We start from the raw sequence: 57,474 nt of genomic DNA on the forward strand, positions 1-57,474 counted from the left end.
TCTTGGTAACCATTCGTAAACCATAACCGGAGATTTCGGGCGCTCGGCTGTTCGCCGGTTCGCATTTTTGCCTTGTTGCTGTCATGATTAATCGACTGTTCCGTTTCGGGACGCCGAGATTTCCGCTTGGGGGCAAGAGTGGAAGGTTTCGAGTACGGCTTGTTCGAATGATGTTGTGGGACAGATGACATCCAGTAAAAATGCGGCATATCTGATCAAGGGACTGCGCCTTGCGGCGGTTCCCGTGCTTTGCGCAACGCTTGCGGCGTGCGGATCGACGTCCAGTATCAAGAAGAGCAAGCCGAGGAGCAAAGAATACTTTGCTGAGTCGGTTTATGGCGTGAAGGCGAGCCCCCGTGTCGCCACCGGCAAGAACATCCCGAAGGGCGGTGGCCGGTTCCAGGTCGGTAAAGCCTATCAGGTCAAGGGCAAATGGTATCAGCCGAAGGAAGATTTCGGCTACAACAAGACCGGTGTCGCGTCCTGGTATGGTTCGGCTTTCCATGGTCGCCTGACCGCCAATGGCGAGGTCTACGACAAGCTCCATCTTTCGGCGGCCCATCCGACATTCCCGTTGCCGAGCTATGCGCGTGTCACCAACACCGAAAACGGCACCTCCGTCATCGTTCGGGTGAATGATCGCGGCCCCTATGAATATGGCCGGATCATCGACGTATCCTCGAAGACGGCGGATCTGCTCGACATCAAGCAGAAGGGCAGTGCCAAGGTTCGGGTGCAATATGTCGGTCGCGCACCGCTCGAAGGCAACGACATGCCCTACCTCATGGCGTCCTATGTCAAGAAGGGCGACCGTAGCCCGGGCGTCATGCCGGAAGGCCAGATTGCAACAGGCGTGATGGTTGCCTCGAATGAGCCCATGCGCAATCAGCTCGGAACGCTCACCATTCCGTCCAAATCGTCTCTTGATGAAAGCAGCCCGGTGACGGCCCTTGCGGCACCCGTTCCGCAGTTTTCCGCACCGCAGTCGCTGGAAGAATTCGTGATGCTGCCGGAGATCGGGCCGATCCCGCGCGAGCGGCCGGAATACATTCCGATGCCGGACGGCAATATGGCCTATGCGGCCGCTTACGTGGAAGTGCGGGTGAGCGATGCCAAATCGCCGTTTGAAGCGATCATGGTCGAGACCAATCCGCTTACACCCGAATCCATCGTTGCCCATGCCAAGCGTGAAGGCAGAACCGGCTCGATCCGGTAGATCGGGACGTTGTGCCATTCTGACGACGCTGCTATGCCCAATGGGAAGCCGGAGTTTCCCATGCGCTTGAAGATGCTTTCGGTCGTGTTTGGTTGCGCGGCATTGCTTGCGGGGGCTGCCGCGGCTCAGACGCCACCGGTGGCGTTCGACACCAAGGCCAAACAGATCCTGTTGGTGGATGCGGAAACCGGCACCGTCCTGTTCTCCCGCGCCGAGAACGACCCCGTTCCACCCGCCTCGCTTGCGAAGTTGATGACGATGGAAGTCGTCGCCGAGGCGATCGCCAAGGGTGAACTGTCGGCCGAAACTGTCTTCGAGGTTTCGGAACACGCCTGGCGCACCGGCGGCGCACCGTCCGGCACTTCGACGATGTTCGCGGCGTTGAAGTCACGCATCCGCGTGGCCGATCTGCTGCAAGGGGTGGCCGTTCAGCTTGCCAATGATGCCTGCATCATCCTTGGCGAGGGGATGGCCGGCAGTGAGGCTGCCTTTGCCGAAAAGATGACGGCCCGTGCCCGCGTGCTCGGTATGCCGATCGCCACCTTCCGCAACGCAACCGGTCTACCGGATCCGCAGAACCAGATCACCATGAGCGAACTGGTGGCTTTGACCCGTCATCTGCACGAGGCGCACCCCGATCTCTATCGGCTCTACGCGCAGCCTGAGTTCGAGTGGAACAAGATCCTTCAACGCAACAAGAACCCGTTGATTGCGGCCAATGTCGGGGTCGACGGGGTGGCGACGGGGTTTGCGGAAGGCTACGGCTTTTCGCTGGCGGCCTCGATGCAGCGCGGCGATCGCCGTGTCTACCTCGCGATGGGCGGCCTTGAGACCGATAAGGAACGCACCGAGGAAAGCCGAAAGGTGCTCGATTGGGCAATGACGGCGTTTGAAAAGCGGCGGATCTTTGCCGATGGCGAAGCGATCGGTGAAGCCAGCATCTACGGTGGCGCCGCCCCGCATGTGGCGCTTGTCGCCGGCGGGCCGGTCGACGTGCTGCTGCCGGTCAACAACTCGGAACGCCTGACGGCCCGCGTCGTCTACAAGTGGCCGCTGCGCGCTCCCGTCGAAGCGGGGGCCGAAGTCGGCGTCGTGCGACTTTGGAACGGCGAAAAACTGTTGCGCGAGGTGCCCGTCAAGACCGCCGAGGCTGTTGGCCAGGGCACCTTGGCAAGCCGCGCTCTCGACGCACTCCAGGAACTGCTCTTCTTCTGGCTGTAACAAAACCGATCCCAGTGGTTTCATCGTTTGGGCCAATCGGCTAAACAGGGCAAAATTGCATGCCGATATAGGAAAGCACCGTGCCGCTGGCAAAAGGTCTGTTTGTAACATTCGAGGGCGGGGAAGGGGCTGGCAAGTCGACCCAATTGCGCCTGCTCGCCGAATCGCTGCGTTCGCTGGGCCATGAAGTGCTGACAACGCGCGAGCCGGGCGGATCTGTCGGGGCCGAGGCGGTGCGTCACGTGTTGCTTTCGGGGGCTGCCGAAGCCTTTGGCGTGCGGATGGAGGCCATCCTGTTTGCTGCGGCGCGCAGCGATCATGTCGAAGAGGTCATCCGCCCCGCGCTTTCCAGGGGAACGATCGTGCTTTGCGACCGCTTCATGGATTCGTCGCGCGTCTACCAGGGCATCACCGGCAATCTGGAGCCGGCCTTTGTCGAGACGCTTGAGCGGGTAGCGATCAACGGTGTCGTGCCTGATCGAACGGTTATCTTTGATCTGCCGGCGACGATCGGTCTCGACCGTGCCCAGCGCCGCGCCGGCGATGACAGCCCGGACCGGTTTGAAAAGGAAAAGCTGGAGACGCACGAAAAGCGCCGCGAGGCTTTCCTCGATATCGCAAAGTCCGATCCGGACAGATGCCGCATCATCGACGCCACGCAATCCGCCGAGGCGATTGCCGCCGAGGTGCTTGGTCTCCTTGAAAACCTGCTCGCAGACGCCGACATGTCCGAGCCTACATTCACAGGGTCCGCACCATGACGACGGAGACGCCCGGTGTGCTCGAAGGGGCGATTGCCCCGGTCCAGAACGACCGGCTGTTTGGCCATGAGCAGGCGGAAGCGTTTCTGGCGCAGAGCTACCGATCGGGCAAGGGGCACCATGCCATCCTGATCGAAGGACCGGAGGGGATCGGTAAGGCAACGCTTGCGTTTCGCTTCGCCAGCCATATCCTCAATCACCCGGATCCGGCGACCGCGCCTGAAAGTCTTGGGGATCCCGACCCCGCTTCGATCGTCGGCCGGCAGCTGGCCTCGGGCGCATCGCATAATCTCCTCCATCTGACACGGCCGGTCGACGAGAAGACGGGTAGGGTGAAGGGCGCGATCACGGTTGACGAAGTGCGAAGGGCTGGCAAGTTCTTCGCTCAGACATCGGGCACCGGCAATTGGCGCATCGTCATCATAGACCCGGCCGATGATCTAAACCGCAACGCCGCCAACGCCATTCTGAAAATTCTCGAAGAGCCGCCGCGTCGGTCGTTGTTCCTGGTGCTGACGCATGCGCCAGGTAAGCTGCTGCCGACGATCCGTTCGCGTTGCCTGCCGCTACGGCTGAAACCGCTGGAGCCGCCGGCGCTGCGCCATGCGCTCGATCATCTTGGCTTTGATCTCCAGAGCGAGAATGCCGACCGCATTCTGGCCTCGGCCAACGGCAGCGTTGCGGAGGCGCTGAAGCTGATCAACTACGGTGGCCTTGAGATCGCCGCGACCTTTGAGGGGATCCTCCAAGGGCAGGGGCCGGCAGTTCGCAAGGACATGCACAAGCTTGCCGACGTTCTCTCGGCAAAGGACAGCGAAACGATTTTCGACTTCTTCACATCGCTGCTGACCGGGCGGCTCATGCGCGAGGCCCGCGATGCGGCGGTTGCCGGCGATATCATGCGCGCCGAACGCTTCGCCCGGCTTTCGGCCACGACCGGCGAACGTCTCACCGTCAGCGACGCCTATAATCTCGATCGCAAGCAGACCATTCTTTCGTTGCTGGATGACGTCAAGGCAGCATTATAGCTCGATCTCAAACTTCCACTTTCGTTTGATTGCCGCGACGAGATCGAGATCGTGATGATGGGCGAAAAGCAGCACGTGACCCAGCAGATCTGCAGCTTCGTCGGCCATGTCTGCCTGCAAATCGTCCTCTGACTTACCATGCCGTCTGCCGCGGCCGGTGCGCTTGTTCCAGGCCTGGGTCAGTTCGCCGATTTCCTCCTGCATCTTCAGGATAAACCAGTCGGCATCCCGCTCGATGCCGTTGTCCTCGGCGTAGCGGGCAGACGCTGCTTCAAATTGACGTTCAAGACGGCGCAGCATGGCGATTCCTTTATGTTTGTTTCTGTTTTGTTCTATTGTTTCGTTCGCGTCGGCACAAGCAGGCGTGGCGTCCGGCCATTGCTTTCCATGCGGGCTTTTCTCCCATCTCCCGGTTCCTTCCTTGCGGCGTATGCGCTAAGAGCGTCGGTAGCTTCATCCGAGATAGATTGAATCCGCCTATGAGAGACACGTCCCCCTTTTACATCACCACCGCGATTTCCTACCCGAACGGCAAGCCGCATATCGGCCACGCCTATGAGTTGATCGCCACGGATGCAATGGCGCGCTATCAGCGCCTGGACGGACGGGATGTCTTCTTTCTGACGGGCACGGACGAACACGGTCAGAAGATGCAGCAGACGGCGCGCCGCGAAGGGGTGACGCCACAGGAGCTTGCCGATCGGAACTCCTCGGAATTCCAGAAGATGGCGGTGCTCCTCAACGCATCGAATGACGATTTCATCCGCACTACCGAGAAGCGCCACCACGAGGCGTCGCAGGACATATGGGTCCGGATGGGGGAGGCGGGCGACCTCTACAAGGATTCCTATGCCGGCTGGTACTCGGTGCGTGACGAAGCCTACTACCAGGAGAACGAGACGGAGTTGCGCGCCGATGGCGTGCGCTATGGTCCGCAGGGCACGCCGGTCGAATGGGTCGAGGAGCAGAGCTATTTCTTCAAGCTGTCGGAATACCAGGACAAGCTGCTGAAGCTCTATGAAGATAACCCGGATTTCATCGGTCCGGCCGAGCGCCGCAACGAGGTGATCTCCTTCGTGAAATCAGGCCTCAAGGATCTGTCGGTTTCGCGCACCACCTTCGATTGGGGCATCAAGGTGCCGAACGATCCCAGCCACGTCATGTATGTCTGGGTCGACGCACTGACCAACTACATCACCGCGACCGGCTATCTCGACAACCCGCAGGGGCCGCGTGCGAAATTCTGGCCCGCGAACATTCATATCATCGGCAAGGATATCATCCGCTTCCACGCGGTCTATTGGCCCGCTTTCCTGATGTCGGCCGGCCTGCCGCTGCCCAAGCGCGTTTTCGCGCACGGCTTCCTGCTCAACAAGGGCGAGAAGATGTCGAAGTCGCTCGGCAACGTCGTCGATCCCTTCAACCTCGTCGAGCATTTCGGCCTCGACCAGATCCGCTACTTCTTCCTGCGCGAGGTTTCCTTCGGCCAGGACGGAAGCTACAGCGAGGAGGGGATCGCCACCCGCATCAACTCCGACCTGGCCAATGGCATCGGCAACCTGGCGAGCCGTTCGCTGTCGATGATCGTCAAGAACTGCGATGGCCAGATTCCGGTCTGCGGTGCGTTGACCGACGAAGACAAGGCGATGTTGGCGGCCGCCGACGCTCTGCTCGAGATTACCCGAGACGAAATGGGCAAGCAGATGATCCACCGCGCGCTTGCGGCAATCATTGCCGTGGTTTCGGAGACCGATCGTTACTTCGCCGGCCAGGAACCCTGGGCGTTGAAGAAGACCGATCCGGCGCGGATGGCAACCGTGCTCTATGTCACCGCAGAGGTTGTGCGCCAGATCGCCATCCTCCTGCAGCCGTTCATGCCGGAATCCTCCGGGAAGCTGCTCGATCTCGTGGCGGCCCCGGCCGACAAGCGCGATTTTGCGGCATTGGGCGAGGCGGGCCGCCTCGTCTCCGGCACGCCGCTCGAAGCGCCGAAGCCGGTCTTCCCGCGTTACGTCGCGCCGGAAGCGCAATAAGGCACGATCGGCATGCTTATCGATACCCATTGCCATCTGGATTTCCCCGACTTCGAGGCCGAGCGCGACGCCATCATCGAGCGTGCGCGCGCGGCCGGCGTCGGCCAGATGATCACGATCTCCACCCGCGTGAAGCGCTTCGATACGATCATTGCGATCGCCGAAGCCTATCCGAACGTCTTCTGTTCCGTCGGCACGCACCCGCACAATGCTGATGAGGAGCTCGATATTACCGCGCACGATCTCGTCCGGCTTTCGGCGCATCCGAAGGTGGTGGCGATCGGCGAGGCGGGTCTCGACTACTTCTACGACAACGCGCCGAGCGACGCGCAAGTCGAAGGTCTGCGCCGGCACATAGCGGCGGCACGCGAAACCGGGCTGCCGCTCGTCATCCACAGCCGCTCGGCAGACGACGATATGGCGGCGATCCTGACCGAGGAGACGGAGAAGGGCGCATTCCCCTTCCTTCTGCACTGCTTTTCCTCCGGGCCGGAGCTGGCGCGCATCGGCGTCGAGCTCGGCGGCTATGTCTCGTTCTCTGGTATCCTGACGTTTCCGAAATCGGAGGAGTTGCGCGAGATTGCCAAGACGGTTCCGCATGACAGGATGATCGTCGAAACCGACGCGCCTTACCTTGCGCCTAAGCCGTTTCGCGGCAAGCGCAACGAGCCGGCTTATGTGGCGCACACCGCCGAGGTGCTGGCCGATACGATCGGCGTGTCAAAGGACGAAGTTGCGGCGCTCACGACCGAAAACGCATTCCGCATCTTCTCCAAGATGCCGAGGCTCTAAGGTGGCATTCAGGCGCGCCTTCACCATTCTCGGCTGCGGTTCTTCGCCCGGCGTGCCGCGCATCACCGGTGACTGGGGTGCCTGCGATCCCGGCAATCCGAAGAACCGTCGCATGCGAGCCGCCTTGCTGGTCGAACAGATCGCGCCGGATGGTGGCAAGACGACCGTGGTCGTAGACACCGGTCCTGATTTTCGAGCCCAGATGGTTGCGACCAACATCCGCCACATCGACGCTGTGCTCTACACGCATTCGCATGCGGATCATCTGCACGGGATCGATGACTTGCGCGGTTTTGTCATTGAAAACAAGAAGCGCATACCGATCTGGGCCGATGCCTTTACGATGGGCCGGATCCGCGAAGGGTTTCATTATTGCCTGGAATCGCCGCCTGGAAGCGGCTACCCGCCGATCGTAGACGGCCACATTATCACTGACGATCTGTCGCCGGTCGTCATCAGCGGAGCCGGCGGGCCGATCGCCTTTCAGCCGCTGATGCAGTTTCACGGCAATACTCATTCGCTCGGATTTCGTGTCGGCAATTTTGCCTATTGCAGCGACGTCAGCGACTTTCCGCCGGAAACGGTCGGCCGGCTGGCTGACCTGGACCTTCTGGTGCTCGATACGCTGCAGTACAAGTTTCACCCGAGCCACCTGTCGCTGGTGCAGTCGCTCGGCTGGATCGAGCGGCTTCGCCCGAAGCGCGCCGTGCTGACGCATATGCATGTGCCGCTCGATTACGACACCGTCCATGGCGAAACGCCTGACCATGTGGAGCCGGCATATGACTTGATGCGGCTCGAGTTTGAGGTTGACGTCACGGTACTCGGCGACGCCTGAATTTCGCTGCGTTCGAAATTTCTAATATATCGACTTACTTCGAAAAATAGGGCGTCAGGTTCTTGCGAATGCGCTCCAGTACCGTGCCGCCCGATAGGTTCGGAACGAACGTCCGTCCGGTGATCTTCTCGTAGGCTTCGATGTAGACGGCGGATGTCTGCTCGACGAGTTCCTGGGGGATTGCCGGAACGGGATCCTTGTAGGGGTCGCAGCGCTCGGTCACCCAGGCGCGTACGAAATCCTTGTCGAAACTCTTCGGCCGTTCGCCGGCTTCAAAGCTCTGCTGATAGCTGTCGGCGATCCAGTACCGGCTACTGTCGGGCGTATGGATCTCGTCGGCGAGGATGATGGTGCCATCCTTGTCGGTGCCGAATTCATACTTTGTGTCGACCAGGATGAGGCCGCGCTCGGCGGCACGCGCCTGGCCGCGGGCAAACAGCGAGAGCGCGTAGCTCCATACGGTATCGAGTTGCTCTCTCGTCAGCAGGCCTTGCTCGAGAATCTCGTCTGTGGAAAGCGGCTCATCATGGCCGCCGTCGAAAGCCTTGCTGGTCGGCGTTATGATCGCCTGCGGAAGTTTCTGATTGTCGCGCAGACCGTCAGGCAGACGGATACCGTACATGTCACGTTCGCCGTTGCGGTACTTCGTCAGAATGGAGGTGCTGGTGGTTCCGGCGAGATAGCCGCGCACGACGATTTCGACCGGCAGGATATCGAGCCGCTTGCCGATGACGACATTCGGGTCAGGATAACTGATCACATGGTTCGGGCAGATGTCGGCCGTTTCTTCGAACCAGTAGCGTGCTGTCTGCGTCAGCACATGGCCCTTGTGCGGAATGGACGTCAGGATGATGTCGAAGGCGCTGAGCCGGTCTGTTGCGATGATGATGCGCTCGCCACCGGGAAGATCATAGTTTTCACGCACCTTGCCATTGTAGCGGTTTGGCAGTTCCGGAATGAAAGCATCTGAAAGAACGCGCAATTCGCTCATCGCATAGGGCCTTGCAAAACGAGGTTTCGTGATGAACGACTAATCAGTCGGCAACGGTTGGGTCAAGCCAAGAGTGGGTGCAATATGCCCGAAAACCAGCATTCTGGTTCATCGCTATGTTCCATAATCTATCTTATCTGATATTTGTATGTAGCCGCAAAGTTAGAATGTCCTGATCCTGCAAAGTTGGAATGTCACTCTCCACGGGGCTGAACGATGCCTGGGAGATTGCGGATCGGCATACGATCAAGCTCGGCGGCATCTGCCGAAGCACCGCCCAAGACCTCGGCCGCGTCATGGCCGGCGGGACGCAATCCGGCAGAGACGATCACCCTAAAACGATGTTCGGCGGATCACGCGCCCATCGCTACCATCGATCAGGATCTCGTAACGAGCGCCAGCTCTGACAAATCTATATGTGTAGACCTGATTTTGGCAGCTTACAGTTTCGACCTCTCGAAGACCCAGGTCCTCAAGATAACGCTTGCCGTCATCGCAGGAAACAGGCTGCGTCCCCGCTAGATAGCTTCCCACCCTAAGCTCGATATCGGCCGTGTCGTGAGTTTGGGATGCTGCCGGACTGCCAAAAGCCGCGAGCATAATGAGCCAGATTACCTTCCTCGTCATCTGCAAAGCGCGGCCTCCACTCCAGGTTACCAATATTGGACCAATGGATTTTCGTCGTAAAAATATGCTCGAAATCTCGGCGTTCGGTGGGAGAAACCGACGCCGCCCCGAGCATCTTACTTTCCGGAAGAGATGTCCAGAACGGCATGCTCTCCAAATATGGCCATCCTCTCGTCCGGAGTATCTCTTCGAAGCCCCTCGTCCCAACGCTCAGACTTGCATCTCCTAGGACTTGAGATCAACATCCGGACGCCGATACGGCTAACTCCAGACAAACTACCTCACGTTTCCTATGCAATACCAGAATTGCTTCAGCAATCTCAGCGCACATCGCCTTTTTTGGCGGCGACGAGTGAACTCATTCATTTGGGAAGACAACTGGGAGGAGTATTTTGAATGGCAATTTCGCGAAAACAAGAGGAGCGCCTGCTCACTGAGGACGAGTGGCATCTGGTGCGCCAATCACACCATCCCGCGATACAGGGCGTTTCCGACGAAGATCTGCTGAAGCTCGTGAAGCAAGTGCGCGAAAGGCGCGACAGATCACAAGCCGAAGCTCATCGCCAACGACGTGAGATCCGAGGGAAGTCCGCCCCGAAAGGCGTGGAACCCACTCGAAAGGACATCGGCACAAGGGCCAAGCTCGAAATACTGGCCATGAGCATGCGCCGGCTCAACGGAGAGCATGCAAGGCGTCGTAAAATGCGCGGAAAAGCCGAGTTGGTCTCCAACATGCGCGCGGCGCTTGCGGCCAAGCAGACATCAGAGACAGGACGGGATGAAACGTACAATTCGCGTCATGCGCTGGAAGGAATGCAATCCATAGAAAGTTCGAGGCGCAAAAGCCTCATGCGGCCCATGGAACGAGGACGGCTGAGAAAGGCCGGTGCGGTCGCCCAGGCGAAGCGAGATTCACGGTAACATCATCGCTGGCGGGGCCGGAATGTGACCTGCGGGAAAGCTGGCACGGTACGTTTCCCAGTCCCGCTCAGCAGTACTCGGCGACGAGGCGCGACGCCGAGTTTGACAAGCCCCATCTCCCTTGCCGCCCATGCGCAAGTCCGCTGAAGGCGGAGCCGGAATTTTGGGGACGAGCACATCTCGGTGTGAATTGATCAGAAACCCAAAGACGTCTCCGCAAGCTGGCAGTGAAGACGGATCTCAGGTCCCGGAGCAGCCACAGGAAGCAGGAGTGATAGCAGCTATGGATTGCGTTCGCTTGCGCGTGACGAACCGGATGATTTCAGAACGCGCGGCCGGCCGCGGCATCGATCGTGATCGCCGTAACGTGCTCGCGAGGCTCAATTGCGAATATCACCAAGTTATGATGTTTAAAGTCGTTTGTATGAAAGCATGAACTAACACATTGAATGGGCGTGGTTTGGGACCCTAGAGATCAAATGGAAATGCAATTGGCGGCCGTTCGCCCCATTTCCAGAGCCCACAAACGTCCTATGCTTTCTGAGGTCGGCAGAAAACGTCTGGCGGAGATCGATCATGATCAGGACATTTGCCATTGCCCTCGGTGTCGCAGTGCAACTAGCAAGTGCGGGCTTGTGCCGGGCCGACGAACCTGTCGATACGGCGCGTTCGATCATCCAGGATCAGATCGCGGCTTTCCTGAATGACGATGCCGACGCCGCCTACTCCTTCGCTTCGCCGGCGATACGCGGCAAGTTCCCTGACAAGACCGTGTTTTTCGACATGGTCAGGCGCGGTTACCAGCCGGTCTATCGACCGGGCAATTTTGCCTTCGGTCGCTCCAAGGTGGTGGGCGACCAGGTCATTCAGGAGGTGCTGATCTCGGCACCCGACGGCAAGGACTGGACGGCGGTCTACCAGCTGATGAAGCAGCCTGACGGCAGCTACAAGATCAATGGCGTGATGATGCTGCAGGCGGTGCCAGGGCCGGAGATCTGAACTGTCCGGGGCCTCAAAGAGGGGCTAGGTCCCCTCGCCGCCAGGTTTCCTGGGTCTCGGCCATGAAGTCGGCAAAGCGGCCCTCTTCGATCGCCAGCCGAATGCCCGCCATCAGTTCCTGGTAATAGGCCAGATTGTTCCAGCTGAGCAGCATGCCGCCGAGCGATTCGTTCGAGCGGATCAGGTGATGCAGATAGGCGCGCGAATAGTCGCGCGTCGCAGGGCAAGACGATTGTTCGTCCAGCGGCCGCATGTCCTCGGCGTGGCGGGCGTTGCGCAGATTTATGCGACCATGGCGGGTAAATGCCAGGCCGTGGCGTCCGGATCTGGTCGGCATGACGCAGTCGAACATGTCGATGCCTTGGGCGACCGATCTCAGGATATCGTCGGGGGTGCCGACGCCCATGAGATAACGCGGCTTTTCCACCGGCAGCTCGGGGCATGTGATGTCGAGCATTCTCAGCATCACCTCCTGCGGTTCGCCGACCGCAAGCCCGCCAACGGCATAACCCTTGAGGTCCAGCCCCTTGAGAGCTTCTGCCGAACGCACGCGCAATTCAGGAATGTCGCCACCCTGAACGATGCCGAACATCGCCTTGCCCGGCTGGTCGCCGAAGGCGACCTTGCAGCGCTCGGCCCAGCGCAGCGACATTTCCATCGCTCGCTCGATTTCCTTGGGCTCGGCCGGCAGCGCCACGCACTCGTCGAGCTGCATCTGGATATCGCTGTCGAGCAAGCCTTGAATCTCGATCGACCGTTCCGGCGACATGTGGAAGAGTGCGCCGTCGACATGGCTCTTGAAGGTAACGCCCTGCTCATCGAGCTTGCGCAGGCCGGCAAGCGACATCACCTGGAAACCGCCGCTGTCGGTGAGGATCGGGCCTTGCCAGCGGATGAGATTGTGCAGGCCGCCAAGTCGCGCCACCCGTTCGGCGCCGGGGCGCAGCATCAGGTGGTAGGTGTTGCCGAGGATGATGTCGGCGCCGAGATCCTTGACCTGGTCGAGATACATCGCCTTGACCGTGCCGACGGTGCCAACCGGCATGAAGGCGGGCGTGCGGATCGTTCCGCGCGGCATGGAAACCTCGCCGCGGCGCGCCTTGCCGTCGGTTGCGTGCAGCTTGAACTGGAAGGTTTCGGTCATCTAGTCTTTCCGGAAAAGCAGGCTGGAATCGCCATAGGAATAGAAGCGGTAGCCGGTCTCGATCGCATGGGCATAGGCTGCTCGCATCGTCGCCAGGCCGCAGAAGGCCGAAACCAGCATGAACAGCGTCGATTTCGGCAGATGGAAATTGGTCATCAGCATATCGACAGCGCGGAAGCGGTAGCCGGGCGTGATGAAGATACCTGTCGGCCCGGACCAGGGATGGATCGTGCCGTTTTCGTCGGCAGCACTTTCGATCAGCCGCAGCGACGTCGTGCCGACGCAGACGATCCTGCCACCCCTCGCCTTGACGGCATTGAGGCGCTCCGCGGTTGCCGCGTCGACGTGGCCGATTTCCTGGTGCATCACGTGATCGTCGGTATCGTCTGCCTTGACGGGCAGGAATGTCCCTGCTCCGACATGCAGGGTCACGAAATGGCGCTCGATGCCGAGGTCTTTCAGTTTCGCGAACAGCCGCTCGGTGAAATGCAAGCCGGCTGTCGGCGCAGCAACGGCGCCCTCCTCGCGGGCATAAACAGTCTGGTAGTCGGTACGATCCTGCGCATCCTCGGCGCGCTTCGAGGCGATGTAAGGCGGCAGCGGAATGTGGCCGGATGCCATGATCGCTTCGTCGAGCAGCGGCCCGGAGAGATCGAAGCGCAGCGTGACTTCGCCAGCGTCGCCCTTATCCTCGACGGTCGCGTCGAGCGTGCCGAGCATGCAACTGTTACCGCCATGGCCAAAGGCGACGCGGTCGCCAACTTTAAGGCGGCGCGCCGGCCGAGCGAAAGCCTTCCAGCGGTCGGGAGCGACCCGCATGTGCAGCGTCAGCGAGACCGGCGTCGTGATCTCCTCGCCGCGACGGCGAATGCCTTCGAGCTGCGCCGGGATGACCTTGGTGTCGTTGAACACCAACGCGTCGCCAGGACGCAGGAAAGAAGGCAGGTCAAGGACGCCGTGATCCGTCAGGCATTGCGGCGCCTTGGGGTCGACGACGAGCATGCGGGCGCTGTCGCGCGGGCTGACGGGCCTGAGCGCAATGGAGGTATCCGGAAGGTCAAAGTCGAACAGGTCTACGCGCATGATCGTTTCTGAAAGAAAAAAGCAAAACCCGCCCCGGGGCCATCAGGCGCGGCCGGGACGGGTTTGTGCATTAGCCCAAATCAGGCGTCGGCGGCAACCCGCAGGGACACGATGGTATCGGGATCACGCACCGGCTCGCCGCGCTTGATCTTGTCGATGTTGTCCATGCCCTCAATGACCTGGCCCCAGACGGAGTACTGCTTGTTCAGCCACGGGGCATCGGTGAAGCAGATGAAGAACTGCGAATTGGCCGAGTTGGGCGCCTGGCTGCGAGCCATCGAGCACGTGCCGCGGATGTGGCTGACGTTCGAGAATTCGGCGTTCAGGTCCGGCTTGGACGAGCCGCCCATGCCGGCGCGCGATGGGTTGAAGTGCTCTCCGCCGGTTTTGCCGTACTGGACGTCGCCGGTCTGTGCCATGAAGTCCTCGATCACGCGGTGAAACACCACGCCGTCATAGGCGCCTTCGCGTGCCAGTTCCTTGATTCGGGCGACATGACCCGGAGCCACATCAGGCCGAAGCTCGATGATGACCTGGCCCTTGGTGGTCTCCATGATGATGGTGTTTTCCGGATCTTTGATCTCGGCCATGGGTTTTCTCCTTGTGTTTAACTTTACTTGCCGACCTTGACGCTGATCATGCGGTCGGGATCGGTGACGGAGCCGTTGTTGGCATCGTCGCCGAGTTTGATCTTGTCGACGTTCTCCATGCCGGAGACGACCTTGCCGACGACCGTGTATTGGCCGTTGAGGAAGTCGCCCGGGGCAAACATGATGAAGAACTGCGAGTTGGCGCTGTTGGGATCCTGCGAACGCGCCATGCCGACCGTGCCGCGCTCGAACGGGACGTCCGAGAATTCGGCCGGCAGGTCCGGCTTGGAGGAGCCGCCCGTGCCAGCAGCCTGCGGCTGGAAGCCCTCTTCCATGTCGCCGTACTGCACGTCGCCGGTCTGCGCCATGAAGCCCTTGATGACGCGGTGGAAGGCGACGTTGTTGTATTCGCCGGCGGTTGCCAGCGCCTTGATCTGTTCGACGTGCTTAGGTGCGATATCAGGGCGAAGCTCGACGACGACAGGGCCGTCCTTCAACGTGATGGTGAGGAAGTTGTCAGCCGACTGCGCAAATGCGGTTCCCGCAAAGGAAGCAAGCGTGAGGGCACCGGCGAAAGCGAGGTGGAGGATTTTCATGGTTTCTCCCTGAGTGGTGAATGGAGTGTGGCGGCTCTAGGCCTTGCGTTTGGCCTGCAGCGCCGCGTGGACCGCTTTGGGCACGAACGCGCTGACGTCACCGCCCATGGCCGCGATCTGGCGGACCAATGTGGCCGTAATGGGCCGCGATGCGGTGCCTGCCGGCAGAAACAGGGTCTGAACGTCAGGCGCCATTTGACGATTCATGCCCGCCATCTGCATCTCGTAGTCGAGGTCCGTGCCGTCGCGAAGACCACGCACAAGCAGCTTTGCGCCGCTTTGCCGCGCGGCATCGACCACGAGGTTGTCGAAGGAGACAACATGGATGTCGGCGGCGCGCTCGGGCAGAAATTCGAGCAGCGACTCGCGAATAAGGTCCGCGCGCTGGTCGAACGAAAAGAGCGGTGCCTTGCCCGGATGGATACCGATCGCCACGATAACTTTGCGCGCCACGTTCAGCGCCTGCACAAGTACGTCGAGATGCCCGTTCGTCATCGGATCGAAAGAGCCGGGGTAGAATGCCGTCGTCATCGCACCTGTTTCCGTTTGGTGAAGCCTTTTGTCACGGACGGCGACGGATCGCAAGAGTTGTGCAGGGGAGCAACCCTGTTCCCTGGGAAACAGCGGCACCAAAGAAATGAATGCTAGATGAATGCCATGTTCAAGAGCGTTTCACATCGCAGACTGTAATGTGAAGCAAGAAAGAACGGAACCTTTTTGAAGATACTGCCGTTTAGCACCTGAAAGGATGACGGCTATGGGACTTGCTCTGTTTTCGATGACGATGTTTTTCGCAATGATCTTTGCGACGATACATGCACTCCGGGACGAATCCCGTGAGCAGCGCGACCGTTCAGGCAACCGTAAGATCTTCGGCTAAAGGTAAAATGTTATGGCGACAGTCTTTATGACCGCCGCGGCGGTAATCAGTTTCGTCTTTCTCGTCGACTTTGCCCGCACGATACGCGACCTCCAGCGCGATCGACTGGGCTCCAGCGAGACCGGCGGCTTCAACGTTTAGTAATCTGCAGAAACTTTCCTCCAGAAGTTTCAAAATGAGCGCCCGCCATTCTTCCCCTGAAGCGGTCGCTTTCTAAAGCCGGACGGCATCCCCTGCCCGTCCGGCTTTTTCTTTGTCCGGGATTTGAAGCTGCCTAAGCCGCCGACACCTTGTGCGTCCGGATCATGCGGAAGAACCGCCAGTTCAGGAGCAGCGCTGCGGCGGCAAGGCCGAGCACGAAGCCGAACCAGACGCCTGTTCCGCCGAAGTTGAGCGGAAACGCGAAGGCCCAGGCGCAAACGAAACCGATCGGCCAGTAGGAAATCATCGCCAGGATCATCGGCACCTTTGTGTCCTTGAGGCCGCGAAGCATGCCGGCGGCAATCGCCTGCAACCCGTCGACCAGCTGGAATGCGCCGGCAATCACGATGAGCGGAGCGGCAAAGGCTAACACCTGGGCTGCATCCGGCCTGCTGGTGTCCAGGTAAAGTGCTGCCAGCTGGCTTGGGAAGAGTGCGAAGATCGCGCTGCCGATGGTCGCGAAGACGGATCCGAGCACCAGTGCCGAAATCGCTGCGCGCCGGACGCCGAGCATGTCGCCGCGGCCGTAGGAAAGGCCGACGCGCACTGTTGCCGCCTGGGCAATTCCAAGCGGGATCATGAAGGCGAGCGATGCGAACTGCAGCGCGATGCCATGCGCGGCTAGTTCGATCGTACCGATTGTCCCCATCAACAACGAGGCGACGGTGAACAGGCTGACTTCAGCAAGTATGGTCAGCGAGATCGGTATTCCGAGATAAACCACTTCCCTGAACGCCGGCCAGTCCGGGCGCCAGAAACGCACGAACAGCTCATACTGGTTCAGTTCCGGTTTGCTCTTGATATAGGCGACCGTCAGCACCGTGCCGAGGACCGCCACGCCAAGGGCGGCGACGGCTGCACCGAAGATGCCCAGTTGCGGGAAGCCGAAATGGCCGTAGATCAGTACGTAGCAAAGGGCTGCATTGAGGACGAGCGTTGCCAGGGTGACATAGAGAATGATCCCTGCCCGCTCCAGGCCGCTCAGGAACGCACGCAGCACCATGAAGATCAGCCCCGGGAAGATCGCCCATTGTGCAATGTGCAGATACTCGGCGGCAAGGGCCGCCACCTCCGGCTGCTGGCCGGCAAGCAGCAGGATCGGCTCGGCAAGCCAGAGTACCGGCGCCGTCAGTACGCCGTAACAAAGCACAACCCAGAGCCCCATGCGCACGGAGCGGCGGACCGAAACCTTGTCGCCCCTGCCCTGTGCTTGCGCAGCCATCGGCACCACGGCGTTGGCGAAGCCGCTGCCGAAGATGTAGACGGTGAAGTACATCTGCGTTGCCAGAATGATCGCGGCGAGCTGGGTGGCACCGAGCTTGCCCACCATCAACACGTCGGTCGTGTTGATCGCAAGTTGTGCCAGCTGTGCGCCGATGAAGGGTACGCCGAGATAGAGGCTTGCCCGATAATGGGTGCGCCATGAATTGTCGGTTTGCACCGGGGTCGGGCTCGCATTGGCGGTCAGCATGACGGATTCCTGAATGTCGACGCGGCCGAGATACCGCAGGTCAGAACGGAGGGAAGGATGACGGAAATAGAACACGGACGTCGAAAGAACCAGTGACAAAGCTTCGGCTGCTCAATTTTTCATCGAAGGATCAAGAAAATTGATCAATTTCGGTGCATGGCGCCGTGGTCGGCATAGCGCGGTTCTACCGACGGCTCCGCAGGCTCGACATCTTCGGCCGCAACGGCGAGCCGCTTCGGTACCTTGAACCAGAAGACAAGGAGCGCGCCCACCACGAAACAACTGGCAAGTGCATAGGGTGCACCGGCGAAAGTGATTTTGGCGGTTGGCGCTGTGAAATAGGCAAAGATCTGGGTGAAGATCAGCGGGCCGATGATCGTCGTGATGCTGCCGATGCTGGTGAGCGCGCCCTGCAGCTCGCCTTGGGCCGACGGAGGCACATGACCTGCGGCGATGCTGCGCAGAGGCGGATCGGCGAGGCTCTCGAGTGCGGTGGCGATAATCACGGCATAGATCATCCATCCCTGCCATGCAGCGGCATAGCCGACGGCACCGAGTGCCGTGAAAGTCAGGCCAAGGACGGCCGTTCTCCATTCGCCGAGCCGTGGCACGACGCGCGGCAGCACGAACGCCATCACCAGGGCGCCACCGATACCGAAGATGCCGAGCGAAAGACCGATTTCGCCCTCGCTCCAACCGTACCGGTAGGAAGAGACGAACGACCAGACGGACGGATAGACTGCATGCGCCATCCAGAACAGGAAGAAGACCAGCCCGACCCAGCCGATGCCGGGATAGTTGCGCATCTGCCGGAGCGCACCGAGCGGATTGGCGCGCTTCCATTCGAAGCGGCGACGGTTCGCCCTGTCCAGCGTTTCCGGCAGCAGGAAAACACCCAGCACGAAGTTGATGAAAGATAGGGCCGCGGCACCATAGAACGGTACGCGCGGTCCCAGTTCGCCCAGCAGCCCACCAATGACGGGCCCCAACGCAAAGCCGGATCCGAACGCGATGCCGATCAGGCCGAAATTCTTGGCGCGGTTTCCATCGTTGCTGATGTCGGCAATGTAGGCTGAGGCAGTGCCGAAGCTAGCGCCGCTGATGCCGGCGAGAACGCGGCCGACGAACAACATCCAGTAGCTGGTCGCTAGCGCGCAGATCAGATTGTCGATGGCGAAGGTGAGCACCGAGGCAAGCAGGATTGGCCGGCGCCCAAAACGGTCGCTGAGATTGCCCATGAAGGGCGCAAAGAGGAACTGCATCGCAGCGTAGACCAGCAGCAGCCACCCGCCGTCGATGGCCGCATCGCTCACATTGGCGCCGGTCAGTTCCTCCAGATAGGTTGGCAGCACCGGCACGATGATCGCGATACCGATGATGTCGAGAAACAGGATGAGGAAGACGAGGAACAGGCCACGTCGCACGAACTTCTCGTCGAGCATCAAACTCTCCCCGCGCTATCCGTCGCCAGCGCGGAGACAGAACGTGAACAACGTTACCAATTTAGGTGTAACGCATGATTTCAATCGAAACAATACGTGAACATCTCAAAGTTTTTTATGGAAACGATCGCGTTCGTTGATCCATTGCTCTGCGGAAACGCGGCCCGTCTGGGCAACGGTGTCCGTTGCTCCGCCTTGAGAAAGTCGACGAAAGCTCGAAGCGGCGTCGGCAGGGGAAAGAACACGGATGCAAAGCGTGCCCCTCGAAGCAGAATGAGTATGGAGCAGGTTTCACTCGGAAAGGCAGGCCCGACTGTGTCGTGCTTCGCGTCGATGCACGCCGGCGCGACCTGTTTGGTGAGCGCCACTAAAGTAAAAACGACAAAAGGGGCCGGCAGAATGAGCCGACCCCTTCTGATCTTTGGTTATGCAGTCTCTGGATCAGACCTGACCGGAGAATGTGTCGCAGGCGGACATCTTGCCACTGTCGAAGCCGCGCTTGAACCAGCGCATGCGTTGTTCTGATGTGCCATGGTTGAAGCTTTCCGGAACGACATAGCCCTGCATGCGTTTCTGCAGCGTGTCGTCGCCGATCTGGGTGGCGGCATTCAGCGCCTCTTCCAGGTCGCCTTGTTCCAGCAGACCCTTCTGTTGCGTGTACTTGCCCCAGACTCCGGCGAAGCAATCGGCTTGAAGCTCGACGCGTACCGACATCTGGTTGGCTTCGGTCTCGCTCATCGACTGGCGCATCTGATTGAACTTCGGCAGCACGCCGATCAAGTTTTGCACATGGTGACCGACTTCGTGGGCAACGACATAGGCCTGCGCGAAGTCGCCGGACGCGCCGAACTTCTGTTCAAGCTCGTCGAAGAAGCTCATGTCGAGATAGACCTTGCGGTCACCGGGGCAATAGAACGGGCCGGATGCCGCAGAGGCGAAGCCGCAAGCCGAGCGTACGGAGCCGCTGAACAGCACCATCTTCGGCTCCTGATATTGTTCGCCGCTCGCCTGGAAGATGCCGTTCCAGGTGTCCTCGGTTTCGGCCAGCACCGTCGACATGAAGGCTTTCATCTCTTCTTCCTGCGCCGATCCACGCGGTGCGGGCGAACCGTCGCTCTGCTCAAAGCCCGGTTGCGCGACCGGGCCGCCGCCGCCCAGGACTTGCAGCATATCAATGCCCATGGCCCTCAGGATGAAGTAGAGCACGACGAGGAAGATGATGGTGCCAAAGCTCATGCCGCCGCCGGCGCCACGCATGCCTCCGCCCCCTCCGGGCATGCGAAACCCGCCACCCCGACCGAATGGATTACCGCCCAGACCGCCTCCGGGGCTTGCCCCGCGCTGGTCTTCAACGTTTCCGGATTGGCGGCGGCCTTTCCATTCCATGATCTGTCCTCCCGGCGTGGGTCGATACGCAATATCGGTCAGATCATTTATATGTCGGGCCGAATGCAGTTGTAAAACGCAATCGGGCCCGCAAGGTTGCGATCATGCCAATCTTTTCGAGGACTTGCCGACACCAAAAAGGTGGCCCTGTCGGATCGCCAGGGCGGTTGCGGTCACCAGAAACGCGGCCAACACCACTGCCGCCGCTGTTGCCTGCCAGTTCGAAAGCCCCGAAAACAGGCTTGCATGCATCAGCCGTCCCGGCAGCAGCGTAAAGAGGCCGGCAACGACGATGCCGCCGAGATACATGCCGGCGACATGGCCGCGATGCGCGGCGATGTCGTGCCGCCGGGCAGCCGCAATCGCTTGCCAGCTTCCAAAGAGCACGTAAATCGACAGCAGGTGAATGGGGCTGAAACCGCCAATCAGTTTGATTTCATGAATGAAGAAGGTGGAGGATGCGGTCACGACCATGAGTGCGATCCAGATCTTGCCGAGCAGCCTGTGCCAGCGCGTGCCTTTCGGACGGGCAAGCAGAAAAGCGCCAAGGATCGCCGCCGGAATGACGGTCGCGACGTGCAACTGGACTGCGAACGGTGCGTGGAGAAGGGGTGCAAATGTCATCGCGGATTTCTATGCTGTTGATTTCCCCGAACGTGCGGCAGTCTCCTTGCTGCATTCAAATGCTTTGACTGGAACTGACGGAAAACTTCGTGAAACGCCCATTTCTGCAATCCACGCTTCGTGAACTGCATCTTGTCCTGAAGGCGCCGCGCCTCTGGGCAACCTTTGCAGCAGTTGTGCTGATCTTCTGGGTCACGGGGCCATACGGCACCGCTGAGCGCCTTGCCCAGGTACCGCGTCTCGGGTTCTGGCTGGTGTTGCACGCCCTCACCTGGGCGATCGCCATCGTTTCGGCTGTGTTTGCCAATGGCATCCTGAGCGAAAGGGTCCCCTCCGGCTTCGTTCGCATGATGATCGGTGCTGCCGTCGCCAGCATTCCGATCGGTCTCGTGACCACCGCAATCGGTTCGGTGACCTTTTCTGTTGGACCAACTGCGGCAGGTGTTCTCACTGACATCGCCACCGGCCTGCTCCTGTCGCTCTCTTTCTGTGCCTTGACCTGGATGACAATGAATCGGGACGCCGCGTCGGAGTTGGACGACACCGGCACCTTTGCAGCGACGCCCGACACGCGTGGGCATCAGGCTTCCATTGGGCCGACGACGTTCCAGGAGAATACGGGCCAGGTACCGCTGCTGTTGCGGCTGAAACACGCCAATCGCGGCGTGCCGCTACATCTGACGGTCAGCGACCACTACACGGAAGTCACGACTACCGCTGGGCGCGAACTCATTCTGTTGCGCTTCGCCGATGCGCTCGGTGAACTCGGTCCGGTCCAGGGCTTGCAGGTGCACCGTTCCCACTGGGTGGCGGACGCGCACGTCGCGCGGCTCGTACGGGATAAAGGCCGCATGACGATCCAGCTCGGGGACGGAACCGAGGTGCCGGTCAGTCGCACCTATGCCGCGGCCGTGCGGCAACGGTGGGGTTGACCGGCTGCTGATCGGGTCCTTGACCGTGTCCCGCTTTGACGATCCTATTCGCTCCAGGGAAACTGGCGAGGGAGGCATGGTCATGAAGGCGTTGCGGCTGGAGGCTATCGGCGACCTTTTCGTGCGCGAGGTGGACACGCCCTCGCCCGGCCCCGGTGACCTGCTCGTCCGCGTCGAAGCTTGCGGCATCTGCGGTACGGACAGGCACCTCCTGCATGGCGAGTTTCCGTCGATGCCGCCTGTCACGCTCGGCCACGAATTCTGTGGTATCGTCGAAGCGATCGGCAAGGATGTGAGCGATATCGCCATCGGCGCGCGCATCACCGGCGACCCGAACATTTCCTGTGGTCGTTGCCCGCAATGCCGTACCGGGCGGGTCAACCTTTGTCACGCCTTGCGCGCGATCGGTATCCACCGCGACGGCGGCTTTGCCGATTATGTGATCGTTCCGCGAAGACAGGCGCATGAAATCCCGCTCAGTCTCGATCCGGTGCATGGCGCTTTCTGCGAGCCCCTCGCCTGCTGCCTGCATGGCATCGATCTCTCCGGCATCCGTGCCGGATCGTCCGTCGTCGTTCTCGGCGGTGGGGTGATCGGCCTTCTGACGGTGCAGCTTGCGCGGTTGGCGGGTGCGACGACCGTTATCCTCTCAACGCGGCAGGCGGTCAAACGCAGGCTCGCCGAAGACGTTGGCGCAACGGCGACCGTCGATCCCTCCGCGAGCGACATCATCGAAGCCATTGCCGGTCCGGCAGGCCTTGTGCCCGGCGGCGTCGATGTGGTGATCGAATGCGCGGGTGTTGCCGAGACCGTGCGCCAGTCGACGCGGCTCGCCAGATCGGGCGGCACCGTCGTCATTCTCGGCGTCATGCCGCAGGGGGAGAAGGTGGAAATCGAGCCGTTCGACATTCTCTTCAGGGAGCTGCGCGTGCTTGGATCCTTCATCAATCCGTTCGTTCACCGCCGCGCCGCGGACCTCGTCGCCTCGGGGGCAATCGAGATCGACAAGTTGATCTCGCGGCGTGTCTCGCTCGATGAGGCGGTCAGCGTCATTGCACATCCGCCTGCTGCTGGCGAGGTCAAGGTTCTGGTGGTGCCGGACCAGGCTTGATGCTTTCGATACGGCTTTCAGGCGGCCATCTAACCCCTTGCGAAAGCGGATGCCGAAATATGTCGGGTTTCCTGTCGATTCCGGAATTTTCGGGGTTTCGCTTGCGGATACATTTGCCTATAAGCCGCTTCTAGCCTGAAAAGACCATCAATGCGTGCCCGGCCGGTGACCTCCCACCTTGGCCGGTTTTTCGCGCAGCTAGAAACGGATGACCGACCATGCCGAAGCGCCAAGATATCAAATCGATCCTCATCATCGGCGCGGGGCCGATCGTCATCGGTCAGGCATGCGAATTCGATTATTCCGGGACACAGGCCTGCAAGGCGCTGAAGGAGGAAGGCTACCGCGTCATCCTCGTCAACTCCAACCCGGCAACGATCATGACCGACCCGGGCCTGGCGGACGCGACCTACGTCGAGCCGATCACACCAGAAGTCGTCGCAAAGATCATCGCCAAGGAGCGCCCCGACGCGCTGTTGCCGACCATGGGCGGCCAGACCGCGCTCAACACCGCCCTGTCGCTGCGCCGCATGGGCGTTCTCGACCGCTACAATGTCGAGATGATCGGCGCCAAGCCGGATGCGATCGACAAGGCGGAAGACCGCGCGCTCTTCCGCGAGGCGATGGCGAAGATCGGTCTTGAGACGCCGAAGTCGCGGCTCGCCAACGCCACCGACATCAAGGATCACGACCGCAAGGTTCACGAGGCCGAGCGCGCCGAACTGAAGAGCCGCCTTTCCGGCCCGGATCTCGACAAGGCGCTCGACGAACTGGAAAACCAGTGGAACCTCGGCGAAGGCGACCGCAAGCAGCGCTACATGAACCACGCGATGGCGATCGCCGCGCAGGCGCTTGATGACGTCGGCCTACCGGCCATCATCCGCCCGTCCTTCACGCTCGGCGGCACCGGCGGCGGCATCGCCTACAACCGCACCGAATTCTTCGACATCGTCGGCAGCGGCCTAGATGCCTCGCCGACCACAGAAGTGCTGATCGAAGAATCGGTTCTCGGCTGGAAGGAATACGAGATGGAAGTGGTCCGCGACACCGCGGACAACTGCATCATCATCTGCTCGATCGAAAACATCGACCCGATGGGCGTCCACACGGGCGATTCGATCACCGTTGCTCCGGCGCTGACGCTGACGGACAAGGAATACCAGATCATGCGCAACGCCTCGATCGCGGTTCTGCGCGAGATCGGCGTTGAGACCGGCGGCTCGAACGTGCAGTTCGCCGTCAACCCGAAGGACGGCCGTCTGGTCGTCATCGAAATGAACCCGCGCGTTTCGCGCTCGTCGGCGCTCGCCTCCAAGGCAACGGGCTTCCCGATCGCCAAGATCGCGGCGAAGCTCGCGATCGGCTACACGCTGGACGAGCTTGAAAACGACATCACCGGCGGTGCGACGCCGGCATCCTTCGAGCCTTCGATCGACTACGTCGTTACCAAGATCCCGCGTTTTGCCTTCGAGAAATTCCCGGGCGCCTCGCCGGTCCTCACGACCGCGATGAAGTCGGTCGGCGAAGTCATGGCGATCGGCCGCACATTTGCCGAATCGCTGCAGAAGGCACTGCGCGGCATGGAGACCGGCCTCACCGGTCTCGACGAAATCGAAATTCCCGACATGGACGAGAACGGCGATGGCCGCAACGCCATTCGCGCCGCAATCGGTACACCGACCCCGGACCGTCTGCGCATGGTCGCCCAGGCGCTGCGCCTCGGCATGAGCGAAGCCGAAGTTCATGAGGCGAGCAAGATCGATCCTTGGTTCATCGCCCAGTTCAAGGCGATCGTCGACATGGAAGCGCGCGTCCGCGAGCACGGTCTGCCGCAGGATGCGGAAAACCTGCGCATGCTGAAGGCCATGGGCTTCTCCGACGCCCGGCTTGCGACCCTCGGCGGCAAGCGCCCTAAGGAAGTGGCCGAACTGCGCAACGCGCTGAATGTCCGGCCCGTCTACAAGCGCATCGATACCTGCGCGGCCGAGTTCGCCTCGCCGACCGCCTACATGTACTCGACCTACGAGACGCCCTTCGTTGGCGCTGCCCGTTCCGAAGCCGATGTCTCCGACCGCAAGAAGGTCGTCATTCTCGGCGGCGGGCCGAACCGCATCGGTCAGGGTATCGAGTTCGACTATTGCTGCTGCCATGCCGCCTTCGCCCTGAAGGACGCCGGTTATGAAGCGATCATGATCAACTGCAACCCCGAGACTGTTTCGACCGACTACGACACCTCTGACCGTCTCTATTTCGAGTCGCTCACGGCAGAAGATGTGATCGAGATCATGCGCGCCGAACAGGAAAAAGGTGAACTGGTCGGTGTCATCGTGCAGTTTGGTGGCCAGACGCCGCTGAAGCTGGCCGAAGCGCTGGAAAAGAACGGCATCCCGATCCTAGGCACCGCCCCCGACATGATCGACCTCGCCGAGGATCGTGACCGCTTCCAGAAGCTTCTGATGAAGCTCGACCTCAACCAGCCGAACAACGGCATCGCCTACTCGGTCGAGCAGGCGCGCCTCGTTGCCGCCGAAATCGGCTTCCCGCTGGTCGTGCGTCCTTCCTACGTTCTCGGTGGCCGGGCGATGCAGATCATCCATTCGGAAAGCATGCTGCAGACCTACCTGCTCGATACGGTTCCGGGCCTCGTTCCGGAAGACATCAAGCAGCGCTACCCGAACGACAAGACCGGTCAGATCAACACGCTGCTCGGCAAGAACCCGCTGCTGTTCGACAGCTACCTGACCAACGCCACGGAAGTGGACGTCGATTGCCTCTGCGACGGCAAGGACGTGTTTGTCTCCGGCATCATGGAGCACATCGAGGAAGCCGGCATTCACTCCGGCGACAGCGCCTGCTCCCTGCCGGTTCACACGCTCGACTCGGCGATGGTCGATGAACTGGAGCGCCAGACGACGGCGTTGGCCAAGGCGCTCAATGTCGGCGGCCTGATGAACGTCCAGTTCGCGATCAAGGATGGCACGATCTACGTGCTCGAAGTCAACCCGCGCGCCTCGCGCACGGTGCCCTTCGTCGCCAAGACCATCGGCGCGCCGATCGCCAAGATCGCCGCCCGCGTCATGGCCGGTGAAGCGCTGGATGCGGCGATTGCCGCCTATGGCGAAAAGCCGGATCCGCGCAACCTGAAGCACATTGCCGTCAAGGAAGCGGTCTTCCCGTTTGCCCGCTTCCCCGGTGTCGACACGCTGCTCGGCCCGGAAATGCGCTCGACCGGTGAAGTCATCGGCCTTGACACCGATTACGCACTGGCCTTCGCCAAGTCGCAGCTCGGCGCTGGCGTCGACCTGCCGCGCGACGGAACGGTGTTCGTATCGGTCCGCGACGAGGACAAGACCCGCGTTCTGCCGGCAATCCGCATTCTCGTCGATATCGGCTTCAAGGTAATGGCGACAGGCGGCACCGCCCGGTTCCTCGGTGAAAACGGCATTGCCGCGATCAAGGTCAACAAGGTCCAGGAAGGCCGTCCGCATGTCGAGGACGCGATCCGCAACCGCCAGGTCCAGCTCGTCATCAACACCACTGATGGCAACAAGGCGATCTCGGACTCCAAGTCGCTTCGCCGTGCAACGCTGATGCAGAAGGTGCCCTACTACACCACCATGTCGGGCGCTGAGGCAGCAGCACGCGCCATCAAGGCGCTGAAGGCCGGCAACCTCGAGGTTCGCCCGCTTCAGAGCTACTTCAAGGCCTGATCGAACAACGACTGCGCGCATGTCTGTATGCGCGCAGTCCCGGCCTTTGGCCGATGGGCCGGACACAGCCCCCCGAAATGCGTCAACACGCGTGCCGACATGTGCTCCCGTCGAAGTCGCGTCGAGCGCGCAATATCCCCTTCATGGTTGTGAACGCCACGTGAATGCCAGGTTCAGCCTGCATTCGGTCGGCAGATGGTTAGATGTGCACATGCGCTCCCAAGCCGGAAACATCCGGCACTGCGCAAGGGACGGGGCAACATCGTGCAGGTCTACTTCTTCGATTTGTATTGGGGCGACGAGCGCTTTGTCGACGAGGATGGCATAAGCCATTTCGATGAAGGTTCCGCGTTGTATTACGGCCAGAGAATTGCCGACAAGATTGGCCGCGATGCCGATTACGGATCTCTGAAGGTTCATGTGCGCTCGGGAAACGGCACGTTGCTGGCGGTGATCGCGCCGTCCGATGGCCGTCGCCATGAACAGGACGCTCTGATCGGTCGCCACGGGCTGGGCAAGTTGCGCCGCCCCGTCGAAGCCGTCGTCGCCCTGTCCACGGCCTGGTGATCAGTCAACCGCCACGGGCCGTCGTGTCCGGACCTTTGAACGCTCTGACCTTCGGCTGCGCGCAAGCCGGACGGTCCTGATCCCGAAGAACAGCGATGCGACCGAAATCACGCAAGCGATGACGAAGACCGCCAGCAGCGCCTCGCGCATGACTGCCACACGTGCACCTTCATCGAAGCCACGCAGGTTGGCCGCCAGCCCGAAGACGGCCGCACCGATTGCATAGCCAGCCGATTGCAGCGTCGGCAGCAGCGCCGATGTTTTGTCTCTTTCAGCCGTTGGCGAAACGTCCATCAGCAATTGGCTGAGTGTGCCCCAGCAGACGCCGAAACCAGCTCCGATGGCAATCTGCCCTGCAAAGACCAGCCGAGGTTCGCCTGTTGCGATCGCCACAGTTAGCCCGATGAGACCGAGGCAAAGTAGGAGGGGGCCCGCCGAGATCAGTCGCACACGCGCTTCATGCGAGCGAAGGCTGGCAACCAGGATCGCCGTCAAGCTCCACGACATCGCCATCAACGCGCTGGAAAAGCCGGCTGCCGTTGGGCTGAAGTCCCACAGGTGCTGCAGGCCATAGACAAGGTAGACGGAACCGGAAGCCTGCGCCAACGGCATCAGCAGGATGATCCAGAGGCCGGTGCCGAGCGGACGTCCGATCGCAAAGGCCCCAAGCGGCAGGATTGAATGTTCGGAGCGACGGTCGAGGTGGACGGTGTTGATGAGAATAGCGATCGCCACGACCAGCAAGGCGGCCATGGCAAATCCGTTCTGAAGCATGTTCGAGACCGAGATCAGCAAAATGCCGAGCCCGAATGCCATCAGCCGAAAAAGGGGAATAGATTGTGCGCTGCGCACTGAAGTCGACTGCCTCGGCACGATGGCGACGACGAGTGCGATGAAGATGGCGGCGGCGGGAATATTCACGAAGAACGCCGCGCGCCACGACCAATGTTCGGTGAGAAATCCTGAAATGAGCGGGCCACTAAATGCCGCACTTGCCCAGACGATCGCTTCGGCGCCGAAGACTTTCGGGACGAGCCTCGGCGGAAAGAGTTCAGGGATCAACGCATAGCAAATGGCGGCGATGACGCCCTCGCCCAACCCCTGAAACAACCGTCCGGCCAGGACTTGCGGCATGCTCGTTGCCAGCGTTGCCAGCACGGTGCCAAAGACGAAGATTAGTGCTGCGGCGATCAGCGTGTTACGGGCGCCGAAGCGCGCCTTGAGGTTGGCCGCCAATGCACCGCCGATGATCGCAAAGACAAGATAGAGCGTGAACGCCCAGGAGAGCAGTGCCGCTCCGCCAAACTCCTCGACCGCCGTAGGCAGCGCGGTCGAGATGAAGAACTCGTTGAAGGCAAAGAGCGCGACACCGAGGCAAAGCGTCACGGTTGCCGCCAGATGGTTGGGTTGCAACAGCTCGCCCCAACGCCCCTCCGCTTCTGAATGCGGGCCGGATTGTCCGGCGTCGCGGCCATCCTTTGTCGTGCTCATCCTGTCATTTCCGTCTGTTCGTCGTTTCGGAAATGGAACTGTTACGACCTCAACCGCGGTTGAGGTAAAGCCCATTTCTTGACGATGACGATTTTTAAGGAGCGTCTACAGGTTGCGTCCTGCGCGAAGGGGGCGGTGGATCATGGCGAAAAATCTGGCATTGGCTGTTTCCTTTCTGCTATAAGAACGGTTCGGATATTTCGGACGGTTCCGGCGCTTGCGTGCCGGAGACCGTTTTCTTTTGCGTTGGCGCCGCCCCCAAGCGGCGCCTCGTTCTTGATGAAGGACATTGAAATGGTCGACAAAGTGCCGATGACACAGGGTGGATTCGTCAACCTGCAGGAGGAGCTGCGCTGGCGCCAGCAGGAAGAGCGACCACGAATCATCGAGGCCATCGCCGAAGCGCGCGCACACGGTGACCTGTCGGAAAATGCGGAATACCACGCGGCCAAGGAAGCGCAGAGCCACAACGAGGGTCGCGTCGGCGAACTCGAGGACCTGATCGCGCGCGCCGAGGTCATCGATCTCTCGAAGATGTCCGGCTCGAAGATCAAGTTCGGCGCCAAGGTGAAGCTCGTCGACGAGGACACCGAGGAAGAAAAGACATACCAGATCGTTGGCGATCAGGAAGCCGACGTGAAGGCAGGGCGCATCTCGATTTCGTCGCCGATCGCACGCGCGCTGATCGGCAAGGAAGTCGGTGATTCCATCGAAGTGAACGCGCCGGGTGGTTCAAAGGCATACGAAATCCTCGCGGTAAACTGGGGCTGACGGCCCCTTGGGGCGACGGTTCCGCCTCGCCCCAATCCGCTTCTTTCAAGACATTGTTCGTCGAATGCCCAAGGAGAGCGCTTCCGTGGCCGATATCCGGGACGTCGAGGTCATCGCTCCCAATTTCAAGCGGCGCCTCTCGGGCGTTACTTCGACCATCATCCAGCTGATTCCGATCCAGCGCGCGCTGGGTCAGAAGATTGCGGTGCTCGGCCCGGGCCTTCCCGAGAGCCTGCCGTCGATCCGGTTTCTCGATCTCCTGCATCTCTGGAAAGCGCCACAGGGCCGGCGTTATCGCGTCTGGCACGCGCGCCGTAATGTGGAGATGTTGCCGGCGATCATCCTGCGTGATCTGTTGCGCATGAAGTTGAAGATCGCCTTCACCTCGGCATCGCAACGCCGCCACACGGGCTGGAGCAAGTTTCTGATCGGACGGATGGACGCGGTGATCGCGACCAGCGGCAAGACCGCCGCCTATCTCGAAGTGCCGAACGACGTCATCCTCCACGGCATAGATACCAAACGGTTTCACCCTGCGGTCGATCCGGCTCAAGCAAAAGCGGCGCGTGGCGTCGACCCGGCCCAGAAGTTCGTCGGCTGCTTCGGGCGGGTGCGTCGTCAAAAGGGCACGGATCTTTTCGTCGACAGCATGATTGCCCTCCTGCCCTGCCGCCCAGGCTGGAGCGCGATCGTTGCCGGCCGTGCCACTGGGCCGCACGTGGCGTTTGAAAACGAGCTCAAGGAGCGCGTCGCGAAAGCCGGGCTTGCCGAGCGTATCCTGTTCGTCGGTGAGCACACAAACATTCCGGACTGGTACCGGGCGCTTGATCTTTTCGTTGCGCCGCAGCGCTGGGAGGGTTTCGGCCTGACGCCGCTTGAGGCGATGGCAACGGGTGTTCCCGTCGTCGCGACGGATGTCGGTGCATTTTCCGAGCTGGTCGCGAGCGGCACCATGCAAACCGGCACGATCGTGCCGGCCGACAACCTTCAGGCCATGGTCGAGGCGACGGCTGCCTTCATGGACGATGACCGGCGGCGCACAGCGGCGGGCGTGAATGGCCTTGCGCGCACTGCCGCCTCGTTTGCGATCGAAGGTGAAGCCGGCGCCATCAACCGGGTGTACGAACGGCTGATGCGCTGACCGCCGGCGCGGTCAGCCGGCTATTTCCTTGAGGCGAACAGCTTCATATACGCGTCGGTGATTGCCTGCTTCGAGAACTGATTCATCAGCGTTCCGTGGCCGCGTTCTGCTAGGCGCAAGCCGAGTTGACGGTCGTTTGCTATGCGCTCGATGGCGCGGCTGAAGCCCTCGGCATCGCCGATATCGACCATCAGGCCGTTTTCACCGTCGCGCATGAACCATTGAGGACCTTCGGAGCGGCTGGAAACAACCGGCGTACCCTGGGCCCAGGCTTCGAGAACGACGTTGCCAAGCGGTTCGTGGCTCGACGCCATGACAAAGATGTCGGCGGCGGCAAGGAACGGACGGACATCTTTCTGCCACCCGGCGAAACGAACACGGTTTGCAACACCAAGGTCGGCGGCAAGCTTTTCCAGGTTTTCGCGCTGCTCGCCATCGCCGATCAGCCAGAGATGCACATCCGGCACCTTTGCGATCGCCTCGATCAAGGTATGGAAACCTTTGCGCGGAACGAAACGTCCCATCGACATCACCACCGGAACATTCTCCGGCGTGTCGAGCGTCGCGCGGTCCACGGCGGCGACACGTTCGGTGTTGGTGAAGTTGGAGATTACTTCGACATCGCGCTTCCAGCCGATATTGCGCACATGTTCGGCGATACCCGGCGTGTTGCAGACGAGGCAGTCGGTGTTGCGGAAATAGTCGAGACGGAGCGGATAGTCGCCGAGCCGCGAGATCTTGATGCATCCCTTGTAGTTCGGCATCAGCCGGCTCGCGCGCGGCATCCACGCGAACAATGCGTCCGGTTTCTCGCGCCGCGCCATGCTGCTGACCTTCATCGGCAGCAGGATGCGGTCGAGCGAGAGGTTGCGGAAATTGCTTTCGACAATGCGGGTCGCACTTTCGATGTCCTTGCGCCAGCTCCGCCCCGGACGAATGACCGCAGTTTGTTCGACGCCGCGCTCAGCCAGGGAGTTGACGAGGTGGACGAAAAAGCGCTCAGCGCCGCCGTCCTTACCGAAGTGGTAGTGCATAACTTTCATGGGAACCTCACGGCTGCCGGCGCTGCCGATCCATGTCGTCATGGTTCGGATGGCGCTTCAGCGCGTGCCTCTGATAAATCTTGGCGGCGGTCAAAAATGCGTAGACGGCGCCGGTCATGGCCTCGATGAAGCCGGGGAATCCACAGCGCCAAAGCCCGTTGCGGAAATAAAGACGATAGAAATAGAGTGGTGGGCTTGCCAGCATCTTGTAGGGTCGCGGCGGTTTGCCCGCCGCAAACTGCTGGTCTGCCTTCAGAGTCGAATATTTGTTTTCCTTCAGGATCTGCTCGTCGATGACGAGCGGACGGTAGTGGAGCAGGCTGCCCTTGCGCGCGACGCCCACGTGGCCATCTGGCACGATACCCTCATGAACCTTCTGGTTGAGATCATAGCGTCCCCTGCCCTTGCGGATCAGACGCAAATTGCGCCGCTCATGCACACGCTCTGGTGTGTATCCGTAGCCGATCAGGTATGGGCGGCGCGCCACGCGCCAGCCGACCGTCTCAGGCGCGGCATCGAGAAGCGAGGGCAGAAGCGCCTTCAGCGGTTCGTCGAGACGCTCGTCTGAATCGATGTTGAAGCACCAGGGCTGCGTGCACTGATCGAGCGCAAACTGCTTCTGGCCCGCATAACCTCGCCACGACTCGTGCATGAAGCGTATCGGCCAGCCCCTGTCGATGAAGGATTGCACGAGGGCGGCGGTACCATCCGTCGACCCCGAGTCGACGATGACGATCTCGGCACACTGCTCGAGGCTCTCGATGCAATTGCCGAGATAGGCTTCTTCATTCTGGCAGATGATGAAGGCGGAAAGCGGAAGTTTGCTCATGGATGACGCCACTCAACTCCGGTCGTGTCTGCGTTCTCCAAGGGAGCCTCGCTGCCGTTGCGGATCCTCAAGTCTTCTGGATCCTAGATCTGGACCAGCCCGATATCCTTGACCTGACGAATGGTCAACATCGTGCGCACCGTATCGACCCGCTCGTTGGCCGTCAAAACTTCAATGACGAAATCCTGGAACGCCGTCAGGTTCTCTGCGACGCAATGGAGCAGAAAGTCACTTTCCCCCGAGACGGTCCATGCCTGGCGCACGATCTGCCATTCGGCTGTTGCCGCGGCGAACGCCTTGAGGTCCGCCTCCGACTGCCTCTTCAGGCCGACCATGCAGAACGCTACGAGATCGAAGCCGAGCGCCGGCGCGTTCAGAAGCGCGTGATAGCCCTTGATGACGCCGGTTTCCTCAAGTTTGCGCACCCGTCGCAGACAGGGCGGCGCCGAAATGCCGACACGTTGCGCGAGGTCCACATTGGTCATCCTGCCGTCACGCTGGAGCTCGCGAAGGATCTTGAGATCGATTGCGTCGAGCTCGACTTGTTTCGTCATGAAGGTTCGTCCTTTTCACACGGCGACTTTTGCGCACAAGGCTAAGTCGAAACAGGAGTATTCTTGTCTTTGCGCCCGGCGCATTGTCGCCGCCGAGCCTATGATTTCAGGATGGGCATATGGCCGATTGGCCGGAGACCGCCTGCCCCACCGACAGGTTGTGGCCGGTGCCGCGTCTGCTTCCTGGCTCAGCCTGCGCGAGCCCGGCGCTTTCGCACCGCAATTTTGCAGAAATGGGGGCATGCATATGCGATCCGTCGCTCACATCAGGGAGAAGACTATTATCTAATCGTGAACTGCCGCATGCGGCGAGTTCGCGGTCGAGCCAAACGCGGCTTGCATTCAACCCCATATGCCTCTCCAGCAAAGTGAATCCGCGTGAAATATCGCCAAACAGGTCCGACAACAAGCATCAGCACCCACTATTCGCGGGAAAACCAGCGTTTAGCTAGGGTCGGGCCGGCTTAACCGCGTTTCGCCAGCACGCGTAGAGAAAAACCGCCTGCGATCCGGAGCCGCGCGTCGCTCACAGTCTTTCCGTCTCGTACATGAAGGAGTACTGATTTTTGATTGGCGGCGTCGCTCGGCGAGCTGTCTCGACCGACATGATCTGCAGGAATTGGGGGCGTGGCAGGTGTCGATAATCGACCACATCGACGGCAAGGCCTTCGAGCGAATCGAAACGGTTCCGTGCTTGCTGTGCGGTCGCTCCCACCCGTCACGGGTTATCCGCGCGCGTTTCGGAATGACAGCTATGGTCGCTGAGTGCATCGACTGTCGCCTCGCCTACCAGACGCCGCGCCCATCGCAGGAAGCTTGCATCGCCTATATGGATTGGCGGTGGTCTTCTGCGGGCGGCTACGTCACCGACAATGCCCAGAAACGTGACGTTGCATGCAGCCAGATGGCGATCGTTTCGGCCCTGCATCCTTCGCGCGGGCATTTGCTGGATTTCGGCGCCGGATCGGGAACCTTTGTCAAAGCAGCGCTTGACGCCGGCTGGCAAGCCGCGGGGGTCGAACACAGCCCAGTCGCCGTGCAGAAGGCCAGCGACTATTATGGCGTGAACCTCTCGATGGATATTCCGGACGGTAGCTTCGACGTCATAACCCTCTGGGACGTTGTCGAGCACCTCAAGGATCCGCTCCCGCTCCTCGCGCGCCTCAACGGCTGCCTGAATCCGGGCGGTACGTTGATCGTTGAGACCGGAAACTACGAAAGCTGGATGCGAATCGCTCAGGGCGACCAATGGGGGCTGTATCTGCTCGACCACCACTACTACTTTTCACCAGCAAGCCTTGAGGAGACGCTTCGTCGCGCCGGTTTCGCGGATTTCCAGCTGCTGCCGGCAAAGTCCATCAGGCCGAGATGGCGGGGTCTTCTTCGGCGGCCGCTGAAAGCCGTTCGTTCATGGCGTATCTGGAAGGAAGCGAGACGGACCTGGCCCGATCATGCCGGCATGCACGAGATGATAGCGGCAGCGAAGAGACCGTCCTGAACGTTGTGGCCGTCAAGCGAACGGGAACGCCTTGAGCAGCTTGTCGAGCGTTTCCGTGGAAGGCACTGCCGGCACGTAGTCCGCCTCTTGCAGCACGGCCTCGGGAGAGGCGACAAAGTCCCTGAAGTCGATCGGACCTACAAGGTCGCGACCGCGGAAACTGGAATAATCCGCGAATTTGAAACCATCGCCCTTGATCTCGCCATGCGGCTCCATCCAGTACGACGGCACGCCATAGGCGTCGGCAACGATCAAGCCGTGGAGGCTGCTTGAGACGACAAGGTCGGACGCTGATATCTCATTCGCAATCGTCTCGGGATCGCCAAGCAGATTGAGAATGCTCCAATGTCGCGGAAGACAGTTTGCGAATTCATCGACGAAGGTTTGATGGGTTGCAAAATGAGGAATGACCGTCACGCGGTGGCGGGCCTGCATCTTCGGCCACATCAGCGGCAACAGGATTGCCGGATCGCCGAGAGCGATGTCGTCGTCCGGCGCCGCTTTCGCCTGGCTCAGCTTGCCGCGCACCGCATCGAACTTGAGCCGCTGCGGCCAGAGCGCCGGCGCATCCGAGTTCATGAAACCAGAACCCCAAACATGCAATGTCCGCCACGGCTTCCTTCGCAGGAACGTATACCGCCCCGTCCGGTGCCTGCGGTAATAGGCATCGATGATGCTTCCGATCCCGATGAGTTCCGCGGACGAAGGCTTCACGTATTCGGGTTCTATCGCGAAGAATTGACGGAGTATGTCCGTCATGAGGTTGTCGCCGAAGTTCTCCGTTGACTGCCCGAATTGTCCTGTGACCGAGGCCGAGAACACCTTGATCTTACGCACTGCCCTTTTCCTTGCACGCCTGTTGAAGCAGCGCCCGTCAGGGGGCGTTGAAGCCGACAACGACGATCGGTTTCGGCGTCACTCGCCCGGAAAATTGCGCTCGTTCAATTGGAGAAGTGTAACATTGTCCATCGCCAGATCCGGCCATTGCCTGGCGCCATCACGTGCTTGTGACTTGTGCGGTTGCGGTGCAAGCGGTGCAAAAATGCCCGATCTGGTGTCAAATCGGTTCAACGGGCTCAAGCACTTGTGTGTATTGCCTCTGCCGCCCTTGAAACTCCCCGGGGGGAATCCCTAAAGTATGGAACTATTTCCCTATGATGAAACGGAACCGGATATGGCCCCTCGGCCGCCCGGCGAGCGAAGGACAAGACCATGACTGCCCGCCATGTAAAAGTGCTGATCATCGGCTCCGGCCCCGCCGGCTACACCGCTGCCATCTACACGGCGCGTGCGATGTTGGAACCGGTCCTGATCGCCGGCATGGAACAGGGCGGCCAGTTGATGATCACCACCGACGTGGAGAACTATCCTGGTTATGCCGATCCGGTCCAGGGTCCCTGGATGATGGAGCAGATGCTGAAGCAGGCGACCCATGTCGGTGCCGAGATCGTCAACGATCTGGTGACTGACGTCGACCTTTCCGTTCGTCCGTTCCGGGTCAAGACCGACAGCGGCAACGACTGGACGGCCGACGCGCTCATCATCGCCACCGGCGCCAAGGCGAAGTGGCTCGGCATCGAAACCGAGCCGACCTTCATGGGCTTCGGCGTTTCGGCCTGCGCCACCTGCGACGGGTTCTTCTATCGCAACAAGGACGTGATCGTCGTCGGCGGCGGCAATTCGGCGGTCGAAGAGGCGCTCTACCTCTCCAACCTTGCAAAGACGGTGACGGTCGTCCATCGCCGCGATTCGTTCCGTGCCGAAAAGATCCTGCAGGAGCGCCTGTTCGCAAAGCCCAACGTCAAGATCATCTGGGATCACGAAGTCGTCGAGTATCTGGGCGCTGCCCCCAAGCCGCCGATGCCGGCATCGGTCAACGGCGTCAAGCTGCGCAACACCAAGACGGGCGAAACGAGCGACATGGTGACCGACGGCGTCTTCGTGGCGATCGGTCACGCGCCTGCCGTCGAATTGTTCAAGGGCAAGCTTCGGCAAAAGTCGAACGGCTATCTCTGGACGGCAGCTGATTCGACGGCAACGGACGTGCCCGGCGTTTTTGCCGCAGGCGACGTCACGGACGATATCTATCGTCAGGCGGTGACCGCTGCCGGCATGGGCTGCATGGCAGCGCTCGAGGCCGAGAAATACCTGGCGGGTCATATGCCCGTCGCAATTGCAGCCGAATAGAAGCTGCGAATCGGGGGGGTATCCCGCAAGGAGCCTTTCCCGTGTGGGAACAGATACATCAGCCGCACCCGGAGGACATGATCCCGTCCCCCGGGGTGGTTTCATATGGGGGACTTCATGTCGCTGGATTGGGACAAACTGCGCATTTTTCACGCGGCGGCCGAGGCTGGGTCGTTCACGCATGCGGCAGACAAGCTCCATCTCTCTCAGTCGGCGATCAGCCGTCAGGTGAGTTCGCTCGAACAGGATGTCGGCATCAAGCTGTTCCATCGGCATGCACGTGGCCTGATCCTGACCGAACAGGGCGAGATCCTCTACCGCACCGCGCACGAAGTGCTGATGAAGCTCGAGAGCGTCAAGGTGCAGCTGAGCGAAACGACGGACAAGCCGAGCGGCAAGCTGCGCATCACGACGACGGTCGGCCTCGGCCAGGGATGGCTCACCGACAAGATCCAGGAGTTCATGTCGCTGCATCCGGACGTGCAAGTTCAGCTGATCCTCGACAACGAGGAGCTGGATGTGAACATGCGGCATGCCGATTGCGCCATTCGCCTGCGCCAGCCGCAGCAGTCCGACCTGATCCAGCGCAAGCTCTTCACCGTGCACATGCACGTCTACGCAGCGCCCTCCTACATCAACAAGCACGGCGAACCGCAGTCGCTCGACGACTTGGACAACCACCGCATCATTACCTTCGGTGAGCCCGCGCCGAACTACCTTCTTGATGTCAACTGGCTCGAAATCGCCGGTCGCGATTCCGACAACCCGCGGACGTCGCATCTGCAGATCAACAGCCAGACCTCGATCAAGCGTGCCTGCCTTCTCGGCATCGGCATCGCGATGCTGCCCGACTACATTGTCGGCCGCGACCCGGGCCTCATACAACTTCCGATTAGTGCCGATATCCCGTCTTTCGACACGTATTTCTGCTATCCGGACGAGATGAAGAATGCCGCCAAGCTCAAAGTCTTCCGCGATTACATCGTGGCAAAAGCCAGGAACTGGAGCTTCTGACGCCGATTGCGGCATTGCTCATTTTGTGAGCGTTTGCCAAGTGTAAGTGTATCTATCTGAATTTTCTATGTATTTTCTATGGTGCGGCGCATTCTGTGTGCCGCACTTTGCTTTTTCGATGCAGAATTGGGCAGTGATGCGCACATGACATGGCTGACATGCATATTAAATGATTGCTGCCCGCTCAAAAAAGCAGCATACCACACTCAGCTGATGCATCTTTGGTGGCTTCTCCTCCCAGTGCCACCGCAGCAGCTGTTCCCCTCTGGAGGTTTAATTACCTTCACAACTATAAGGGCCCAAGTCATCTTGTGGCCCTCTTTTTTTGTCTACTGTAAGGACACGGGCGATCCGTGACGAAATTCACAGCCGGCTATTGAAAGCTGGTACTTCGCTTCCCATATCAAAATGCAGCTGATGCATTCTTGGTGGCTTTCTCCTCCCCCGCCACCGCAGCAGCTGTTCCCCTCTGGAGGTTTTAATTACCTTCACAACTACAAGGGCCCAAGTTTTCTTGAGGCCCTCTTTTTTTACCCTTTTCCCTGTTCACGGTCTTGTGATTTGTATATCGATCATTGCCGATACACTTATCGATAAACCACGATATGGCGATGTACGATGGATCGAGACGAAATCTTCAAGGCCCTGGCGCACCCAGCAAGAGTGAACATCCTTGCCTGGTTGAAAGAGCCGCAGGCGCATTTCCCGACGCAGGAGCATCCGTTCGAAATGGGCGTTTGCGCCGGTCAGTTCGAGCGCTGCGGCCTGTCGCAATCCACCGTATCCTCGCATCTCGCGATCCTTCAGCGCGCCGGCCTGGTGACGACCAAGCGTCTCGGCCAGTGGGTCTTCTACAAGCGCAACGAAGAAACAATTGCCGAGTTCCTCAAGGATATCGGCAGCCTGTGACTATCTCCTCCCAAAGACCAAACTGAAACCGAAAGGACCTGCAATGGCTACCCTCTTCGATCCTATTACCGTCGGCGAAATCGCCTTGAAGAATCGCATCGTCATGGCGCCGCTGACGCGCAATCGTTCGCCGAAGGCCGTGCCCAACACGCTCAACGCCACCTATTACGAACAGCGCGCATCGGCAGGCCTGTTGATCACGGAGGCAACCGCGATTACCCAGCAGGGCCAAGGCTATGCCGACGTGCCCGGCCTCTACACGCCGGAAGCGCTGGATGGCTGGCGCAAGGTCACTGATGCGGTGCATGCCAAGGGTGGTCGCATCGTCGTGCAGATGTGGCACGTCGGTCGCATCTCGCATGACACGCTGCAGCCGGGCGGCGGCAAGCCGGTGGCGCCTTCGGCGATCCGCGCAAAGTCGAAGACGTACCTGATCAATGCTGACGGGACCGGCTCGTTTGCTGAAACCTCGGAGCCACGTGCGCTCGAAATCACCGAGCTTGATGGGATCGTCGAGGACTACCGCAAGGCGGCCCGGGCAGCCATCGATGCCGGCTTCGACGGCGTCGAAATCCACGCCGCCAATGGCTATCTCATCGACCAGTTCCTGCGTTCCGGCTCGAACGAGCGCACCGACGCCTATGGCGGCTCGATCGAGAACCGTGCCCGCTTCCTTTTCCAGGTCGTCGACGCCATCACGTCGGAAATCGGGGCTGGTCGTGTGGGTATCCGGCTTTCGCCGGTGACGCCCGCCAACGATGCCTTCGATCCGGAGCCGCAGCCGCTGTTCAGCTATGTCGTCAAGAACCTGGCCCGCTATCCCCTCGCCTATATCCACATCATCGAGGGTGCGACCGGCGGCCCGCGCGACCATCAGCAGGGTGAACGTCCGTTCGATTATGACGCGCTGCGTGCCGTCTACGCTGCCGCCGGCGGCAAGGCCGCCTGGATGACGAACAACGGCTATGACCGCGAACTCGCGGCAGAAGCGGTCAAAAACGGCGAGGCCGATCTGGTGGCCTTCGGTAAGCCGTTCATTGCCAATCCGGACCTCGTCGAGCGGCTGAAGGAGAACGCTCCCCTGAACACGCCGGACCAGGCGACGTTCTACGGTGGTGGCGCCAAGGGGTATACCGACTACCCCGCCCTTGAACAGGTTGCCTGACGCTCCCACATGGCCACATGCCCCGCCATTCGGCGGGGCATGTTTCCCCGGGGAACTCTCTCGTTTATGTCTTCTTCCTATTTTGAGAAATGGTCATTGCAGCCTGATGGTGAGGTGATCGTTACCCCCTCCAGCCATCTTTATCCCGTTCGCTATCGGAACCGCTCGGCGATGCTGAAAATCGCCCACGACCCCGAAGAGAAGTTCGGCCGTCTGCCGCTGGTTTATTGGAGCGGGCAAGGTGCTGCGAGCGTGTATGAAGCGGACACGGATGCCGTCCTGATGGAGCGCACGGACAGCCGGAGAAATCTTTTTCATATGGCGATGACGGGAAGCGATGTCGACGTGACGCGCATCATCTGCCGTACCGTTGCCAGGCTTCATGCGCCGCGTGCCGGCCCAATTCCTTCGGATCTGGTCCCTCTCGACCGGTGGTTCAACTCGCTTGAGGCGGCTGCTCCTGTTCAAGGAGGTCTTTTCGCGCGGGCACTCGATGCGGCGAAAACCCTGTTTGCCGATCCTGAACCGCCGGTCGTGCTGCACGGTGACGTTCACCACGCCAACATCCTCGATTTCGGCGATCGCGGCTGGCTGGCGATCGATCCGAAGCGCGTTGTTGGCGACCGCGGCTACGACTATGCCAACCTGTTCTGCAACCCAGAGCTGCCCCTGGTGACGGCGCCGGGCCGGCTGCAGCGGCACCTGCCCGTTGTTGCCGCGGAGACGGGGCTCGCGCCGCGCCGGATCCTGCTTTGGGTTCTGGCCTATACGGGGCTATCCGCCGCCTGGTTCATTGAAGATGGTGACGATCTCGGCGTTGAAAGCGATCTGACCATGGCGCGGATCGCCATTGCTGAGCTCAACCGCTAGGTTGCGCTCGTTTTCAACAGGATCACCGCATAGGTGCAAGGCTCGCCCGACGCATTGCGGAAGACGCAATCTTGCGGCGAGCCGAGCTCCAGGCAGTCTCCCTCGCCAAGGATATGTGTCTCGCTGCCTTCCACGAAAGTGAGGCTGCCCTGTGTTACCCATATCCATCGGCGATGAAAGGCATAGGCTGCGGCCGGAATTGGCACCTCGGTTCCGGCAGGAAGTTCGACCTCGACGAGGTCGAGCGGCTGCTCCGACATTGGCGAGATATGGCGACGAAGGTAACCGCTCTGAGGGTCGCGCCACACCGGCTGGTCCTCGCGTCGCGACAGCCTGCCCTGGCTCATCTCGGCGCGTGCAATCAGGCTCGACATCGTCAGGCCGAACGCCCCTGCAAGCCGGGCCAGCAGCGTCGCCGTCGGACTGCTGTCTGCACGCTCGATCTTGTGGATCATCGTGCGGGAGACGCCGGAGCGCTCGGCCAGCTCGCTCAGAGACCAACCGCGGATTTCCCGTTCGAGGCGAATGCGATCACTGATGCGTCGATCGAGGCTGTACACTTTAGTATCCATCGCGTAGTCATATAGTGTACGAACATGCGGGGCAACATGCTGATCAGGCAAGCAAGAGAAGATGATCTCCCGATCATCTGCGACATCTACAACGACGCGGTGGCCAACACGACCGCCATCTGGAACGAGACGATTGTCGACGTTGCCAATCGATCTGCATGGTTCAAGGCGCGACGCGAAGCCGGATACCCTGTGCTGACAGCAGTATCCGATGCTGGCAACATCGTCGGCTACGCCTCCTTCGGCGACTGGCGGGCGTTTGACGGCTACCGGCACACGGTCGAGCATTCCGTCTATGTCCATCGCGACAGCCGTGGCGGCGGCATCGGCCGTAAGTTGATGGTCGCCCTGATTGCAGAGGCCGAACGTCTGGACAAGCATGTGATGGTGGCGGGGATAGAATCGGAGAATGCCGCATCGATACGGCTTCACCAACAGCTGGGCTTCACCGAAACCGGTCGAATGCGCGAGGTCGGGACGAAGTTCGGACGCTGGCTGGATCTGACCTTCATGCAGCTGGTGCTGACGACCGGTTCACCCGCCTGACGCGCCTGTTTTTCCGAGCCCCACAAGATGCTATGTAGGAAGCTTGGCAGTTTCGGCGAGGCGTTGCGGGCGACACGATATGGGGAACGGCAGCTCAGGAGGTGTTGCGTATGCTGTCAGAGGTCTGCTCGCGCTGCTGATGACGGTGAGTATTGGGCGCCCGGATGCTGCCCATGCCCGCATCGACGAGTTGCCGGTGCGCGCCAAATGTATCTATGTCGGTCGGTCCGCCACGGACCCTGCCAAATCGCTGTGTGTCAGCAAGGAGCGCTTCGAGCGCGACGTTTGCGGCGTCATCGATCACTACGCCACTGCCAATGACCTGCCACCGGCGTTCTTCGCGCGCCTGATCTGGCGCGAAAGCCTGTTTCGGCCGAATGCGGTCAGCCCGAAAGGGGCCGAAGGCATCGCGCAATTCATGCCAGGCACGGCGAAGATGCGTGGCCTTGCGAACAGCTTCGACGTCGTTGCCGCCCTGGGCAAGTCTGCCGAGTATCTCGGCGAACTGAAGACACGCTACGGCAATCTGGGTTTTGCTGCCGCCGCCTACAATGCCGGCGAGAACGGGCTCGAGCGCTTTCTCGAGGTGGATTGGCTGCCGGCCGAGACGCGCAACTATGTGCTGGCGATCACCGCCTATAGCGTCGAGGACTGGCGGGACAATCCGCCGAAGACCCTCGATCTGACGCTCGACAAGAACAAGAATTTCCTCGAAGGCTGCGTGGCGCTGGCAAGCACGCGCCAGTTGCGCGAGATCGACGTGATCGACGAGGCCGAGTGGGCGCCCTGGGGCGTGCAGCTCGCAGCCCATTTCCAGAAGTCGATTGCGCAGCGACTGTTCGTCAACGCCGTCAAGCGGTTGCCGGATCCCATCCGCAGCGAGAAGGCGCTGCTGCTGCGTGAGCGCAACGCCAGTTTCGGTCGCCGTATTCGATATGCCGCCCGCATCGGCCGCGACAGCCAGGCGGAAGCCAATGCGCTTTGCGCCACCATCCGAAAGAATGGTGGCGCCTGTCTCGTTTTCAGGAATTGACTGCCATCGTGGCAGGCGGTAACGGCTCGTCGGCTCCTACGCGTCCGGCAGCCAGCGGCAGGCAGCCAAGCGACTTCAGGGTTTTGGCCACGGCTTCATCGATCGGCGTATGCGGCTCCTCGACAAGTAAGGCCAGCAGCCGGTCGTTCGGCATCTGCAGTGGCTGACGCCAGAGGTACCGCATCTTGCGCAACTCGCGAAACAGCGGCACGACGGGAGACGCCAATGTCACCAGCCACCATGGAAAGGCGCGCGCCGGAAGGTTTTTCGATCCTGCCGCACGGCGGATGGCGCCAATCATCTTCGTGCCGTCATCATCGACGAAACCGCGCATGTGGTAGACGGCAAAGGCCGGCAGATCCTTTGCGCGCTCGACCAGGCGGATCATCGTCTCGGCCACGTCGGGCAAATAGGCCCATTGATGCGCAATGCCCTTCTTTCCGGGGTAGCTGACAGCGCTCAGTGGTTTTCCAGGCTTCACCAGCCCTTGCGAGAACCAGTTGTTGGCGGCGTCGGGCCCGAAGAAATCCCCTGCCCGCAGGATGATCACGCCGACACCGGCGTCCGACGCAGCCTTGAGCCGAAGCTCCATCTCCTTGCGGATCATGCCCTTGTCCGTGTGTGGGTTCTGCGGGCTGTTCTCGCTCAGGACTGGAAAAGCATCGGGGCCGAAATTGTAGATCGTGCCCGGAAGGAGAATTCGAGCACCTTCCGCTTTTGCAGCGGCAATGGTGTTGTCGAGCATCGGCAGGACCAGCTGACCCCAGTTGCGGTAGCCGGGTGGATTGACGGCATGCACGATCAGTTGGACGCCTTCGGCGGCGGCGCGTACGTCCAGTCGCTTCATCGCGTCACCCTCGATCCAATCGTACGCGGGTGCCATCTGGGCGGCCTTGGCGACATTGCGGTTGAGTGCGCGCACTTTCCATCCGCGCTGGCTGAGGCCGCGAGCAACGGCACTACCGATGCCACCGGTCGCGCCCAATACCAGAACTGTTCTTGCCTCTTCCAGATTGTCGGTCATTGCGTGTCTCCATCGGTTTTGATGGCGGCACTGTCCCGCAATGCGCTGATAAACGGAATTGTCGTTTTCTGTTTCATTGTTATACGTTTATGTATGAGCAAAATCGAACCCAGCTGGGACTTATACCGGACATTCCTGATGGTGCTGAAGGAGGGCTCGCTGTCGGCGGCCGCACGCGAGCTCGGCCTGACGCAGCCGACGGTCGGGCGCCATGTCGATGCGATGGAGGAGATGGTCGGGTTTCCGCTCTTCACTCGCTCGCCCCAGGGCCTGATGCCGACCGATGCCGCCCGCGCGCTGCAACCCTATGCGGAAACACTTGCGGCGACGTCAGCCGCCCTGCTTCGTGCCGCCTCCGGCCAGCAAGACACCGTCAGCGGAACGGTGCGCATCAGTGCAAGCGAGGTGATCGGTATCGAGGTGCTGCCGCCGATCCTTGCAGAACTGCACGCGAAATATCCGGACCTGACCATCGAGCTGTCGGCGTCCGATGCGATCGAGGATATTCTGCGACAGGAAGCGGACATTGCGGTGCGCATGGCGGTGCCCAGCCAGGATGCGCTGGTGGCGCTTCACGTCGGTGCGGTGCCACTCGGTTTTCACGCCCACCGGCGCTATCTCGACCGGCGCGGGATGCCGGAGACGCTTGCCGACCTGAGTGGGCACAGCCTGATCGGCTACGACCGTGAGACGGCGGCAATCCGTGCCATCATCGCCCGCACACCTGAGTTGCCCGACGTACGCTTTGCGCTGAAGGCTGACAGCAACCTCGCGCAGCTTGCCGCCATTCGCGCCGGTTTCGGCATCGGCATTTGTCAGAACGCGCTTGCCGCCCGCGATCCCGATATTCTTCCGGTTCTGGCGGGCAGTTTTGCAATGAAGCTCGAGACCTGGCTCGTCATGCATGAAAACTTGAAGACCGCGCCGCGTTGCCGCGTGGTTTTCGATGCGTTGGCCAAGGGCCTGAGAACCTATATCCGCCAGCCGTGACGTGTCGTGCTTCAATAGAAAAGCCCGCCAATTGGCGGGCTTTTCAGTCGATTGAAGCAGTCTATCAGGCTTCGGTTTCAGGTGTTTCCGGTGCGCCGTTTTCCGCCGCCACCAGCTCCTCACCCTCTTCGTCACCTTCCGGTTCGCTGATGCGCTCGACCGAGACGACCTTTTCGTCCTTGGCCGTCGAGAAGATCGTCACGCCCTTGGTGGCGCGGCTCGCAAGCCGGACGCCATTGATCGGCACGCGGATCAGCTGGCCACCGTCGGAAACGAGCATGATCTGGTCGTTATCTTCGATCGGGAAGGTCGCAACCAGTTGCCCGATCTCTGCCGTCTTCGAGGTGTCTGTGGCGCGGATGCCCTTGCCGCCGCGACCCGAGGTGCGGAAATCGTAGGAGGACGAACGCTTGCCGAAGCCCTTCTCCGAAACCGTCAGCACGAACTGCTCGCGTGCCTTCAGCTCTTCGTAGCGCTCATTGCTGAGTTCGCCACCTTCGGTGACTTCTTCACCGACCAGTGCGATTTCTTCCTCATCGCCATTCGTCGCGCGCCGCTCGGCGGCTGCACGTTTCAGATAGGCGGCCCGTTCCCATGGCTCGGCATCGACATGGCCGAGGATCGCCATCGAGATGATGCGGTCGCCGTCGCCAAGGTTGATGCCGCGAACGCCGATCGAGTTTCGTCCGGCAAAGACGCGCACGTCGTCGACGGGGAAGCGGATGCACTGGCCCAGCGCCGTCGTCAGCATGACGTCGTCATGCTCGGTGCAGGTATCGACAGAGAGGATCTCGTCGCCATCTTCCTCGAGCTTCATCGCAATCTTGCCGTTGCGGTTGACCTGGACGAAGTCGGACAGCTTGTTGCGACGAACCGTGCCGCGGGTCGTCGAGAACATGACGTCGAGGTTTTCCCACGTCGTTTCATCCTCGGGCAGCGGCATGATCGTGGTGATGCGTTCGCCAGGCTCCAGCGGCAGCATGTTGATCAGTGCCTTGCCGCGCGACTGCGGCGTGCCGATCGGCAGACGCCAGACCTTCTCCTTGTAGACGATGCCACGCGAAGAGAAGAACAGAATTGGCGTGTGCGTGTTGGCAACGAATAGCCGGGTAACGAAATCCTCGTCTCTCGTCGCCATGCCGGAGCGGCCCTTGCCGCCGCGACGCTGCGCACGATAGGTCGTCAGCGGCACGCGCTTGATGTAGCCGAGATGCGAGACGGTCACGACCATGTCTTCGCGGGCGATCAGGTCCTCGTCGTCCATATCGGGACCGCCTTCGGCGATCTCGCTGCGGCGCGGCGTGCCGAACTCCTGGCTTATGGCCGTGAGTTCGTCCTTGACGATGGTCATGATGCGCAGGCGCGACGACAGGATATCGAGGTAATCCTTGATTTCCTCGCCGATCTTGTTGAGTTCGTCGCCGATTTCGTCGCGACCGAGTGCGGTCAGGCGCTGCAGACGCAGGTCGAGAATGGCGCGCGCCTGCTCTTCCGAGAGGTTGTAGGTGTTGTCTTCGTTGATCCGGTGACGCGGATCGTCGATCAGCCGGATGAGGCTGTCGACGTCATGCGCCGGCCAGCGGCGTTCCATCAACTGCTCGCGCGCGGTCTGCGGATCGGGCGCCTGCCGGATCAGCTTGATTACTTCGTCGATGTTGGCAACCGCAATGGCAAGACCAACGAGCACGTGGGCGCGGTCGCGCGCCTTGCGCAGCAGGTACTTCGTTCTCCGGCTAACGACTTCCTCGCGGAAGGAGACGAAAGCCCTGAGCATGTCGAGCAGCGTCATCTGTTCCGGCTTGCCGCCGTTGAGCGCCACCATGTTGCAGCCGAAGGACGACTGCAGCGGCGTGTAACGGTAGAGCTGGTTCAGGATGACGTCGGCATTGGCGTCGCGCTTGAGCTCGACGACGACACGGTAGCCCTGACGGTCGGATTCGTCGCGCAGGTCCGAGATGCCCTCGATGCGCTTGTCGCGCACAAGTTCGGCCATCTTCTCGATCATCGTTGCCTTGTTCACCTGGAAAGGGATCTCGGTGATGATGATCTGCTCGCGGTCTCCGCGCATCGGCTCGATGTGGGCACGGCCGCGCATGATGACCGAGCCGCGGCCGGTCTCATAGGCCGAGCGGATGCCCGAACGGCCGAGAATGAGCGCACCGGTCGGGAAGTCCGGCCCCGGGATGATTTCCATCAGTTCCGGCAGTTCGATCGCCGGATTGTCGATCAGCGCCATACAGCCTTTGATGACTTCGACGAGGTTGTGCGGCGGAATGTTGGTTGCCATGCCGACCGCGATGCCGCCGGCGCCGTTGACGAGCAGGTTCGGGAACTTCGCGGGCACAACCACCGGCTCGCTCAGCGTGCCGTCGTAGTTGTCGCGGAAATCGACCGTTTCCTTGTCGAGGTCGTCGAGCAGCGAGTGCGCGGCCTTTTGCAGGCGGCATTCGGTGTAGCGTTCTGCCGCCGGCGGGTCGCCGTCGACGGAGCCGAAGTTGCCCTGACCGTCGATCAGAGGCAGCCGCAGTGACCAGTCCTGCGCCATGCGCGCCAGCGCGTCGTAGATCGCCGAGTTGCCGTGCGGGTGGTACTTACCCATCACGTCCCCGGTCACGCGGGCGCATTTGACGTACTTCTTGTTCCAGTCGATGCCGAGCTCGCTCATCCCGTAGAGGATGCGGCGGTGAACGGGTTTCAGACCGTCACGCACGTCTGGAAGCGCGCGGCTGACGATGACGCTCATGGCGTAATCGAGATAGGACCGCTGCATTTCCTCGATGATGGAAATCGGCTCGATGCCTGGCGGAGTCTTTCCGCCGCCGGGAGTGCTTTGCTCAGTCAATTGTGATCACGATCTTTGTTCAGAATCAGTCGGATATTTATAGCGGAATGCGCCTGGAAGCGCCAATTTTGGCCCGTGGTTGTGAACAGTCTTTTGCCGTCGGAATAGGCTTTTCTAGGGCATTGCAGCGGAAATCGGAAGTGCTGGCGACAAAGTCGGCTGCCGGGCCTGAACGGCTGTGAAAAGGTTCCGTCACATCCTCATTAAGCTATTGCTCAAGCTTTGGCCACCGCCCCCTTCCCAAGCCCGCCCTGCTTGCCTAACAATGCTGTCCTGCCACCGAGAAAACTCGGGGCGCGCATGATAATCCGGAAGGGGAAACGGATGTTCAATGTCGACCTCTTGGTCAACGCACTCACCACGCTGCTCGTTACGCTCGATCCGCCGGGTCTTGCTCCGATCTTTCTGAGCCTCACGGTCGGCCTCAGCCGGCAGGAGCGCTTTCAGGTGGCCACGCGCGGCTCGCTGATCGCCTTCTTCATCCTTGCCGCCTTCGCCGTCTTCGGTAACGGCATTCTCGGATTGCTCGGGATCTCTATCGGCGCGTTCCGCATCGCCGGCGGCCTGCTCTTGTTCTGGATCGCCTTCGAGATGATCTTCGAAAAGCGTCAGGAGCGGAAGGAAAAGACCGGTGAGAACGCCACGGTGAAAGATCACATCCATAACATTGCCGTGTTTCCTCTGGCTCTGCCATTGATTGCCGGACCGGGCGCGATCTCCGCGACGATCCTGCTCGCGGGTTCGTTCCCGACCGCGATCGAGCGCACGCAGCTCTTGATCGTCATCGCGCTGTCGATGTTCAGCCTGTTCCTGGCGCTTGTCATCGCCGAACGCATCGACCGCTTTCTCGGCGTCACCGGCCGGGCGATCCTCACTCGGCTGCTCGGCGTGATCCTAGCCGCACTTGCGGTCCAGTTCGTCGTTGACGGCGTGAAATCGGCGATGGCGATCTGAGACGATCGTGATGTTCCAGCGCTGCCGCCTTGGAGGGCATCGCGGCAGTGTTCCATCTCATTGCCTTATGCGCTCACACGCAACAAGGGCCGGTTTCCCGGCCCTTGTTGCGTGTGATGATATAGCCTGCAGATGGCTGCTCGGACCGGTTACGGTCGCCAAGGGCACCCGTAGGTCGCTGCGCCCGAGGCGTGGCTCAGAACGGGATGTCGTCGTCGAGATCGCGCGAGAAGTTGCCACCGCCCTGGCTGCCCTGACCACCCTGGCCGCCGCCGGAGCGACCGCCGCCGGAGGACTGGCGCGGCTGCTGGTCGTAATCGTCGTAACCACCACCACTGCTGGCGCCACCGAAGTCGCTACCGCCGCCACGGCTGACGCCACCACCACCGCCCTCGCCGCGACCGTCAAGCATGGTCAGCGTGGAGTTGAAGCCTTGCAGCACGATTTCCGTCGAGTAGCGGTCGTTGCCGGTCTGGTCCTGCCATTTGCGGGTCTGCAGCGCGCCTTCGATATAGAGCTTGGCGCCCTTCTTGACGTATTGCTCGACGACCTTGCACAGGCCCTCGTTGAAGACGACGACGGTGTGCCATTCGGTCTTTTCCTTGCGCTCGCCGCTGTTGCGGTCGCGCCAGGTTTCCGATGTGGCAATGCGCAGGTTGGCGATCGGCCGGCCATCCTGCGTGCGCCGGATTTCCGGGTCTGCCCCGACGTTTCCGACCAAGATCACCTTGTTGACGCTACCAGCCATATTGCTTTTCCCGTGGTTTTGCCGCGCCACCGGCGCTGCTTTAGAATTTCAAGAGCGCGCATCTTAGCGGTCTGTTGCGGCGGATACGCCCCGCATCATGCATAATCCACAACAGATTTAGTCGATTTGCACGATGTTTGTTCTTTCTTTGTTCTAATATTTCCCTATGATCCTGTCAACCGAATCGAAATGGCCACCAGTTTTGCCGATTGCGCCTCGACATGGGCGTTAGCGTCATTACATAGGGGGCTTTCAACAGACATGCAAAAGCTGGCTTCCGATGAGCGAACTCAAGACCATCTCCATTCGTGGCGCGCGCGAGCACAATCTCAAGGGCATCGATCTCGATCTGCCGCGCAACAAGCTGATCGTGATGACGGGGCTTTCCGGCTCCGGCAAGTCGTCGCTCGCCTTCGATACCATTTATGCCGAAGGCCAGCGTCGCTACGTCGAGAGCCTCTCGGCCTATGCGCGCCAGTTCCTCGAGATGATGCAGAAGCCGGACGTCGACCAGATCGACGGCCTGTCGCCGGCGATTTCGATCGAACAGAAGACGACCTCGCGCAACCCGCGCTCGACGGTCGGCACGGTCACCGAGATCTACGACTACATGCGTCTGCTGTTCGCGCGTGTCGGCGTGCCCTATTCGCCGGCGACCGGGCTTCCGATCGAAAGCCAGACTGTCAGCCAGATGGTCGATCGGGTTCTCGCCTTCGGTGAAGGCACCCGCCTTTATATCCTCGCGCCGCTCGTGCGCGGCCGCAAGGGCGAGTACAAGAAGGAACTCGCCGAGCTGATGAAGAAGGGCTTTCAGCGCGTCAAGGTCGACGGCACCTTCTACGAGATCGCCGAGGTTCCCGCCCTCGACAAGAAGTACAAGCACGACATCGACGTCGTCGTCGACCGCGTCGTCGTTCGGCCGGATCTTGCCTCGCGCCTCGCCGACAGCCTGGAGACCTGCCTGACGCTCGCCGACGGTCTGGCTGTTGCCGAATTTGCCGACAAGCCGCTGCCGCCGGAAGAAACCGCTGCGGGGGGCTCGGCCAACAAGTCGCTGAACGAAACGCACGAGCGCGTGCTGTTTTCGGAAAAGTTCGCCTGCCCCGTCTCGGGTTTCACCATTTCCGAGATCGAGCCGCGGCTGTTCTCGTTCAACAATCCCTTCGGCGCCTGCCCGACCTGCGACGGTCTCGGCAGCCAGCAGAAGATCGACACGGCGCTGATCGTGCCGGAGGAACACCGGACGCTGCGCGACGGTGCCATCGCTCCCTGGGCCAAGTCGTCGTCGCCTTATTACAACCAGACGCTGGAAGCGCTCGGCAAGGTTTTCGGCTTCAAGCTCGGCAACCGCTGGAACGAGCTGTCCGCCGATGCGCAGAAGGCTATTCTGCATGGCACGGAAGAAAAGATCGTCTTTCATTATGAAGACGGTGCGCGCTCCTACAACACCACCAAGAATTTCGAGGGCATCGTGCCCAACCTCGAGCGCCGCTGGAAGGAAACCGACAGTGCCTGGGCGCGCGAGGAGATCGAGCGCTATATGTCGGCAGCACCCTGCCCGGCCTGCGCCGGCTTCCGCCTGAAGCCGGAAGCGCTCGCCGTCAAGATCGACACGCTGCATATCGGCCAGATCACCGAGATGTCGATCCGCGTCGCCCGTGACTGGTTCGAGGTGCTGCCTTCGCACCTCAACACCAAGCAGAACGAGATCGCAGTTCGCATCCTCAAGGAGATCCGCGACCGCCTGCGCTTCCTCAACGATGTCGGTCTCGAATATCTGAGCCTGTCGCGCAACTCCGGTACGCTGTCGGGCGGTGAAAGCCAGCGCATCCGGCTGGCGTCGCAGATCGGTTCCGGTCTGACGGGCGTGCTCTACGTGCTCGACGAACCATCGATCGGCCTGCATCAGCGCGACAACGCCCGCCTGCTGGAGACGCTGCGCCATCTGCGTGATATCGGCAACACGGTGATCGTGGTCGAACACGACGAGGACGCCATCCTGACGGCCGACTATGTCGTCGACATCGGCCCGGCCGCCGGCATCCATGGCGGCGAAGTGATCGCGCAAGGCTCGCCCGCCGACGTCATGTCCAATCCGAAGTCGCTGACCGGCAAGTATCTCTCCGGCGAACTGTCGGTTGCCGTTCCGAGCGAGCGCCGCAAGCCGAAGAAGAAAAAGGAAATCACCGTCGTCGGCGCCCGCGCCAACAACCTGAAGAACGTCACGGCGTCGATCCCGCTCGGCATCTTCACGGCGGTGACGGGCGTGTCCGGTGGCGGCAAGTCCACCTTCCTGATCGAGACGCTCTATAAGGCTGCTGCCCGCCGCATCATGGGCGCGCGTGAAAACCCGGCTGAACACGACCGTATCGACGGTTTCGAGCATATCGACAAGGTGATCGACATCGACCAGTCGCCGATCGGACGCACGCCGCGCTCGAACCCGGCGACCTACACAGGTGCCTTCACTCCGATCCGCGACTGGTTCGCCGGACTGCCGGAAGCAAAGGCCCGCGGTTACCAGCCCGGTCGCTTCTCGTTCAACGTCAAGGGCGGGCGCTGCGAAGCCTGCCAGGGTGACGGCGTCATCAAGATCGAGATGCACTTCCTGCCGGATGTCTACGTCACCTGCGACGTCTGCCACGGCAAGCGCTACAACCGCGAAACGCTCGACGTGCACTTCAAGGGCAAGTCGATCGCCGACGTGCTCGACATGACCGTAGAGGAAGGTGTGGAGTTCTTTGCCGCCGTTCCGGCCGTGCGCGACAAGCTGGTAACGCTGAACCAGGTAGGCCTCGGCTACATCAAGGTCGGCCAGCAGGCCAACACGCTCTCGGGCGGCGAAGCTCAACGCGTCAAGCTTGCCAAGGAACTGTCGAAGCGCTCGACCGGGCGCACGCTCTATATCCTCGACGAACCGACAACCGGCTTGCATTTCCACGATGTAGCCAAACTTCTTGAAGTTCTGCATGAACTCGTCAACCAGGGTAACTCGGTCGTGGTCATCGAGCACAATCTCGAAGTCATCAAGACCGCAGACTGGGTCATCGACTTTGGTCCCGAAGGCGGCGACGGCGGCGGCGAGGTCATTGCCAAGGGAACACCGGAGGAGGTGGTCAAGGAGCCTCGCTCCTACACCGGCCAATTCCTGAAGGAGCTCCTGGAGCGTCGTCCGATGAAAAAGGTCGAGGCGGCTGAGTGAGCGTATCGGGCAACGCTGGTAAGAACGCCGTCGCCGGCTTCGCAATGATGCGTCCGGCGACGGGAGATGACCTAGCCGCCGTCCGGGAGATTACCGCAGCAGCCTACGCGCCACACACGGCGTTGCTCGGCGGGCCACCCTTGCCCGTGATCGAGGATTACGAGCCGCGTATCGCGCGAGACGAAGTCTGGCTTCGCGACGATGGCGTCGCGATTTCCGCCCTTGCTGTCTTCGAACGGCATGCGGATCACCTCCTGATCTTCAGTCTTGCGGTCGCGCCTTCGTTCCAACGGCAGGGTCTCGGGATTGAGCTGCTGCGGTTTGTGGATGCGCAGGCTGTCCAACAGGGCGTGCCGGAGGTGCGGCTCTATACCAATGCGCGGATGGAGCGAAACATCGCGCTCTACTGCGCCTATGGTTTTCAAGAAACGGGTCGCCGGCCGAACCCCTATCGGCCAGGGTGGATGCTGGTGGATATGGCCAAGCCCGCGGGGCAGATGGCGTCCGAGTAAATTGACATGCGGCCTGACTGTGCCGCCATGAGGAGGATGGGATGACGAAATCCGGAAAGATCCGCGTTGGTATCGGCGGTTGGACGTTTGAGCCATGGGAGGGCACGTTCTATCCCGACACCCTGTCGAAGAAGCGCCAGCTCGAATACGCGGGCAAGGAATTGCGGGCGATCGAAGTCAACGGCACCTACTATTCGTCGCAGAAGCCCGAGACCTTCGCCCGGTGGGCTTCCGAAGTGCCGGAGGATTTCGTCTTCTCGCTGAAGGCCAGCCGCTTCGTCACCAATCGCAAGGTTCTCTCCGAAGCCGGCGAATCCATGCAGAAATTCCTGACGCAGGGGCTGACGGAGCTCGGCCCCCATCTCGGGCCGATCCTGTGGCAGTTCGCGCCGACCAAGAAGTTCGAGCCGGAGGATTTTGAAGGCTTCCTCAAGCTCCTGCCGGAAAATCAGGACGGCCTGCCGCTTCGTCACGTCGTCGAGGTGCGCAATCCGACGTTCCAGGCGCCTGACTTCGTGGAGCTGCTTGAAAAATACAAGGTTGCCGTCGTGTTGGCAGAACACGCCGACTATCCGATGATCGCCGATGTTACCGCCGATTTCGTCTATCTGCGCCTGCAAAAGGGCAGCGACGATATCAAGACCTGCTACGCCCCGGAACAACTCGACCTCTGGGCGGATCGCGCCAGGACGTTTGCCGCCGGGGGAGAGCCGGAGGGACTTGCCAAGAGCGCGCCCGATCGCAAGGCCAAGAAGGAGCCGCGTGATGTCTTTGCCTTCTTCATCACCGAAGGCAAGGTGAACGCACCGAACGGTGCGCGCGAGTTGCAGAAGCGCGTTGACTAAAGCGTGCCGCACAAGAAGTGCGGCGCGGTTTGGCGGTAGCCTTGCGCCCGACCGCAAGACGCGATTCACGGCAAGTGGAGCCAAGGCTTGCCACGCTGTTTGGGCCATCGTTTCAGGTGCGGGGACAGCCCCGCGCCTCCCCGACAAGGCGCTATAGGGGCACCTCCATATCGGCAAACGAATCAATTTGCGCTGCCCGTCACATCGCCGCCGCTTGTGCAACCGCGACTGCCCCTGGGGGTACCATTTATATGCTTTTTTACCCTTCAAAATTTTGATTTTTCGCCTGCCGCTGCGGCAGCGTCGCAGGCAAACTGTCGAAGTGCCTGATTTTCAAGGCATTGGCCGCTTTCCCCGTTTTCCACAGTCGATCCACACAACATCTAGCGCTCAAACTTCCGTCACAAACCACCCCTTGACGCCCTAGGACGATTCACGGTTAATGGATTTCACGTTGCGACGGCGGCGGACCGGAATGTTTTGAGCCCGGTTCATTTCTCGAAATCGTCGGTTCTGACATGCGGCAAACGCGGGTTCCCCGCTTGAGCCGCAGCGAGGAATTCTGTGCGTCATTTCGGGCCCGCTTGAGCAACATTTGGCTGGCATCAGGAAGCTGTTAATACTATATTTAGTGCTTGCAGTCAGCCTATCTCACAAGATACAGGGTCACCCAAATCTGGGTTTCCCTTCAAGGACGGAAGCTGAGGCTGGCTGCGGAATGGCTCCGCGGCTGGGCGGGGACAATTGCGCCTGTGGCGGGCGCATGGCAACACGAAGGACACGGGACAATGCTGATCGAACGTCGTTTCACCAAGGCCGGGCAATCCGCCTATGCGGAGATAGAGTTCCGCAAAGCTACGAGTGAAATCAAGAATCCCGACGGCTCGATCGTCTTCCGTCTCGCAGATATCGATGTGCCGGCGCAGTTCAGCCAGGTTGCCGCCGATATTCTCGCCCAGAAGTATTTCCGCAAGGCTGGCGTGCCAGCGAAGCTGAAGCGCGTCGAGGAGAACGATGTCCCCTCGTTCCTCTGGCGCTCGGTTCCCGACACGGAAGCGCTGAAGGCGCTGCCGAAGGACGAACAGTACGGTTCCGAAACCGATGCCCGCCAGGTTTTCGATCGCCTGGCCGGAACCTGGGCCTATTGGGGTTGGAAGGGCGGCTATTTCGCCAGCGAAGAAGACGCCTCCGCCTTCCGTGACGAACTTGCCTACATGCTCGCCACCCAGCGCGTTGCGCCTAACTCGCCGCAATGGTTCAACACCGGCCTGCATTGGGCCTATGGCATCGATGGCCCCGGCCAGGGCCACTTCTACGTCGACCCCTTCACCGGCAAGCTGACCAAGTCCAAGTCCGCCTACGAGCACCCGCAGCCGCACGCCTGCTTCATCCAGTCGGTTGCCGACGACCTCGTCAACGAGGGCGGCATCATGGATCTGTGGGTGCGTGAAGCGCGCCTGTTCAAGTATGGTTCCGGCACCGGCTCCAACTTCTCGCACCTGCGCAGCGAAGGCGAAAAGCTTTCGGGCGGCGGCAAGTCTTCGGGCCTGATGTCGTTCCTGAAGATCGGCGACCGCGCAGCCGGCGCCATCAAGTCGGGCGGCACCACCCGTCGCGCCGCCAAGATGGTCGTCGTCGATATCGATCACCCGGATATCGAGGAATACATCAACTGGAAGGTCAAGGAAGAGCAGAAGGTTGCAGCGCTCGTCACCGGCTCGAAGGTCGTCGCCAAGCACCTGAAGGCGATCATGAAGGCCTGCGTCAACTGCGACGGCACCGACGACGCCTGCTACGACCCGAAGCAGAACCCGGCGCTCAAGCGCGAGATTCGCGCTGCCAAGCAGTCGCTGGTTCCTGAAAACTATGTCCAGCGCGTCATCCAGTTTGCCAAGCAGGGCTACAAGGACCTTGAGTTCAAGACCTACGACACCGATTGGGATTCGGAAGCCTATCTCACGGTTTCGGGCCAGAATTCCAACAACTCTGTCTCGATCAAGGACGACTTCCTGCGCGCCGTGGAAGCCGATGGCGACTGGCACCTGACCGCCCGCAAGGACGGCCGCGTGATGAAGACGCTGAAGGCGCGCGATCTGTGGGAATCGATCTCCTACGCCGCCTGGGCGTCGGCCGATCCGGGTCTGCACTTTAACACGACGATGAACGACTGGCACACCAGCCCCGCCGCCGGCCCGATCCGCGCGTCGAACCCGTGCTCGGAATACATGTTCCTCGACGACACCGCCTGCAACCTCGCCTCGCTGAACCTGATGATGTTCAAGGATGCAGCGACGAAGCGCATCAACATCGCCGACTACGAACACGCCGTGCGGCTGTGGACCGTCGTTCTCGAAGTCTCGGTGATGATGGCGCAGTTCCCGTCCCGCGAGATCGCGGAACTTTCCTACGAATACCGCACGCTCGGCCTTGGCTATGCCAATATCGGCGGCCTCCTGATGTCGTCGGGCATCCCCTATGACTCGACCGAAGGCCGCGCCATTGCCGGCGCGCTGACGGCGATCATGACCGGCGTTTCCTATGCCACCTCGGCGGAAATGGCCGCCAAGCTTGGGCCGTTCCCGGGCTTTGCCCCGAACCGCGACAACATGCTGCGCGTCATCCGCAACCATCGCCGCGCCGCTTACGGCGAGACGACGGGCTATGAGGGCCTCTCGGTCAACCCGGTCGCGCTCATCCACGGCGAAAATCCCGACCAGGACCTCGTCATCCACGCCATGAGTGCTTGGGACAAGGCGCTGGAACTCGGCGAGAAGCACGGCTACCGCAACGCCCAGTCGACCGTCATCGCGCCGACCGGCACGATCGGCCTTGTCATGGACTGCGACACGACCGGCATCGAGCCTGATTTCGCGCTGGTCAAGTTCAAGAAGCTCGCCGGCGGCGGCTACTTTAAGATCATCAACCGCGCCGTTCCGGAAGCCCTGCGCTCGCTCGGTTACTCCGAAAGCCAGCTGGCCGAAATGGAAGCCTATGCCGTCGGCCATGGCAACCTCAACCAGGCACCGGCCGTCAACCCCTCGACGCTGAAGGCCAAGGGCTTCACCGACGAGAAGGTCGAGGCCGTCAACGCTGCCCTGAAGTCGGCCTTCGATATCAAGTTCGTCTTCAACCAGTGGACGCTGGGTGCTGACTTCCTGAAGGGCGCTCTGAAGGTTTCCGACGAGCAGCTCGCGCAAATGGACTTCAACCTGCTCGAGCACATGGGCTTCTCGAAGAAGGACATCGAAGCGGCCAACATCCACGTCTGCGGTGCGATGACGCTCGAAGGTGCGCCGTTCCTCAAGAACGAACACCTGCCGGTCTTTGATTGCGCCAACCCCTGCGGCAAGATCGGCAAGCGCTACCTCTCGGTCGAAAGCCACATCCGCATGATGGCGGCCGCCCAGCCGTTCATCTCGGGCGCCATTTCCAAGACGATCAACATGCCGAACGAGGCGACCGTCGAGGATTGCAAGAACGCCTACATGCTTTCCTGGAAGTTGGCGCTGAAGGCCAACGCCCTTTATCGCGATGGTTCGAAGCTCTCGCAGCCGCTGAACGCCTCGCTGA

General features: G+C 60.9%; 51 protein-coding genes (1 of these 51 cut by a window edge). 31 read left to right on the top strand and 20 right to left on the bottom strand.

What is annotated here, in order from left to right:
* The first annotated feature begins 184 nt into the window (after positions 1-184).
* The 4 genes from AC1Q80_RS07685 to AC1Q80_RS07700 all read left to right on the top strand — a co-directional run bounded on the left by AC1Q80_RS07685 (position 185) and on the right by AC1Q80_RS07700 (position 4,226).
* Complete coding sequence (locus tag AC1Q80_RS07685; RefSeq protein WP_173419974.1) at positions 185-1,216, top strand: septal ring lytic transglycosylase RlpA family protein; 1,032 nt, start codon at positions 185-187, stop codon at positions 1,214-1,216.
* Between the two features lie 60 nt (positions 1,217-1,276).
* Entirely contained in the window at positions 1,277-2,437 is a 1,161-nt protein-coding gene (locus AC1Q80_RS07690) for a D-alanyl-D-alanine carboxypeptidase family protein (protein WP_492360061.1), read from the top strand.
* Positions 2,438-2,517: 80 nt separating this feature from the next.
* A complete protein-coding gene (tmk, locus tag AC1Q80_RS07695; protein ID WP_492360062.1) occupies positions 2,518-3,198 on the top strand; it encodes a dTMP kinase in 681 nt (226 codons plus the stop codon).
* On the top strand, positions 3,195-4,226 hold the full coding sequence (locus AC1Q80_RS07700; protein WP_492360063.1) for a DNA polymerase III subunit delta': 1,032 nt from the start codon (positions 3,195-3,197) through the stop codon (positions 4,224-4,226). Before tmk ends, AC1Q80_RS07700 begins: the two co-directional genes overlap by 4 nt.
* Here AC1Q80_RS07700 and AC1Q80_RS07705 read toward each other — a convergent pair.
* Positions 4,221-4,526: a pyrophosphohydrolase domain-containing protein gene (locus AC1Q80_RS07705; RefSeq protein WP_492360064.1), complete on the bottom strand. Its 306-nt coding sequence runs from the start codon at positions 4,524-4,526 to the stop codon at positions 4,221-4,223. The two genes, AC1Q80_RS07700 and AC1Q80_RS07705, sit on opposite strands and share 6 nt — an antisense overlap.
* A gap of 179 nt (positions 4,527-4,705) precedes the next feature.
* On the opposite strand from AC1Q80_RS07705, the gene metG reads away from it, so the two are divergent.
* Genes metG through AC1Q80_RS07720 form a run of 3 tightly spaced genes read left to right on the top strand, consistent with a single transcriptional unit; the run spans position 4,706 to position 7,889 of the window.
* Positions 4,706-6,259, top strand: coding sequence for a methionine--tRNA ligase (gene metG / locus AC1Q80_RS07710; RefSeq protein ID WP_492360065.1), 1,554 nt, complete (start codon positions 4,706-4,708; stop codon positions 6,257-6,259).
* Between the two features lie 12 nt (positions 6,260-6,271).
* Positions 6,272-7,051 (top strand): TatD family hydrolase, encoded by a 780-nt coding sequence (locus AC1Q80_RS07715; protein WP_492360066.1) that lies wholly within the window; start codon positions 6,272-6,274, stop codon positions 7,049-7,051.
* 1 nt (position 7,052) lies between these two features.
* Positions 7,053-7,889, top strand: a complete 837-nt coding sequence (locus AC1Q80_RS07720) for an MBL fold metallo-hydrolase (RefSeq protein ID WP_492360067.1) — start codon at positions 7,053-7,055, stop codon at positions 7,887-7,889.
* Between the two features lie 34 nt (positions 7,890-7,923).
* On the opposite strand, the gene AC1Q80_RS07725 is transcribed toward AC1Q80_RS07720, so the two are convergent.
* Positions 7,924-8,871 carry a phosphoribosylaminoimidazolesuccinocarboxamide synthase gene (locus AC1Q80_RS07725; protein ID WP_209792442.1) on the bottom strand — a complete coding sequence of 316 codons (948 nt, stop codon included), beginning with the start codon at positions 8,869-8,871 and terminating at the stop codon, positions 7,924-7,926.
* 200 nt (positions 8,872-9,071) lie between these two features.
* On the opposite strand from AC1Q80_RS07725, the gene AC1Q80_RS07730 reads away from it, so the two are divergent.
* The 3 genes from AC1Q80_RS07730 (at position 9,072) to AC1Q80_RS07740 (ending at position 11,427) form a co-directional block, all read left to right on the top strand.
* Positions 9,072-9,287, top strand: coding sequence for a hypothetical protein (locus AC1Q80_RS07730; RefSeq protein ID WP_173419981.1), 216 nt, complete (start codon positions 9,072-9,074; stop codon positions 9,285-9,287).
* A 616-nt stretch (positions 9,288-9,903) separates the two neighbouring features.
* A complete protein-coding gene (locus tag AC1Q80_RS07735) occupies positions 9,904-10,428 on the top strand; it encodes a hypothetical protein (RefSeq protein WP_492360068.1) in 525 nt (174 codons plus the stop codon).
* 576 nt (positions 10,429-11,004) lie between these two features.
* A complete protein-coding gene (locus AC1Q80_RS07740) occupies positions 11,005-11,427 on the top strand; it encodes a DUF4864 domain-containing protein (protein WP_492360069.1) in 423 nt (140 codons plus the stop codon).
* A gap of 13 nt (positions 11,428-11,440) precedes the next feature.
* Here the strand turns inward: AC1Q80_RS07740 and tgt are convergent, their stop codons facing one another.
* The 5 genes from tgt to coaD form a co-directional block, all read right to left on the bottom strand.
* The gene (gene tgt, locus AC1Q80_RS07745) at positions 11,441-12,571 is read right to left on the bottom strand and encodes a tRNA guanosine(34) transglycosylase Tgt (RefSeq protein ID WP_173419984.1); all 1,131 of its coding nucleotides are present in this window, start codon (positions 12,569-12,571) and stop codon (positions 11,441-11,443) included.
* Entirely contained in the window at positions 12,572-13,654 is a 1,083-nt protein-coding gene (queA, locus tag AC1Q80_RS07750; protein WP_492360070.1) for a tRNA preQ1(34) S-adenosylmethionine ribosyltransferase-isomerase QueA, read from the bottom strand.
* A gap of 80 nt (positions 13,655-13,734) precedes the next feature.
* Positions 13,735-14,244: a peptidylprolyl isomerase gene (locus AC1Q80_RS07755; RefSeq protein ID WP_173419986.1), complete on the bottom strand. Its 510-nt coding sequence runs from the start codon at positions 14,242-14,244 to the stop codon at positions 13,735-13,737.
* 23 nt (positions 14,245-14,267) lie between these two features.
* Positions 14,268-14,840: a peptidylprolyl isomerase gene (locus AC1Q80_RS07760; RefSeq protein ID WP_115420257.1), complete on the bottom strand. Its 573-nt coding sequence runs from the start codon at positions 14,838-14,840 to the stop codon at positions 14,268-14,270.
* A 36-nt stretch (positions 14,841-14,876) separates the two neighbouring features.
* Positions 14,877-15,371 (bottom strand): pantetheine-phosphate adenylyltransferase, encoded by a 495-nt coding sequence (coaD, locus tag AC1Q80_RS07765; protein WP_492360071.1) that lies wholly within the window; start codon positions 15,369-15,371, stop codon positions 14,877-14,879.
* Between the two features lie 361 nt (positions 15,372-15,732).
* Between coaD and AC1Q80_RS07770 the strand changes: the two genes are divergently transcribed.
* The gene (locus AC1Q80_RS07770) at positions 15,733-15,861 is read left to right on the top strand and encodes a hypothetical protein (protein ID WP_277996356.1); all 129 of its coding nucleotides are present in this window, start codon (positions 15,733-15,735) and stop codon (positions 15,859-15,861) included.
* A 133-nt stretch (positions 15,862-15,994) separates the two neighbouring features.
* Here the strand turns inward: AC1Q80_RS07770 and AC1Q80_RS07775 are convergent, their stop codons facing one another.
* The 4 genes from AC1Q80_RS07775 to AC1Q80_RS07790 form a co-directional block, all read right to left on the bottom strand.
* Positions 15,995-17,392 (bottom strand): MATE family efflux transporter, encoded by a 1,398-nt coding sequence (locus AC1Q80_RS07775; protein ID WP_173419988.1) that lies wholly within the window; start codon positions 17,390-17,392, stop codon positions 15,995-15,997.
* Positions 17,393-17,535: 143 nt separating this feature from the next.
* Complete coding sequence (locus AC1Q80_RS07780) at positions 17,536-18,834, bottom strand: TCR/Tet family MFS transporter (RefSeq protein ID WP_209791777.1); 1,299 nt, start codon at positions 18,832-18,834, stop codon at positions 17,536-17,538.
* A 441-nt stretch (positions 18,835-19,275) separates the two neighbouring features.
* On the bottom strand, positions 19,276-20,220 hold the full coding sequence (ypfJ, locus tag AC1Q80_RS07785) for a KPN_02809 family neutral zinc metallopeptidase (protein WP_173419990.1): 945 nt from the start codon (positions 20,218-20,220) through the stop codon (positions 19,276-19,278).
* A gap of 102 nt (positions 20,221-20,322) precedes the next feature.
* Entirely contained in the window at positions 20,323-20,844 is a 522-nt protein-coding gene (locus AC1Q80_RS07790; protein ID WP_492360072.1) for a DUF2306 domain-containing protein, read from the bottom strand.
* An 89-nt stretch (positions 20,845-20,933) separates the two neighbouring features.
* On the opposite strand from AC1Q80_RS07790, the gene AC1Q80_RS07795 reads away from it, so the two are divergent.
* The 4 genes from AC1Q80_RS07795 (at position 20,934) to AC1Q80_RS07810 (ending at position 27,164) form a co-directional block, all read left to right on the top strand.
* Positions 20,934-21,776, top strand: coding sequence for a LytTR family DNA-binding domain-containing protein (locus AC1Q80_RS07795; protein ID WP_492360073.1), 843 nt, complete (start codon positions 20,934-20,936; stop codon positions 21,774-21,776).
* 82 nt (positions 21,777-21,858) lie between these two features.
* Complete coding sequence (locus AC1Q80_RS07800; RefSeq protein ID WP_492360074.1) at positions 21,859-22,887, top strand: zinc-dependent alcohol dehydrogenase family protein; 1,029 nt, start codon at positions 21,859-21,861, stop codon at positions 22,885-22,887.
* Positions 22,888-23,105: 218 nt separating this feature from the next.
* Positions 23,106-26,597, top strand: a complete 3,492-nt coding sequence (gene carB / locus AC1Q80_RS07805) for a carbamoyl-phosphate synthase large subunit (protein WP_492360075.1) — start codon at positions 23,106-23,108, stop codon at positions 26,595-26,597.
* 264 nt (positions 26,598-26,861) lie between these two features.
* On the top strand, positions 26,862-27,164 hold the full coding sequence (locus AC1Q80_RS07810) for a hypothetical protein (protein WP_492360076.1): 303 nt from the start codon (positions 26,862-26,864) through the stop codon (positions 27,162-27,164).
* Here the strand turns inward: AC1Q80_RS07810 and AC1Q80_RS07815 are convergent, their stop codons facing one another.
* Complete coding sequence (locus AC1Q80_RS07815; RefSeq protein ID WP_492360077.1) at positions 27,165-28,655, bottom strand: MFS transporter; 1,491 nt, start codon at positions 28,653-28,655, stop codon at positions 27,165-27,167. It abuts the gene before it with no gap.
* 294 nt (positions 28,656-28,949) lie between these two features.
* Between AC1Q80_RS07815 and greA the strand changes: the two genes are divergently transcribed.
* A complete protein-coding gene (gene greA, locus AC1Q80_RS07820; RefSeq protein ID WP_025427081.1) occupies positions 28,950-29,426 on the top strand; it encodes a transcription elongation factor GreA in 477 nt (158 codons plus the stop codon).
* Positions 29,427-29,511: 85 nt separating this feature from the next.
* Entirely contained in the window at positions 29,512-30,567 is a 1,056-nt protein-coding gene (locus AC1Q80_RS07825; RefSeq protein WP_492360078.1) for a glycosyltransferase family 4 protein, read from the top strand.
* Between the two features lie 20 nt (positions 30,568-30,587).
* Here the strand turns inward: AC1Q80_RS07825 and AC1Q80_RS07830 are convergent, their stop codons facing one another.
* From AC1Q80_RS07830 to AC1Q80_RS07840, 3 genes are all read right to left on the bottom strand, one after another.
* A complete protein-coding gene (locus AC1Q80_RS07830) occupies positions 30,588-31,610 on the bottom strand; it encodes a glycosyltransferase (protein WP_492360079.1) in 1,023 nt (340 codons plus the stop codon).
* A gap of 7 nt (positions 31,611-31,617) precedes the next feature.
* Positions 31,618-32,439, bottom strand: coding sequence for a glycosyltransferase family 2 protein (locus AC1Q80_RS07835; RefSeq protein ID WP_492360080.1), 822 nt, complete (start codon positions 32,437-32,439; stop codon positions 31,618-31,620).
* Between the two features lie 83 nt (positions 32,440-32,522).
* On the bottom strand, positions 32,523-32,993 hold the full coding sequence (locus AC1Q80_RS07840) for an Lrp/AsnC family transcriptional regulator (protein ID WP_053247447.1): 471 nt from the start codon (positions 32,991-32,993) through the stop codon (positions 32,523-32,525).
* 634 nt (positions 32,994-33,627) lie between these two features.
* Between AC1Q80_RS07840 and AC1Q80_RS07845 the strand changes: the two genes are divergently transcribed.
* Positions 33,628-34,491, top strand: a complete 864-nt coding sequence (locus AC1Q80_RS07845; protein WP_492360081.1) for a class I SAM-dependent methyltransferase — start codon at positions 33,628-33,630, stop codon at positions 34,489-34,491.
* 12 nt (positions 34,492-34,503) lie between these two features.
* Here AC1Q80_RS07845 and AC1Q80_RS07850 read toward each other — a convergent pair whose 3' ends face one another.
* On the bottom strand, positions 34,504-35,313 hold the full coding sequence (locus AC1Q80_RS07850) for a polysaccharide pyruvyl transferase family protein (protein WP_492360082.1): 810 nt from the start codon (positions 35,311-35,313) through the stop codon (positions 34,504-34,506).
* Positions 35,314-35,703: 390 nt separating this feature from the next.
* Here AC1Q80_RS07850 and trxB point away from each other — a divergent pair, with 390 nt between their 5' ends.
* The 5 genes from trxB (at position 35,704) to AC1Q80_RS07875 (ending at position 40,636) form a co-directional block, all read left to right on the top strand.
* The gene (trxB, locus tag AC1Q80_RS07855; protein ID WP_173420002.1) at positions 35,704-36,678 is read left to right on the top strand and encodes a thioredoxin-disulfide reductase; all 975 of its coding nucleotides are present in this window, start codon (positions 35,704-35,706) and stop codon (positions 36,676-36,678) included.
* 117 nt (positions 36,679-36,795) lie between these two features.
* Positions 36,796-37,692: a LysR family transcriptional regulator VtlR gene (locus AC1Q80_RS07860; RefSeq protein WP_038577011.1), complete on the top strand. Its 897-nt coding sequence runs from the start codon at positions 36,796-36,798 to the stop codon at positions 37,690-37,692.
* 618 nt (positions 37,693-38,310) lie between these two features.
* A complete protein-coding gene (locus AC1Q80_RS07865) occupies positions 38,311-38,601 on the top strand; it encodes an ArsR/SmtB family transcription factor (RefSeq protein ID WP_173420003.1) in 291 nt (96 codons plus the stop codon).
* A gap of 43 nt (positions 38,602-38,644) precedes the next feature.
* Positions 38,645-39,766, top strand: coding sequence for an alkene reductase (locus AC1Q80_RS07870; protein ID WP_492360083.1), 1,122 nt, complete (start codon positions 38,645-38,647; stop codon positions 39,764-39,766).
* Positions 39,767-39,832: 66 nt separating this feature from the next.
* Complete coding sequence (locus AC1Q80_RS07875; RefSeq protein ID WP_492360364.1) at positions 39,833-40,636, top strand: aminoglycoside phosphotransferase family protein; 804 nt, start codon at positions 39,833-39,835, stop codon at positions 40,634-40,636.
* Here the strand turns inward: AC1Q80_RS07875 and AC1Q80_RS07880 are convergent.
* Positions 40,633-41,208 (bottom strand): helix-turn-helix domain-containing protein, encoded by a 576-nt coding sequence (locus AC1Q80_RS07880; protein WP_209791811.1) that lies wholly within the window; start codon positions 41,206-41,208, stop codon positions 40,633-40,635. The two genes, AC1Q80_RS07875 and AC1Q80_RS07880, sit on opposite strands and share 4 nt — an antisense overlap.
* Before the next feature lie 36 nt (positions 41,209-41,244).
* Here AC1Q80_RS07880 and AC1Q80_RS07885 point away from each other — a divergent pair, with 36 nt between their 5' ends.
* Together AC1Q80_RS07885 and AC1Q80_RS07890 are read left to right on the top strand one after the other, a co-directional pair.
* A complete protein-coding gene (locus tag AC1Q80_RS07885; protein WP_492360084.1) occupies positions 41,245-41,754 on the top strand; it encodes a GNAT family N-acetyltransferase in 510 nt (169 codons plus the stop codon).
* A 139-nt stretch (positions 41,755-41,893) separates the two neighbouring features.
* Positions 41,894-42,787, top strand: coding sequence for a lytic transglycosylase domain-containing protein (locus tag AC1Q80_RS07890; protein ID WP_234902795.1), 894 nt, complete (start codon positions 41,894-41,896; stop codon positions 42,785-42,787).
* On the opposite strand, the gene AC1Q80_RS07895 is transcribed toward AC1Q80_RS07890, so the two are convergent.
* The gene (locus AC1Q80_RS07895; RefSeq protein WP_492360085.1) at positions 42,777-43,811 is read right to left on the bottom strand and encodes an SDR family NAD(P)-dependent oxidoreductase; all 1,035 of its coding nucleotides are present in this window, start codon (positions 43,809-43,811) and stop codon (positions 42,777-42,779) included. The two genes, AC1Q80_RS07890 and AC1Q80_RS07895, sit on opposite strands and share 11 nt — an antisense overlap.
* A 138-nt stretch (positions 43,812-43,949) precedes the next feature.
* Here AC1Q80_RS07895 and AC1Q80_RS07900 point away from each other — a divergent pair, with 138 nt between their 5' ends.
* The gene (locus tag AC1Q80_RS07900; protein WP_492360086.1) at positions 43,950-44,801 is read left to right on the top strand and encodes a LysR family transcriptional regulator; all 852 of its coding nucleotides are present in this window, start codon (positions 43,950-43,952) and stop codon (positions 44,799-44,801) included.
* A 64-nt stretch (positions 44,802-44,865) separates the two neighbouring features.
* Here the strand turns inward: AC1Q80_RS07900 and gyrA are convergent, their stop codons facing one another.
* Positions 44,866-47,643: a DNA gyrase subunit A gene (gene gyrA, locus AC1Q80_RS07905; protein WP_492360087.1), complete on the bottom strand. Its 2,778-nt coding sequence runs from the start codon at positions 47,641-47,643 to the stop codon at positions 44,866-44,868.
* A 324-nt stretch (positions 47,644-47,967) separates the two neighbouring features.
* Here gyrA and AC1Q80_RS07910 point away from each other — a divergent pair, with 324 nt between their 5' ends.
* Positions 47,968-48,597 carry a MarC family protein gene (locus AC1Q80_RS07910; RefSeq protein WP_173420010.1) on the top strand — a complete coding sequence of 210 codons (630 nt, stop codon included), beginning with the start codon at positions 47,968-47,970 and terminating at the stop codon, positions 48,595-48,597.
* A 196-nt stretch (positions 48,598-48,793) separates the two neighbouring features.
* On the opposite strand, the gene AC1Q80_RS07915 is transcribed toward AC1Q80_RS07910, so the two are convergent.
* Positions 48,794-49,345, bottom strand: a complete 552-nt coding sequence (locus AC1Q80_RS07915; RefSeq protein ID WP_077503570.1) for a single-stranded DNA-binding protein — start codon at positions 49,343-49,345, stop codon at positions 48,794-48,796.
* Positions 49,346-49,625: 280 nt separating this feature from the next.
* Between AC1Q80_RS07915 and uvrA the strand changes: the two genes are divergently transcribed.
* The 4 genes from uvrA to AC1Q80_RS07935 all read left to right on the top strand — a co-directional run.
* Complete coding sequence (gene uvrA, locus AC1Q80_RS07920) at positions 49,626-52,547, top strand: excinuclease ABC subunit UvrA (RefSeq protein ID WP_492360088.1); 2,922 nt, start codon at positions 49,626-49,628, stop codon at positions 52,545-52,547.
* A 44-nt stretch (positions 52,548-52,591) separates the two neighbouring features.
* The gene (locus AC1Q80_RS07925; RefSeq protein WP_492360365.1) at positions 52,592-53,059 is read left to right on the top strand and encodes a GNAT family N-acetyltransferase; all 468 of its coding nucleotides are present in this window, start codon (positions 52,592-52,594) and stop codon (positions 53,057-53,059) included.
* Positions 53,060-53,100: 41 nt separating this feature from the next.
* Positions 53,101-53,904 (top strand): DUF72 domain-containing protein, encoded by an 804-nt coding sequence (locus AC1Q80_RS07930; RefSeq protein ID WP_492360089.1) that lies wholly within the window; start codon positions 53,101-53,103, stop codon positions 53,902-53,904.
* Between the two features lie 788 nt (positions 53,905-54,692).
* Positions 54,693-57,474, top strand: partial view of a vitamin B12-dependent ribonucleotide reductase gene (locus AC1Q80_RS07935; protein ID WP_492360090.1) — the 5' portion only. 1,022 nt of this gene lie beyond the right edge of the window; the window shows 2,782 of its 3,804 coding nt (coding positions 1-2,782); its start codon is at positions 54,693-54,695; its stop codon lies off the right edge, out of view.

The sequence above is a fragment of the Ensifer sp. GW823-FHT05D09 genome (genome assembly GCF_058795755.1).

Coding starts and splice junctions, on each gene's coding strand:
- AC1Q80_RS07685 (WP_173419974.1), top strand. CDS start 185: ATGACATCCAGTAAAAATGCGGCATATCTGATCAAGGGACTGCGCCTT.
- AC1Q80_RS07690 (WP_492360061.1), top strand. CDS start 1,277: ATGCGCTTGAAGATGCTTTCGGTCGTGTTTGGTTGCGCGGCATTGCTT.
- AC1Q80_RS07700 (WP_492360063.1), top strand. CDS start 3,195: ATGACGACGGAGACGCCCGGTGTGCTCGAAGGGGCGATTGCCCCGGTC.
- AC1Q80_RS07705 (WP_492360064.1), bottom strand. CDS start 4,526: ATGCTGCGCCGTCTTGAACGTCAATTTGAAGCAGCGTCTGCCCGCTAC.
- metG (WP_492360065.1), top strand. CDS start 4,706: ATGAGAGACACGTCCCCCTTTTACATCACCACCGCGATTTCCTACCCG.
- AC1Q80_RS07715 (WP_492360066.1), top strand. CDS start 6,272: ATGCTTATCGATACCCATTGCCATCTGGATTTCCCCGACTTCGAGGCC.
- AC1Q80_RS07730 (WP_173419981.1), top strand. CDS start 9,072: ATGTCACTCTCCACGGGGCTGAACGATGCCTGGGAGATTGCGGATCGG.
- AC1Q80_RS07735 (WP_492360068.1), top strand. CDS start 9,904: ATGGCAATTTCGCGAAAACAAGAGGAGCGCCTGCTCACTGAGGACGAG.
- AC1Q80_RS07740 (WP_492360069.1), top strand. CDS start 11,005: ATGATCAGGACATTTGCCATTGCCCTCGGTGTCGCAGTGCAACTAGCA.
- tgt (WP_173419984.1), bottom strand. CDS start 12,571: ATGACCGAAACCTTCCAGTTCAAGCTGCACGCAACCGACGGCAAGGCG.
- queA (WP_492360070.1), bottom strand. CDS start 13,654: ATGCGCGTAGACCTGTTCGACTTTGACCTTCCGGATACCTCCATTGCG.
- AC1Q80_RS07755 (WP_173419986.1), bottom strand. CDS start 14,244: ATGGCCGAGATCAAAGATCCGGAAAACACCATCATCATGGAGACCACC.
- AC1Q80_RS07760 (WP_115420257.1), bottom strand. CDS start 14,840: ATGAAAATCCTCCACCTCGCTTTCGCCGGTGCCCTCACGCTTGCTTCC.
- coaD (WP_492360071.1), bottom strand. CDS start 15,371: ATGACGACGGCATTCTACCCCGGCTCTTTCGATCCGATGACGAACGGG.
- AC1Q80_RS07770 (WP_277996356.1), top strand. CDS start 15,733: ATGGCGACAGTCTTTATGACCGCCGCGGCGGTAATCAGTTTCGTCTTT.
- AC1Q80_RS07775 (WP_173419988.1), bottom strand. CDS start 17,392: ATGCTGACCGCCAATGCGAGCCCGACCCCGGTGCAAACCGACAATTCA.
- AC1Q80_RS07780 (WP_209791777.1), bottom strand. CDS start 18,834: ATGCTCGACGAGAAGTTCGTGCGACGTGGCCTGTTCCTCGTCTTCCTC.
- ypfJ (WP_173419990.1), bottom strand. CDS start 20,220: ATGGAATGGAAAGGCCGCCGCCAATCCGGAAACGTTGAAGACCAGCGC.
- AC1Q80_RS07790 (WP_492360072.1), bottom strand. CDS start 20,844: ATGACATTTGCACCCCTTCTCCACGCACCGTTCGCAGTCCAGTTGCAC.
- AC1Q80_RS07800 (WP_492360074.1), top strand. CDS start 21,859: ATGAAGGCGTTGCGGCTGGAGGCTATCGGCGACCTTTTCGTGCGCGAG.
- carB (WP_492360075.1), top strand. CDS start 23,106: ATGCCGAAGCGCCAAGATATCAAATCGATCCTCATCATCGGCGCGGGG.
- AC1Q80_RS07815 (WP_492360077.1), bottom strand. CDS start 28,655: ATGAGCACGACAAAGGATGGCCGCGACGCCGGACAATCCGGCCCGCAT.
- greA (WP_025427081.1), top strand. CDS start 28,950: ATGGTCGACAAAGTGCCGATGACACAGGGTGGATTCGTCAACCTGCAG.
- AC1Q80_RS07830 (WP_492360079.1), bottom strand. CDS start 31,610: ATGAAAGTTATGCACTACCACTTCGGTAAGGACGGCGGCGCTGAGCGC.
- AC1Q80_RS07835 (WP_492360080.1), bottom strand. CDS start 32,439: ATGAGCAAACTTCCGCTTTCCGCCTTCATCATCTGCCAGAATGAAGAA.
- AC1Q80_RS07840 (WP_053247447.1), bottom strand. CDS start 32,993: ATGACGAAACAAGTCGAGCTCGACGCAATCGATCTCAAGATCCTTCGC.
- trxB (WP_173420002.1), top strand. CDS start 35,704: ATGACTGCCCGCCATGTAAAAGTGCTGATCATCGGCTCCGGCCCCGCC.
- AC1Q80_RS07860 (WP_038577011.1), top strand. CDS start 36,796: ATGTCGCTGGATTGGGACAAACTGCGCATTTTTCACGCGGCGGCCGAG.
- AC1Q80_RS07865 (WP_173420003.1), top strand. CDS start 38,311: ATGGATCGAGACGAAATCTTCAAGGCCCTGGCGCACCCAGCAAGAGTG.
- AC1Q80_RS07870 (WP_492360083.1), top strand. CDS start 38,645: ATGGCTACCCTCTTCGATCCTATTACCGTCGGCGAAATCGCCTTGAAG.
- AC1Q80_RS07875 (WP_492360364.1), top strand. CDS start 39,833: ATGTCTTCTTCCTATTTTGAGAAATGGTCATTGCAGCCTGATGGTGAG.
- AC1Q80_RS07880 (WP_209791811.1), bottom strand. CDS start 41,208: ATGGATACTAAAGTGTACAGCCTCGATCGACGCATCAGTGATCGCATT.
- AC1Q80_RS07885 (WP_492360084.1), top strand. CDS start 41,245: ATGCTGATCAGGCAAGCAAGAGAAGATGATCTCCCGATCATCTGCGAC.
- AC1Q80_RS07890 (WP_234902795.1), top strand. CDS start 41,894: ATGACGGTGAGTATTGGGCGCCCGGATGCTGCCCATGCCCGCATCGAC.
- AC1Q80_RS07895 (WP_492360085.1), bottom strand. CDS start 43,811: ATGACCGACAATCTGGAAGAGGCAAGAACAGTTCTGGTATTGGGCGCG.
- AC1Q80_RS07900 (WP_492360086.1), top strand. CDS start 43,950: ATGGTGCTGAAGGAGGGCTCGCTGTCGGCGGCCGCACGCGAGCTCGGC.
- AC1Q80_RS07910 (WP_173420010.1), top strand. CDS start 47,968: ATGTTCAATGTCGACCTCTTGGTCAACGCACTCACCACGCTGCTCGTT.
- AC1Q80_RS07915 (WP_077503570.1), bottom strand. CDS start 49,345: ATGGCTGGTAGCGTCAACAAGGTGATCTTGGTCGGAAACGTCGGGGCA.
- uvrA (WP_492360088.1), top strand. CDS start 49,626: ATGAGCGAACTCAAGACCATCTCCATTCGTGGCGCGCGCGAGCACAAT.
- AC1Q80_RS07925 (WP_492360365.1), top strand. CDS start 52,592: ATGATGCGTCCGGCGACGGGAGATGACCTAGCCGCCGTCCGGGAGATT.
- AC1Q80_RS07930 (WP_492360089.1), top strand. CDS start 53,101: ATGACGAAATCCGGAAAGATCCGCGTTGGTATCGGCGGTTGGACGTTT.